The sequence below is a fragment of the Streptomyces sp. NPDC001594 genome, assembly GCF_042893675.1.
Classification (GTDB): Bacteria; Actinomycetota; Actinomycetes; order Streptomycetales; family Streptomycetaceae; genus Streptomyces.
This window is the reverse complement of sequence record NZ_JBIAVB010000004.1, coordinates 333,033-387,621: the sequence shown is the minus strand read 5'-3', so window position 1 is coordinate 387,621 and position 54,589 is coordinate 333,033. Positions and strand designations below refer to the sequence as shown.

At 73.3% G+C, this 54,589-nt stretch carries 54 protein-coding genes and 1 riboswitch (1 of these 55 running past the window's edge); of the genes, 31 read left to right on the top strand and 23 right to left on the bottom strand.

The window, feature by feature from the left end; genetic code table 11:
• Positions 1–115: 115 nt before the first annotated feature.
• Together ACFY0O_RS10745 and ACFY0O_RS10740 are read right to left on the bottom strand one after the other, a co-directional pair.
• Complete coding sequence (locus tag ACFY0O_RS10745) at positions 116–361, bottom strand: hypothetical protein (protein WP_388945363.1); 246 nt, start codon at positions 359–361, stop codon at positions 116–118.
• A gap of 34 nt (positions 362–395) precedes the next feature.
• Positions 396–1,232 (bottom strand): esterase/lipase family protein, encoded by an 837-nt coding sequence (locus ACFY0O_RS10740; RefSeq protein ID WP_388945360.1) that lies wholly within the window; start codon positions 1,230–1,232, stop codon positions 396–398.
• Between the two features lie 212 nt (positions 1,233–1,444).
• Between ACFY0O_RS10740 and ACFY0O_RS10735 the strand changes: the two genes are divergently transcribed.
• Entirely contained in the window at positions 1,445–1,849 is a 405-nt protein-coding gene (locus tag ACFY0O_RS10735; RefSeq protein WP_388945358.1) for a cobalamin B12-binding domain-containing protein, read from the top strand.
• A gap of 100 nt (positions 1,850–1,949) precedes the next feature.
• Here the strand turns inward: ACFY0O_RS10735 and ACFY0O_RS10730 are convergent, their stop codons facing one another.
• The gene (locus ACFY0O_RS10730) at positions 1,950–3,512 is read right to left on the bottom strand and encodes a DUF5691 domain-containing protein (RefSeq protein ID WP_388945356.1); all 1,563 of its coding nucleotides are present in this window, start codon (positions 3,510–3,512) and stop codon (positions 1,950–1,952) included.
• A gap of 263 nt (positions 3,513–3,775) precedes the next feature.
• Complete coding sequence (locus ACFY0O_RS10725) at positions 3,776–5,119, bottom strand: SWIM zinc finger family protein (RefSeq protein ID WP_388945354.1); 1,344 nt, start codon at positions 5,117–5,119, stop codon at positions 3,776–3,778.
• 134 nt (positions 5,120–5,253) lie between these two features.
• Between ACFY0O_RS10725 and ACFY0O_RS10720 the strand changes: the two genes are divergently transcribed.
• The 5 genes from ACFY0O_RS10720 to sucD all read left to right on the top strand — a co-directional run bounded on the left by ACFY0O_RS10720 (position 5,254) and on the right by sucD (position 12,340).
• Positions 5,254–6,360, top strand: a complete 1,107-nt coding sequence (locus tag ACFY0O_RS10720) for an AAA family ATPase (protein WP_388945351.1) — start codon at positions 5,254–5,256, stop codon at positions 6,358–6,360.
• Positions 6,357–8,669, top strand: a complete 2,313-nt coding sequence (locus ACFY0O_RS10715) for a DUF5682 family protein (RefSeq protein ID WP_388945349.1) — start codon at positions 6,357–6,359, stop codon at positions 8,667–8,669. Before ACFY0O_RS10720 ends, ACFY0O_RS10715 begins: the two co-directional genes overlap by 4 nt.
• Positions 8,670–8,838: 169 nt before the next feature.
• Positions 8,839–9,984, top strand: coding sequence for a VWA domain-containing protein (locus ACFY0O_RS10710; RefSeq protein WP_388945346.1), 1,146 nt, complete (start codon positions 8,839–8,841; stop codon positions 9,982–9,984).
• A 265-nt stretch (positions 9,985–10,249) separates the two neighbouring features.
• Positions 10,250–11,428 (top strand): ADP-forming succinate--CoA ligase subunit beta, encoded by a 1,179-nt coding sequence (gene sucC, locus ACFY0O_RS10705; RefSeq protein WP_388945343.1) that lies wholly within the window; start codon positions 10,250–10,252, stop codon positions 11,426–11,428.
• A 21-nt stretch (positions 11,429–11,449) separates the two neighbouring features.
• Entirely contained in the window at positions 11,450–12,340 is an 891-nt protein-coding gene (gene sucD / locus ACFY0O_RS10700) for a succinate--CoA ligase subunit alpha (RefSeq protein WP_045952187.1), read from the top strand.
• Between the two features lie 82 nt (positions 12,341–12,422).
• Here the strand turns inward: sucD and ACFY0O_RS10695 are convergent, their stop codons facing one another.
• Positions 12,423–13,994 carry a helix-turn-helix domain-containing protein gene (locus ACFY0O_RS10695; protein ID WP_388945340.1) on the bottom strand — a complete coding sequence of 524 codons (1,572 nt, stop codon included), beginning with the start codon at positions 13,992–13,994 and terminating at the stop codon, positions 12,423–12,425.
• A 125-nt stretch (positions 13,995–14,119) separates the two neighbouring features.
• Between ACFY0O_RS10695 and ACFY0O_RS10690 the strand changes: the two genes are divergently transcribed.
• Positions 14,120–15,664 carry a DUF6350 family protein gene (locus ACFY0O_RS10690; protein WP_388945337.1) on the top strand — a complete coding sequence of 515 codons (1,545 nt, stop codon included), beginning with the start codon at positions 14,120–14,122 and terminating at the stop codon, positions 15,662–15,664.
• A gap of 325 nt (positions 15,665–15,989) precedes the next feature.
• On the opposite strand, the gene ACFY0O_RS10685 is transcribed toward ACFY0O_RS10690, so the two are convergent.
• Positions 15,990–16,607: a hypothetical protein gene (locus ACFY0O_RS10685; RefSeq protein WP_388945335.1), complete on the bottom strand. Its 618-nt coding sequence runs from the start codon at positions 16,605–16,607 to the stop codon at positions 15,990–15,992.
• 249 nt (positions 16,608–16,856) lie between these two features.
• Between ACFY0O_RS10685 and purN the strand changes: the two genes are divergently transcribed.
• Both purN and purH read left to right on the top strand, forming a co-directional pair.
• Positions 16,857–17,480, top strand: coding sequence for a phosphoribosylglycinamide formyltransferase (gene purN, locus ACFY0O_RS10680; RefSeq protein WP_358893518.1), 624 nt, complete (start codon positions 16,857–16,859; stop codon positions 17,478–17,480).
• The gene (purH, locus tag ACFY0O_RS10675; protein ID WP_388945332.1) at positions 17,477–19,066 is read left to right on the top strand and encodes a bifunctional phosphoribosylaminoimidazolecarboxamide formyltransferase/IMP cyclohydrolase; all 1,590 of its coding nucleotides are present in this window, start codon (positions 17,477–17,479) and stop codon (positions 19,064–19,066) included. Before purN ends, purH begins: the two co-directional genes overlap by 4 nt.
• A gap of 72 nt (positions 19,067–19,138) precedes the next feature.
• On the opposite strand, the gene ACFY0O_RS10670 is transcribed toward purH, so the two are convergent.
• Positions 19,139–19,834, bottom strand: a complete 696-nt coding sequence (locus ACFY0O_RS10670) for an RDD family protein (RefSeq protein ID WP_388945329.1) — start codon at positions 19,832–19,834, stop codon at positions 19,139–19,141.
• 251 nt (positions 19,835–20,085) lie between these two features.
• Here ACFY0O_RS10670 and ACFY0O_RS10665 point away from each other — a divergent pair, with 251 nt between their 5' ends.
• The 6 genes from ACFY0O_RS10665 (at position 20,086) to ACFY0O_RS10640 (ending at position 26,317) form a co-directional block, all read left to right on the top strand.
• Positions 20,086–20,946, top strand: a complete 861-nt coding sequence (locus ACFY0O_RS10665) for a bifunctional methylenetetrahydrofolate dehydrogenase/methenyltetrahydrofolate cyclohydrolase (protein ID WP_388945326.1) — start codon at positions 20,086–20,088, stop codon at positions 20,944–20,946.
• Entirely contained in the window at positions 20,936–21,457 is a 522-nt protein-coding gene (locus tag ACFY0O_RS10660) for a DUF3017 domain-containing protein (RefSeq protein ID WP_388945323.1), read from the top strand. Before ACFY0O_RS10665 ends, ACFY0O_RS10660 begins: the two co-directional genes overlap by 11 nt.
• A 310-nt stretch (positions 21,458–21,767) precedes the next feature.
• Positions 21,768–22,757: a malate dehydrogenase gene (locus ACFY0O_RS10655; protein WP_388945320.1), complete on the top strand. Its 990-nt coding sequence runs from the start codon at positions 21,768–21,770 to the stop codon at positions 22,755–22,757.
• Between the two features lie 136 nt (positions 22,758–22,893).
• A complete protein-coding gene (locus ACFY0O_RS10650; protein WP_388945317.1) occupies positions 22,894–24,639 on the top strand; it encodes a hypothetical protein in 1,746 nt (581 codons plus the stop codon).
• Positions 24,629–25,003, top strand: coding sequence for a hypothetical protein (locus tag ACFY0O_RS10645; protein WP_388945314.1), 375 nt, complete (start codon positions 24,629–24,631; stop codon positions 25,001–25,003). Before ACFY0O_RS10650 ends, ACFY0O_RS10645 begins: the two co-directional genes overlap by 11 nt.
• Positions 25,004–25,006: 3 nt before the next feature.
• Positions 25,007–26,317 carry a hypothetical protein gene (locus ACFY0O_RS10640; protein WP_388945312.1) on the top strand — a complete coding sequence of 437 codons (1,311 nt, stop codon included), beginning with the start codon at positions 25,007–25,009 and terminating at the stop codon, positions 26,315–26,317.
• Between the two features lie 19 nt (positions 26,318–26,336).
• Here ACFY0O_RS10640 and ACFY0O_RS10635 read toward each other — a convergent pair whose 3' ends face one another.
• Positions 26,337–26,840 carry a carboxymuconolactone decarboxylase family protein gene (locus ACFY0O_RS10635; RefSeq protein ID WP_388945309.1) on the bottom strand — a complete coding sequence of 168 codons (504 nt, stop codon included), beginning with the start codon at positions 26,838–26,840 and terminating at the stop codon, positions 26,337–26,339.
• A gap of 46 nt (positions 26,841–26,886) precedes the next feature.
• Here ACFY0O_RS10635 and ACFY0O_RS10630 point away from each other — a divergent pair, with 46 nt between their 5' ends.
• Complete coding sequence (locus ACFY0O_RS10630; RefSeq protein WP_388945307.1) at positions 26,887–28,302, top strand: PLP-dependent aminotransferase family protein; 1,416 nt, start codon at positions 26,887–26,889, stop codon at positions 28,300–28,302.
• Here the strand turns inward: ACFY0O_RS10630 and ACFY0O_RS10625 are convergent.
• Positions 28,283–28,708 (bottom strand): ATP-binding protein, encoded by a 426-nt coding sequence (locus ACFY0O_RS10625; RefSeq protein WP_388945305.1) that lies wholly within the window; start codon positions 28,706–28,708, stop codon positions 28,283–28,285. The genes ACFY0O_RS10630 and ACFY0O_RS10625 overlap by 20 nt on opposite strands.
• A 108-nt stretch (positions 28,709–28,816) precedes the next feature.
• Here ACFY0O_RS10625 and ACFY0O_RS10620 point away from each other — a divergent pair, with 108 nt between their 5' ends.
• Genes ACFY0O_RS10620 through ACFY0O_RS10610 form a run of 3 tightly spaced genes read left to right on the top strand, consistent with a single transcriptional unit; the run spans position 28,817 to position 30,014 of the window.
• The gene (locus ACFY0O_RS10620; RefSeq protein WP_388945303.1) at positions 28,817–29,644 is read left to right on the top strand and encodes a Scr1 family TA system antitoxin-like transcriptional regulator; all 828 of its coding nucleotides are present in this window, start codon (positions 28,817–28,819) and stop codon (positions 29,642–29,644) included.
• Positions 29,641–29,832, top strand: a complete 192-nt coding sequence (locus tag ACFY0O_RS10615) for a DUF397 domain-containing protein (protein ID WP_388945300.1) — start codon at positions 29,641–29,643, stop codon at positions 29,830–29,832. Before ACFY0O_RS10620 ends, ACFY0O_RS10615 begins: the two co-directional genes overlap by 4 nt.
• Positions 29,829–30,014, top strand: a complete 186-nt coding sequence (locus tag ACFY0O_RS10610) for a DUF397 domain-containing protein (protein ID WP_388945298.1) — start codon at positions 29,829–29,831, stop codon at positions 30,012–30,014. Before ACFY0O_RS10615 ends, ACFY0O_RS10610 begins: the two co-directional genes overlap by 4 nt.
• Here the strand turns inward: ACFY0O_RS10610 and ACFY0O_RS10605 are convergent.
• Complete coding sequence (locus ACFY0O_RS10605; RefSeq protein ID WP_388945618.1) at positions 30,001–30,825, bottom strand: hypothetical protein; 825 nt, start codon at positions 30,823–30,825, stop codon at positions 30,001–30,003. The genes ACFY0O_RS10610 and ACFY0O_RS10605 overlap by 14 nt on opposite strands.
• 100 nt (positions 30,826–30,925) lie before the next feature.
• On the opposite strand from ACFY0O_RS10605, the gene ACFY0O_RS10600 reads away from it, so the two are divergent.
• Both ACFY0O_RS10600 and ACFY0O_RS10595 read left to right on the top strand, forming a co-directional pair.
• Positions 30,926–31,225, top strand: a complete 300-nt coding sequence (locus tag ACFY0O_RS10600) for a hypothetical protein (protein WP_388945295.1) — start codon at positions 30,926–30,928, stop codon at positions 31,223–31,225.
• A gap of 6 nt (positions 31,226–31,231) precedes the next feature.
• Entirely contained in the window at positions 31,232–32,422 is a 1,191-nt protein-coding gene (locus ACFY0O_RS10595) for a glutathionylspermidine synthase family protein (RefSeq protein WP_388945293.1), read from the top strand.
• A gap of 34 nt (positions 32,423–32,456) precedes the next feature.
• On the opposite strand, the gene rocD is transcribed toward ACFY0O_RS10595, so the two are convergent.
• Positions 32,457–33,665, bottom strand: a complete 1,209-nt coding sequence (rocD, locus tag ACFY0O_RS10590; protein ID WP_388945290.1) for an ornithine--oxo-acid transaminase — start codon at positions 33,663–33,665, stop codon at positions 32,457–32,459.
• A 117-nt stretch (positions 33,666–33,782) separates the two neighbouring features.
• A riboswitch (ZMP/ZTP riboswitch) is annotated at positions 33,783–33,873 on the top strand.
• A gap of 35 nt (positions 33,874–33,908) precedes the next feature.
• Here rocD and glyA point away from each other — a divergent pair.
• The 6 genes from glyA (at position 33,909) to ACFY0O_RS10560 (ending at position 40,060) form a co-directional block, all read left to right on the top strand.
• A complete protein-coding gene (glyA, locus tag ACFY0O_RS10585; RefSeq protein WP_388945287.1) occupies positions 33,909–35,177 on the top strand; it encodes a serine hydroxymethyltransferase in 1,269 nt (422 codons plus the stop codon).
• A gap of 272 nt (positions 35,178–35,449) precedes the next feature.
• Positions 35,450–36,463 carry a tryptophan--tRNA ligase gene (gene trpS, locus ACFY0O_RS10580; protein ID WP_358893537.1) on the top strand — a complete coding sequence of 338 codons (1,014 nt, stop codon included), beginning with the start codon at positions 35,450–35,452 and terminating at the stop codon, positions 36,461–36,463.
• 101 nt (positions 36,464–36,564) lie between these two features.
• Positions 36,565–37,152, top strand: coding sequence for a 2'-5' RNA ligase family protein (locus ACFY0O_RS10575; protein ID WP_388945285.1), 588 nt, complete (start codon positions 36,565–36,567; stop codon positions 37,150–37,152).
• 185 nt (positions 37,153–37,337) lie between these two features.
• Positions 37,338–38,213 (top strand): YihY/virulence factor BrkB family protein, encoded by an 876-nt coding sequence (locus tag ACFY0O_RS10570; protein WP_388945283.1) that lies wholly within the window; start codon positions 37,338–37,340, stop codon positions 38,211–38,213.
• Positions 38,214–38,355: 142 nt separating this feature from the next.
• Entirely contained in the window at positions 38,356–39,345 is a 990-nt protein-coding gene (locus ACFY0O_RS10565; protein WP_388945281.1) for a hypothetical protein, read from the top strand.
• 4 nt (positions 39,346–39,349) lie between these two features.
• A complete protein-coding gene (locus ACFY0O_RS10560) occupies positions 39,350–40,060 on the top strand; it encodes a class F sortase (RefSeq protein WP_388945278.1) in 711 nt (236 codons plus the stop codon).
• Here ACFY0O_RS10560 and ACFY0O_RS10555 read toward each other — a convergent pair.
• Entirely contained in the window at positions 40,057–41,301 is a 1,245-nt protein-coding gene (locus tag ACFY0O_RS10555) for a D-alanyl-D-alanine carboxypeptidase family protein (RefSeq protein WP_388945275.1), read from the bottom strand. The two genes, ACFY0O_RS10560 and ACFY0O_RS10555, sit on opposite strands and share 4 nt — an antisense overlap.
• A 121-nt stretch (positions 41,302–41,422) precedes the next feature.
• Here ACFY0O_RS10555 and ACFY0O_RS10550 point away from each other — a divergent pair, with 121 nt between their 5' ends.
• The 3 genes from ACFY0O_RS10550 to ACFY0O_RS10540 all read left to right on the top strand — a co-directional run bounded on the left by ACFY0O_RS10550 (position 41,423) and on the right by ACFY0O_RS10540 (position 44,734).
• Entirely contained in the window at positions 41,423–41,665 is a 243-nt protein-coding gene (locus ACFY0O_RS10550; RefSeq protein ID WP_042811438.1) for an SCO4848 family membrane protein, read from the top strand.
• Complete coding sequence (locus ACFY0O_RS10545; RefSeq protein ID WP_388945273.1) at positions 41,662–43,050, top strand: metallophosphoesterase; 1,389 nt, start codon at positions 41,662–41,664, stop codon at positions 43,048–43,050. The genes ACFY0O_RS10550 and ACFY0O_RS10545 overlap by 4 nt, the downstream gene beginning before the upstream one ends.
• Positions 43,051–43,174: 124 nt before the next feature.
• A complete protein-coding gene (locus ACFY0O_RS10540) occupies positions 43,175–44,734 on the top strand; it encodes an ABC transporter substrate-binding protein (RefSeq protein WP_388945616.1) in 1,560 nt (519 codons plus the stop codon).
• On the opposite strand, the gene ACFY0O_RS10535 is transcribed toward ACFY0O_RS10540, so the two are convergent.
• Positions 44,721–45,257, bottom strand: a complete 537-nt coding sequence (locus ACFY0O_RS10535; RefSeq protein WP_388945270.1) for a MarR family winged helix-turn-helix transcriptional regulator — start codon at positions 45,255–45,257, stop codon at positions 44,721–44,723. The two genes, ACFY0O_RS10540 and ACFY0O_RS10535, sit on opposite strands and share 14 nt — an antisense overlap.
• A gap of 109 nt (positions 45,258–45,366) precedes the next feature.
• Here ACFY0O_RS10535 and ACFY0O_RS10530 point away from each other — a divergent pair, with 109 nt between their 5' ends.
• On the top strand, positions 45,367–46,599 hold the full coding sequence (locus ACFY0O_RS10530; RefSeq protein WP_388945268.1) for an MFS transporter: 1,233 nt from the start codon (positions 45,367–45,369) through the stop codon (positions 46,597–46,599).
• 64 nt (positions 46,600–46,663) lie between these two features.
• Here the strand turns inward: ACFY0O_RS10530 and ACFY0O_RS10525 are convergent, their stop codons facing one another.
• The 10 genes from ACFY0O_RS10525 to sdhC all read right to left on the bottom strand — a co-directional run.
• Positions 46,664–47,674: a glutathione S-transferase family protein gene (locus tag ACFY0O_RS10525; RefSeq protein ID WP_388945266.1), complete on the bottom strand. Its 1,011-nt coding sequence runs from the start codon at positions 47,672–47,674 to the stop codon at positions 46,664–46,666.
• Between the two features lie 93 nt (positions 47,675–47,767).
• The gene (locus tag ACFY0O_RS10520) at positions 47,768–48,502 is read right to left on the bottom strand and encodes a TetR/AcrR family transcriptional regulator (RefSeq protein ID WP_388945263.1); all 735 of its coding nucleotides are present in this window, start codon (positions 48,500–48,502) and stop codon (positions 47,768–47,770) included.
• An 11-nt stretch (positions 48,503–48,513) separates the two neighbouring features.
• A complete protein-coding gene (locus tag ACFY0O_RS10515; RefSeq protein ID WP_388945260.1) occupies positions 48,514–48,942 on the bottom strand; it encodes a thiol-disulfide oxidoreductase DCC family protein in 429 nt (142 codons plus the stop codon).
• 3 nt (positions 48,943–48,945) lie between these two features.
• Positions 48,946–49,365 carry a hypothetical protein gene (locus tag ACFY0O_RS10510; protein ID WP_388945258.1) on the bottom strand — a complete coding sequence of 140 codons (420 nt, stop codon included), beginning with the start codon at positions 49,363–49,365 and terminating at the stop codon, positions 48,946–48,948.
• A 91-nt stretch (positions 49,366–49,456) separates the two neighbouring features.
• Entirely contained in the window at positions 49,457–50,632 is a 1,176-nt protein-coding gene (locus ACFY0O_RS10505) for a serine hydrolase domain-containing protein (protein WP_388945256.1), read from the bottom strand.
• Positions 50,633–50,734: 102 nt separating this feature from the next.
• Entirely contained in the window at positions 50,735–51,349 is a 615-nt protein-coding gene (locus tag ACFY0O_RS10500; protein WP_388945254.1) for a Uma2 family endonuclease, read from the bottom strand.
• 159 nt (positions 51,350–51,508) lie between these two features.
• Positions 51,509–52,267, bottom strand: a complete 759-nt coding sequence (locus ACFY0O_RS10495) for a succinate dehydrogenase iron-sulfur subunit (RefSeq protein ID WP_007266035.1) — start codon at positions 52,265–52,267, stop codon at positions 51,509–51,511.
• Complete coding sequence (gene sdhA, locus ACFY0O_RS10490) at positions 52,267–54,021, bottom strand: succinate dehydrogenase flavoprotein subunit (RefSeq protein ID WP_358893552.1); 1,755 nt, start codon at positions 54,019–54,021, stop codon at positions 52,267–52,269. The genes ACFY0O_RS10495 and sdhA overlap by 1 nt, the downstream gene beginning before the upstream one ends.
• Positions 54,022–54,044: 23 nt before the next feature.
• Positions 54,045–54,527 carry a succinate dehydrogenase hydrophobic membrane anchor subunit gene (locus tag ACFY0O_RS10485; protein ID WP_358893553.1) on the bottom strand — a complete coding sequence of 161 codons (483 nt, stop codon included), beginning with the start codon at positions 54,525–54,527 and terminating at the stop codon, positions 54,045–54,047.
• A gap of 5 nt (positions 54,528–54,532) precedes the next feature.
• Positions 54,533–54,589: the 3' end of a succinate dehydrogenase, cytochrome b556 subunit gene (gene sdhC, locus ACFY0O_RS10480; RefSeq protein WP_358893554.1), read on the bottom strand. It continues 324 nt past the right edge of the window; 57 of the gene's 381 nt are visible here — the last part of the coding sequence; its start codon lies off the right edge, out of view — the gene reads right to left on this strand; the stop codon is at positions 54,533–54,535.

Sequence of the window (54,589 nt, the reverse complement as noted above, 5' to 3'; positions counted from 1 at the left end):
TCGCCTCGACAATCTTCGGCGGGTTTCGAGCTCGCGGGAACCGGGCATTCGGCCGCCTTTCGGTCGCAGGAAGACCGACCCTTGGCCTTGAGTTCGAAATTCGTTCGACTCGGGATCATCCGGTGTTGTAGGCCAACGCGAGCAACAGCGCGAACGGCACCGGCACCAGCACGGCCGACCGCAGCCAGGCCCCGCGGCGCGCCCTGGGCGGCAGGACGGCGTCGACGACGAACACCGCGCCGACCAGCAGCACACCGGTGACGGCCAGCAGGAACAGCATGGCCGCGGAGTGGTCGAGGGTGTGGAAGTCGCAGTTGCGCAGGTCCGGCCTGGCGAGGTCGCCGGTGCTGTGGCAGTCCATGGGCAGGTACTCGGTCAGCGCCCACCAGGCCAGCTCAGACGACCATGCCCTCCCCTTCGGTTCCGGCCGCCGGCGGTTTCCGCACGGGCCCCTCCGCGGCGCCCGCGCCCCCGGCGTCACGCACCGGACCGTCGAGGGCCCGCCGGACGGCGGTGACGACGGCGGGATGCACCGGAAGGGCGAGGTGCCCGATCCCGGTGACCTCGACGTTCGTCGCGTCCAGGTCGGGGTGCTCGATCCGGGCCGCGCCGGGCGGGGTCATCAGGGCGTCGAACGCGCTCCAGAACGCCACGCACCGGGTCCGGCAGCCGGGCGCGGGCGCGCGCAGCTCCTCCATCACGGGGGAGTCCGGGCGCATCTGGCGGACCAGCGGGTGGGCGTCCATGAAGGGGGCGACACGGGTCCCGCCGTGCGGGGTGCCGAGGGTGACCAGCGTCCGCACCCGGGCGTCACCGCCGAGCCGCTGGACGTAGTACCGCCCGACCAGCCCGCCCAGGCTGTGGCCCACGAGGTCCACCCGCTCCTGGCCGCTGCGCTCGCACAGCTCCTCGACGCGCCGGGCGAGGTGACGGGCGGTGACGCGCAGGTCGAGGGTGAGGGGGGAGTAGTTGTACGTCTCCACGCGCCGCCGGCCGCCGGCCCCGAGGGCCCGGCGCAGCAGCACGAACACCGACCGGTTGTCGGTGAACCCGTGCAGCAGGAGGACGGGCGGCAGTTGCCCCGGCGGCGGTCCGCCGCCGGATATGCGCTCCTCCCGGACTCCACTCGGGTAGAGGAGCATGTGCCCGGCGAGTACCAGCGCCTCCAGGACCGCGGCCCGCAGGGCGGCCCCCGAGCGCGGGACGGGCAGCGGTGCGATCGTCAGCCCCATCGACGGCCTCCCCTGGACCTCTTGGGTAGGGGGCCGTGCCGGCTGCCGACGTGGCCCCGCCACCGTGCCGTGCGGCTGGCGGCGCGGGGGCGGGGCGAGTGGGCGAGGTGAATCAACGGCGTCCCACGTGTGATTTCCCCCTCCCCGTTGACCGTGAAACGGTGCCGTGCGCAATGCTGTACTTAACGTTCGTTCACTCGGGAGGCAGTGCGATGGGTGTGACCGGTCCGATCCGTGTGGTGGTGGCCAAGCCGGGTCTCGACGGCCACGACCGCGGGGCCAAGGTGATCGCGCGGGCGCTGCGGGACGCGGGCATGGAGGTCATCTACACGGGCCTGCACCAGACCCCCGAGCAGATCGTCGACACCGCGATCCAGGAGGACGCCGACGCCATCGGCCTGTCGATCCTCTCGGGCGCGCACAACACGCTGTTCGCGCGGGTGCTGGACCTGCTGAAGGAGCGGGACGCGGAGGACATCAAGGTCTTCGGCGGGGGCATCATCCCGGAGGACGACATCGCTCCGCTGAAGGAGAAGGGCGTGGCGGCGATCTTCACCCCGGGCGCGACGACGACGGAAATCGTCAACTGGGTCAACACGAACGTCCGCCCCGCGTAGCCCCAAGTCCCCGCCCCGCCCTTCGCCCGTTCCCCAGGGCAAGCCCCGGCCCCCCTGGGGGCTCCGCCCCCAGACCCCCGGTGCGGGAGAGGGGCGGGGGTCACGACGGCGCGAGCTCCGAGAGCATTTCGGCCCGCACCCGCAGCGTCGCGACCAGCCGCTGGAAGGCCTCGGCCCAGTACGCGGAGGCCCCGGAGCCCCCCTCCGGGACGTCCGACACCCCGGCCGTGAGGCCCTCCAGCCGGCCCGCCTCCGCAGGATCGAGGCAGCGCTCCGCCAGCCCCATCACCCCGCTGAAGCTCCACGGATATCCCCCCGCCAGCCGCGCGGCGTCCAGCGCGTCCACCACCGCCCGCCCCAGCGCCCCCGCCCACGGCACCCGGCAGACCCCCAGCAGCTGGAACGCCTCCGACAGCCCGTGCGCCCGCACGAACTCCGCGACCCACTCCGCCCGTTCCCCCTCCGGCAGGGTCTCCAGCAGCTTGGCCCGCTCCGCGAGCGACGCCGTGCCCGGTCCCGCCGCGGGCGGCGCGGACGCCGCGCCCAGCAGGGCCTTCGACCACCGCGGGTCCCCCTGCCGCACCGCCGCCCGGCACCAGGCGGCGTGTATCTCCTCCGCCCAGCCGTCGGGCACCGGCAGTGCCACGATCTCCGCCGGCTCCAACCCCCCGAACCGGTCCCGCCAGCAGGACAGCGGAGCCGCGTCCACCACCTGCCCCAGCCACCACGCCCGCTCCCCGCGCCCCGCGGGCGGCCGCTCGACCACCCCGTCGCGCAGCATCCCGGCGTCGCACTCCGCCGGCGGCACCACCGCCTCCGGGCCCACGCAGGCCAGCGCCCGCTCCGCCATCCGCCCGGCGAGCGCCGACTCCGGCAGTGCCGACAGCAGCTCCGCCGCCGTCGCCCGTACGTTGCGGCTGCGGTCCCCCAAGGCGGCCTCCAGGAACGGCTCGTCGGCCATCGACAGCCCCGTCCGCAGCGAGTCGAGGAACATCAGCCGGTCCTCGGCCCGCTCGGTGGCCCACGTGGAGGCCAGCAGCCGGGTCGCCGCCGCCGCGTCCCGGGCCCGTACGGCGCCCAGCAGCGCGACCCGTTCCGCGAAGAGCCCCTCCTCCCACAGCCGGGTCACCGCCTCCGCGTCGGCGGGGTCGGGCGGTGCGCCGGTGCCGCCCGCCGCGCCGCGCAGCGCGAACCGCCATTCCGGATTCAGCCGGGCCAGCCAGAGCCCCCGCGCCCCGGCCAGGGCCAGCGCCTGCGGGCGCAGGTCGGTGCGGGCCCGGGCCGCGTCCAGCAGCGCCGGGACCAGCGCCGACGGCGCCCGGTACCCGTGCCGCCCGGCGGCGGCCAGCCACTGCGGGAGCAGCTCCGTCAGGTCCGGGGCGGCCCCCCGCCGCCCGGCGCCGCCGCTCGTACGGCCCGCGAGCAGCTGCGCGAGCCGCCGCCGGGCGGCTTCCGGCGGCGCCGGGCGCGGATCCCGGGGCGCCGGTTCCGGTAGCCGGGCCGCCGCCGCGGGCCGCAGCCCGGCGCGGCGGCGCAGCGTCTGCACGGCCGCCGCGTCGAGCAGCGCCTCCGGTGTGCCGCCCCGCCGCTCGGTGCCCAGCAGCGCGGCGGTGACCAGCGCCTCCCAGTCCGCTTCCGCGTACGTCCCGTCGGCCTTGCCCATCCGGCCCCTCCCTCGTACTCGTAGTCGTCCTCGTACTCGTGTCGGCCCCGGCCCCGGTCCCGTCCCCTGCGCGGGACCGGAGCCTCGGATGTGCCGCACGAACCCGTTCAGCTGGCGTGGTTGTCGTTCATGAAAGCCCCCCGGCTCCTCGTCCGCGCGTCGGCGCCCCCGCGCCTCCGCGTCCTCCATGTCGGTCCGTCAGACGGCATGGATCCCCCCAGGCCCCCTGCGTTTTCTTGGTGTTCGCGCCCTTCTTCGGCTGGTCAGACCAGCGGCACCGGCTCGGGCGAGCCGGGCTGCCAGGCGGTCAGCGGGGTGAAGCCGCGGTGGCCGCACTCACCGAACACCGTGACGGGGCCGCCGCCCGAGAGGGCGGCGAGCTGCCACAGCGCGGACCGCGGACGGCCCCCGCCGGAGGCCACCGGCAGTGCGGACGCCCCCTCCGCGTCCGCCAGCTGCCAGGCCCCCTCGTCCGCCCCGCCCGGTATCGGTATCACCGGGCCGAGGACCACCGGCCAGGACTCCAGCCACGGGTCCTCCCGCAGCGCGGCACCGTAGGCTTCCAGCGCCTCGCCGGTGTCCACTCCGAGCGGAGCCCCGGAGCGGTCCGCCACCGCGGCCGCGGCACGGTCCCCCAGGTCCGCCCGGAGCCCCGCCGTCCCGGGCCGGAAGCGGACTTCCGCCTCCAGCACCAGTCCGACGGGCAGCGCCAGCCCCGGCGCCCGCCCGGGCGGTCCGAAGTCCAGCACCAGCGCCGGCCGTCCGCCCTCCAGCCCGCGCAGCCAGGTACGGCGGGTGGTGAGACGGCCGTCCGGGGACACCGAGTCGTACTGGGCGAGCACGAGCCAGCGGTCCCGGACGGGCTCCCCCTCGGCCGAGGACGGCAGTCCCACCCGGTTCCGGACGGTCGCGGCCAACGGCTCCGGCAGTCCGGACACCCCCAGCCAGGCCCGGTCCAACAGGTGCAGCAGCGCGAACTCCTCAAGCATCCGGGCGGGCCAGCCGGAGCCGCAACCGGGTATTGTCCCCAACTCCCTTACCCGCGAGGCCAGTCCGGGCGCCTGGGCGTCGACCATCCGGGCGGCGGTCTCCTCCCACGGCGCGTACCCCGCCTGTGCCTGCCCGGCGATCCCGCCGCGCAGCAGGTCCGCCAGCCGCCGCTCCAGCTCCACGACGCCCGCCCCGACCCGCTCCGCGCGCCGCTCGGCCCGCTTGCGCGCCGCCCCGGCGTCCACCGGGCCGGCCGCAGCCGGGCGGGCGGCCTTCGCCGCGCGCCCCGCCAGCCACTCCGCCGCCCAGTCCGGCGCCTCGGCCGGGTCGCCCAGGCCCCGCGCCGACCAGAGCAGCAGCAGCCCCAGCGCGTGCTTGCACGGGAACTTCCGGCTCGGGCAGGAGCACGTGTACGCGGGCCCCGCCAGGTCGACGACCGTGCGGTACGGCGTGGCGCCGCTGCCCTTGCACAACCCCCACACCGCACCGGAAGCGGAACCTCCGGTCTGGGACCACGGACCCGCCGCGCCCAGCCTGCCCCCCGCCTTGCGCGACGCCTCGTCAGGAGCCAGAGCCAGTACCTGTTCCGCCGTCCAGCGGACCCCCTGCTCAGTCATGGAAACCACCGTAGAGACCCCCACTGACAATCGCGCTGACCTGCAACGACGCCTCGAACAAGGGGCGTTGTCAGTGGCGTGGTGCACCGTGGGTACAGCAGTCGGGAGCGGCTGCCGAGCACTGGAGGGGGACCATGAGCACGCACGGGAACGACACCGGTACCGAGGCACTGCGACCGCACGCGGAAGACGCGTTCGCGCACGAACTGAAAGCCCTGGAAGCCGCCGACGACCGGCCCCGCCCGGCCCGCTGGAAGCTCTCCCCCTGGGCCGTCGCCACCTACCTCCAGGGCGGCACGCTCGCGGACGGCACGGTGATCACGCCCAAGTACGTCGGCCCGCGCCGGATCGTCGAGGTCGCCGTCACCACCCTGGCCACCGACCGCGCCCTCCTCCTGCTGGGCGTCCCCGGCACCGCCAAGACCTGGGTCTCGGAGCACCTGGCCGCCGCCGTCAGCGGGGACTCCACCCTGCTGGTCCAGGGCACGGCCGGCACCCCCGAGGAGGCCCTCCGCTACGGCTGGAACTACGCCCGCCTCCTCGCCGACGGCCCCAGCCGCGAGGCCCTCGTCCCCAGCCCCGTCATGCGCGCCATGGCCCAGGGCATGACCGCCCGCGTCGAGGAGCTCACCCGCATCCCCGCCGACGTCCAGGACACCCTCATCACGGTCCTGTCCGAGAAGACCCTCCCGATACCGGAGCTCGGCCAGGAGGTGCAGGCCGTGCGCGGCTTCAACCTCATCGCCACCGCCAACGACCGCGACCGCGGGGTCAACGAGCTCTCCAGCGCCCTGCGCCGCCGCTTCAACACCGTCGTCCTGCCGCTGCCCGCCACCGCCGACGACGAGGTCGACATCGTCGCCCGCCGCGTCGGCCAGATGGGCCGCGCCCTCGACCTGCCCGCCGTGCCCGAGGGGCTGGAGGAGATCCGCCGGGTCGTCACCGTCTTCCGCGAGCTCCGCGACGGCATCACCGGCGACGGCCGTACCAAGGTGAAGTCGCCCAGCGGCACCCTCTCCACCGCCGAGGCCATCTCCGTGGTCACCGGGGGGCTCGCCCTCGCGGCGCACTTCGGGGACGGGGTCCTGCGCCCCTCCGACGTGGCCGCCGGGATCCTCGGCGCCGTCGTCCGCGACCCGGCCGCCGACCGGGTCGTCTGGCAGGAGTACCTGGAAGCGGTCGTCCGCGAGCGCGAGGGCTGGAAGGACTTCTACCGCGCCTGCCGGGAGGTGACGGCATGAGCCCGGGCGCCGCCGGACCCCTGCTCCTCGGCGTCCGCCACCACGGGCCGGGCTCCGCCCGGGCGGTGCGGGCCGCGCTGGACCACGCGCAGCCGGGGGCCGTGCTGATCGAGGGCCCGCCCGAGGGGGACGCGCTGCTCGCCCTGGCCGCCGAGCCGGGCATGCGCCCGCCCGTCGCCCTGCTCGCGCACGCGGCGGACGATCCGGGCCGGGCCGCGTTCTGGCCGCTGGCCGGCTTCTCCCCGGAGTGGGCCGCCATCCGCTGGGCCCAGGCCCGGGACGTCCCGGTGCGCTTCATCGACCTCCCCGCCGCGCACACGCTGGCCGCGCCGGAGGGGGAGACAGAGGCGGACGGGGAGGCGCAGGCGGAAGGGGAGGCGCGGGCGGGGGTCGCGGCGCTGCCGGTGGACCCGCTCGCCGTCCTCGCGGAGACCGCCGGGTACGAGGACCCGGAGCAGTGGTGGGAGGACGTGGTCGAACACCGGGGCGGCGGCCCGGTACGGGACCCGCTGGCCGCCTTCCGGGCCGTGGAGGAGGCCATGGGCGCTCTGCGCGAGGCCTACGGGGACGGCGGCCGCCCCCGCGACCTGGTCCGCGAGGCCCACATGCGGCAGCGGATGCGGGCCGCCCGCCGGGAGTTCGGCGAGGAGTACGCCGTGGTGTGCGGTGCCTGGCACGTACCGGCGCTGCGCGCCAGGACGACGGTCGCGGCCGACCGGGCCCTGCTCGCCGGGCTGCCCCGGACCAAGGTGGAGACCACCTGGGTGCCCTGGACCCACCGCAGGCTCGCCCGGGCCGGCGGATACGGCGCGGGTGTCACCTCGCCCGGCTGGTACGCGCACCTCTTCGCCTGCCGGGACCGGCCCGTCGAGCGGTGGCTGACCAAGGTGGCCGGGCTGCTGCGGGAGGAGGGCCGGCAGGTCTCCCCGTCCCATGTCATCGAGGCCGTCCGGCTGGCCGAGACCCTGGCCGCCGTCCGGGGCCGCCCGGTGCCGGGGCTCGGGGAGACGCTGGAGGCGGTGCGGGCGGTGATGTGCGACGGCTCGGACGTCCCGCTCGCGCTGGTCGGGGACCGGCTCGTCGTCGGGGACGTGCTCGGCGAGGTCCCGGACGCGGCGCCCGCCGTACCGCTCCAGCGCGACCTCAGCCGCCGGCAGCGCTCGCTGCGGCTGAAGGCGGAGGCCCGCGAGCGGGAGCTGGAGCTGGACCTGCGCAAGGACACCGACGCGGCCAGGTCCCTGCTGCTGCACCGGCTGCGGATGCTCGGGGTCGACTGGGGAGTGCCCGCCGCCTCCCGGGCGGGGACGGGCACCTTCCGGGAGACCTGGCGGCTGCGCTGGGAGCCCGAGCTGTCGGTACGGGTCGCCGAGGCCGGGATCTGGGGCACCACCGTCCTCGGCGCGGCCACCGCCAAGGCCGTGGCGCAGGCGGCGGCCGCGGGGGAGCTCGGGGAGGTCACGGCCCTGGCCGAGCGGTGCCTGGCGGCTGGGCTGGCGGAGGCCCTGCCCGCCGTGCTGCGGGCCCTGGCCGACCTGGCGGCGCTGGACACCGATGTGGCACGGCTCGCCAAGGCGCTGCCCGCGCTGGCCCGTTCGCTGCGGTACGGGGACGTGCGGGGCACGGACTCGGCGGCGCTCGGCACGGTCGCGGCCGGGCTGGCCGAGCGGATCTGCGTGGCACTCCCGCCGGCCTGCGCGGCCGGGCTCGACGCCGACGGCGCGGCCGAGCTGCGGGGCCATCTGGACGGGGTGCACGGGGCGGTGGCCCTCCTGACCGGCGCCGCGGACGACGGGCTGCGGGACCGCTGGGCGTCGGTCCTGCGGAAGCTGGCCGCGCGGGACGGCGTGCCCGGGCTGATACGCGGCCGGGCCGTGCGGCTGCTGCTGGACGAGGGGCGGCTCCCGCCCGAGGAGACGGCCCGCCTGATGGGCCTCGCGCTCTCCCCGGCGGCCTCCCCGGCCGACGCGGCGGGCTGGATCGAGGGGTTCGCGGGCGGCTCCGGCGGCGGGACGCTGCTGGTCCACGACGAGCGGCTGCGGGGCCTGGTCGACGGCTGGCTGGTGTCGGTCCCGGCGACGGCCTTCACCGACGTACTGCCGCTCCTGCGGCGCACGTTCGGGGCGTACGAGCCGGGCGTGCGGCGCACCCTGGGCGAACTGGCCCGTCGCGCCCCGGGACCGCGGGCGGCCCCCGCCGGCGCGGGCCCGGCCCCCGAGGGCTTCGCCCCCGCCCTGGACCCGGCCCGCGCCGCGGCGGCGGCGGAGGTGGCCCGGCTCCTGCTGGGGGCGCCTGCCCTGGCCGGGCTGTGAGGCGCGGGCCCCTGCCCCGGCCGGGCGGCGCGCCCGCGGCGAAGGAGCGCACCGGGCGCGGAGCATCCGGTATCGGGGTCCGGGGCGGAGCTCCGGAGAACGCACGAGAGGGGCTTGGCCCCGTACACGGCAACCGGTGAAAGGGGATCGGCAGATGACGGAGAGCGGCATGGGAACCGCCGGAGGCGAGCGGCTGCGGCGCTGGCGGATGGTGCTCGGCGGCGACGGCGGAGCCGACGGCACCGGGCTGGCGCTCAGCGGCCGCGACGCCGCGATGGACGCCGCACTGGCGGCGCTCTACGGCGGGGGCGGGGACGGCAAGGGACCGGGGGAGCGGTCGGCGGGGCTCGGGGGGTCCGCCCCGAGGGTGGCCCGCTGGCTCGGGGACATCCGGGCCTACTTCCCCACCCCCGTCGTGCAGGTCATGCAGCGGGACGCGATCGCGCGCCTGGGCCTGTCCACCCTCCTGCTGGAGCCGGAGATGCTGGAGGCCGTCGAGCCCGACGTGCACCTGGTCGGGACCCTGCTGTCGCTGAACAAGGCGATGCCCGACACCGCGAAGGAGACCGCTCGGGCGGTGGTCCGCAAGGTGGTCGAGCAGCTGGAGCGGCGCCTCGCGGCCCGGACCCGGGCCACCCTCTCGGGAGCCCTCGACCGCTCGGCCCGGACCAGCCGCCCCCGCCACCGGGACATCGACTGGGACCGCACCGTCCGCGCGAACCTCAAGAACTACCTCCCCGAGCACCGCACCGTCGTGCCCGAGCGGCTCGTCGGCTACGGGCGGGCCGCGCAGGCCGTGAAGAAGGAGGTGGTGCTCTGCGTCGACCAGTCCGGCTCGATGGCGGCCTCGGTCGTCTACGCCTCCGTCTTCGGCGCTGTCCTGGCCTCCATGCGGTCGATCGCCACCCGCCTGGTCGTCTTCGACACGGCGGTGGTGGACCTGACCGACCAGCTCGACGACCCCGTGGACGTCCTCTTCGGCACCCAGCTCGGCGGCGGCACGGACATCAACCGCGCCCTGGCCTACTGCCAGTCCAGGATCACCCGTCCTGCCGACACGGTCGTGGTCCTGATCAGTGATCTCTACGAGGGCGGCATACGCGACGAGATGCTGAAGCGGGTCGCCGCGATGAAGGCGGCCGGCGTGGAGTTCGTGACCCTGCTCGCGCTCTCCGACGAGGGCGCCCCCGCCTACGACCGGGAGCACGCCGCGGCCCTCGCCGCGCTGGGCGCCCCCGCCTTCGCCTGCACCCCCGACCTGTTCCCGGAGGTGATGGCGGCCGCCCTGGAGAAGCGCCCCCTGCCGGTCCCGTGACGGGCCGCCGCGAATCGGCGGATCGCACGAACCCGCAGCTCCGCGGTGAGGGGATCTGTGACAGGTATCACCGCTCAGGTGTGATCTGTGATTTAGGGTCCTACGGCCCTCGGGGATAACCTGCGAGACGGACATGCCGCGTCCACGGTCACCGTGTGCGCCTCCCCAGTGACAGCGCCGTCACGTTGCCCTCCGCGGCACGCCCACGCAGATAGCAGACAAACCGCGAATCACTGCGAATCTTTAAGACAAGGGACGGACGCGCGTGGACCTGTTCGAGTACCAGGCGAGGGACCTCTTCGCCAAGCACGGTGTACCGGTGCTGGCCGGTGAAGTGATCGACACGCCTGAGGCGGCTCGCGAGGCCACCGAGAAGCTGGGCGGCAAGTCGGTCGTCAAGGCCCAGGTGAAGGTCGGCGGCCGCGGCAAGGCCGGCGGCGTCAAGCTCGCCTCCACCCCGGACGAGGCCGTCGCCCGCGCGACGGACATCCTGGGCATGGACATCAAGGGCCACACGGTCCACAAGGTGATGATCGCCGAGACCGCTCCCGAGATCCTCGAGGAGTACTACGTCTCGTACCTGCTGGACCGCACCAACCGCACCTTCCTGGCCATGGCCTCGGTCGCGGGTGGCATGGACATCGAGCAGGTCGCCGAGGAGACCCCCGAGAAGCTCGCGAAGGTCCCGGTCAACGCCAACGAGGGCGTCACGATCGAGAAGGCCCGCGAGATCGTCGCCCTGGCGAAGTTCCCGGCCGAGGTCGCCGAGAAGGTCGCCGAGGTCCTCGTGACGCTGTGGCAGACCTTCATCGCCGAGGACGCGCTCCTCGTCGAGGTCAACCCGCTCGCCAAGGTCGCGTCCGGCGAGGTCATCGCCCTCGACGGCAAGGTCTCCCTGGACGAGAACGCCGAGTTCCGCCAGCCGGGCCACGAGGAGTTCGTGGACCACGCGGCCGCGAACCCGCTCGAGGCCGCCGCCAAGGCGAAGAACCTCAACTACGTCAAGCTCGACGGTGAGGTCGGCATCATCGGCAACGGCGCGGGTCTCGTCATGAGCACCCTCGACGTCGTCGCGTACGCCGGTGAGAACCACGGTGGCGTCAAGCCCGCCAACTTCCTCGACATCGGCGGTGGCGCCTCCGCCGCCGTCATGGCCAACGGCCTCGAGATCATCCTCGGCGACCCGGACGTCAAGTCCGTGTTCGTCAACGTCTTCGGTGGCATCACCGCGTGTGACGAGGTCGCCAACGGCATCGTCCAGGCGCTGCAGCTGCTCGAGGACCGGGGCGAGGCGGTCACCAAGCCGCTGGTCGTCCGCCTCGACGGCAACAACGCCGAGCTGGGTCGCAAGATCCTCTCGGACGCCAACCACCCGCTGGTCCAGCGCGTGGACACCATGGACGGTGCGGCCGACAAGGCCGCCGAGCTCGCGGCTGCGAAGTAAGGGCAGAGGTCACAGACTCACATGGCTATCTTCCTCAACAAGGACAGCAAGGTCATCGTCCAGGGCATGACCGGTGCCACGGGCATGAAGCACACCAAGCTGATGCTGGCTGACGGCACCAACATCGTCGGCGGCGTGAACCCGCGCAAGGCCGGCACGACCGTCGACTTCGACGGCACCGAGGTCCCGGTCTTCGGCTCGGTCGCCGAGGCGATGGAGAAGACGGGCGCCAACGTCTCCGTCCTCTTCGTCCCGCCGGCCTTCGCCAAGGCCGCGGTCGTCGAGGCCATCGACGCCGAGATCCCGCTGGCCGTCGTCATCACCGAGGGCATCGCGGTGCACGACTCCGCCGCCTTCTGGGCGTACGCGACCGCCAAGGGCAACAAGACCCGCATCATCGGCCCGAACTGCCCGGGTCTGATCACCCCCGGCCAGTCCAACGCCGGCATCATCCCGGGCGACATCACCAAGCCCGGCAAGATCGGTCTCGTGTCCAAGTCCGGCACGCTGACCTACCAGATGATGTACGAGCTGCGCGACATCGGCTTCACCTCCGCCGTCGGCATCGGTGGCGACCCGGTCATCGGCACCACGCACATCGACGCCCTGGAGGCCTTCGAGGCCGACCCGGAGACCGAGCTCATCGTCATGATCGGCGAGATCGGCGGCGACGCCGAGGAGCGTGCGGCGGACTTCATCGCGAAGAACGTCACCAAGCCGGTCGTCGGCTACGTCGCGGGCTTCACCGCCCCCGAGGGCAAGACCATGGGCCACGCCGGCGCCATCGTCTCCGGCTCTTCTGGCACCGCACAGGCCAAGAAGGAGGCCCTTGAGGCCGCCGGCGTCAAGGTCGGCAAGACGCCGACCGAGACGGCCAAGCTCGCGCGCGAGATCCTCGAAGGCGCGAAGTAAGCGGTAGCGGTAGGAGCTGTACCGCACGACGGGCGTGGCCCGCACCCTCCGGGGTGCGGGCCACGCCCCTTTTCGGCTCCGGTCACTCCGGCTTCGGGTGGATCCTGCGGGGGCCGGCGGCGGGGTGGTCGCGCAGCTTGTCCTGCAGGAAGCGGCTGGTCTCGGTCAGCCGTGGCGGGCCGCTGAGCGGCGGGACCCCGGAGACGCCGACGCCGGCCGGGACCGGTGCCACGTAGTGGTCCGGCGCGGTGACGGTGGTGTACCCGGTCGTCACGGCGATCACCGCCGTCAGCATGAGCGCGGCCCGCGCCCAGCGGCGGGCGCGGTGTTCGCTGAGCGTGCGGACGGTGGCCGCCGCCGGTGGCTCCAGTGGCACGGCGGGCCGCACCGCCCCGAGCCACGCGCGCAGCACGGCCGACCGCTCCTGCGGGGGCACGCCGGCCAGCCCGGGGAGCCGGGCGGCGAGGTCGGCGTGGGCGTGGAGCAGCCGGTTGCCGGTGGTGGGGGTGCTGGCCTCGGTCTCGGTGGCCGTGTCGGGCAGGTCGAGGCCGACGCCGTCGTAGAGCAGCACGGTCCGGCGGTGCGCGGGCGGCAGGGCCAGGAGGGCGCCCAGCAGGATGCGGTCGTTGGGGTCGGCGGGGGCCTTGTCGGGCTGGCTGGGGATGCGGTGGGCCCGGCGCAGCCGTCGCCAGGGGGAGAGCGCGTACTCGTAGGCGGCGGCGCGGACCCATCCGACGGGGTCGGGGTCGGTGGCCACCTCGGGCCACTGTGCCCAGGCCTGACGGAACGCCCGCTCCACGGACTCCTGCGCGAGGGTGCGACGGCCCGTCAGCAGGTAGACCTGCCGGACGAGGGCGGGCGCGGAGTAGGCGTAGAGCGCGTCGAACGCCTCGGCGGGCCGCACGGGACGCGTGGGTCGCGCGGGTGCGGCGGGCGGGGCGGGGGCGGCGGCGTACGCGGCCTCGCCGGCCGGGGCCGCCGCCTCCGGCGCGGTGTCCGGTGCGGAGCCCGCCGGGGCGTGGCTGGGCGGTGTGGTGGCCGGTGGGGTGTGGCTCGGGGTGTGGCCGGGTGTGGGGGCCGGTGTGTCCGCTCGGGTGTGAGCCGGTGGTGCGGCTTCCGAGATGTGGCCCGCCGGGGTGACGGCCGGTGTGGCGTTCGGCGTCGTGGTGTGGCCCGTCGGGGTGTGGTCCGGCAGGGCGGGGGCCGGTGCCGGGTCGTCCGGGGCCGCCCAGGCTGGGGTGTGGGCGGGGTGCGGGGCGAAGGCCGGTCCGGGGGGCTCCGAGACGGCGTCGGCGCGGGTGTGGGCCGACGAGGACGGGGGTGGTGCCGCGTTCCCCGCGGTGTCGCACGGCCCCGCCGGGACCGGGGGGGAGGGGGGCTTCGGGGGGCGTTTCGTGGCGCGGGCCGGGCGGGTGTGCGGGTGGTCCGCGCTCGCGCGCGCGAGGCGGTTCAGGAGGGCCGCGTACGCGGCGCGCGTGCGCGCCCCCGGCTCGGTGCGGCCCCTCTCCCACGAGCGGACCGTGCCGGGGGTGACCCCGAGCTCCGTCGCGACCTGTTCGTGCGTCAGTTCGCCCGACTCGCGCAGCCGGCGCCGCTCCTTGGGGGGCGGCAGGCCCCGCTCCGAGCCGGAGCCCGTCTCGACGTCTGGCGTCATGTCACACTCCCCGCGACCTGGCAGCACAGCACTGGGCGATAAAGTACATAAACGTATATTGGGCGACACAACGGACAATCGCCTGTTACCCACCCATAGCGCGTGTCGTTGGCACCATGGCGGGTGTGACCCAAGTGATCGAACGCGGGGCCCCGTTGCCGGCGGCCCCGCAGGCCCGGGCGCCGCGCCGCTCACCCGCGGCGGCCGCCTGCGTGTTGGGCGGCGCCGTGGCCGCCGGACTGGGGCTCGGCTTCCTGGCCGTGCTCGTGATCGTGCTGTGGATCAGCTCCCCCTATCCCGACAGCGGCCCCGGCGGGGCACTGCACCTCGCCGCCGGCCTGTGGCTGATGGCCCACGGGACCGAACTCGTCCGCTACGACACCCTGTCCGGGGTGCCCGCGCCCGTCGGGGTGACCCCGCTGCTCCTGGTGGCGCTGCCCGTGCTGCTGATGCGGCGGGCGGCCCGGCTGGGCAGCGCCTCCGGGGTCGGTGTGGGCGTCGGTGTCGGGGCGGAGGCGGAGGCCGAGGAGGTGCTGCCGGCGGGTGCGGTGTTCTCCGCCGTGCTCTGCGGCTACCTGGCGGTGGGCGCGCTGGCCACGCTGTACGCGGCGGGCGGCCCGATGCCGGCCGACCCGATCAGCGCCGCCTGGCACCTTCCGCTGGTGGCGGTGGCCGCCGCGGGCGCCGGGGTGTGGGCGGTGAAGGGGCGGCCGGAGGGGCCCCTGCCGGGCTGGGTCCCGGGTGCCGTGCGCAGGGCGGTGGCCCGGCCGCGGTACGCGCTGGCGCTGCGGTCGGGGGTGGCGGGGGTGCTCGTCCTGCTGGGCGGTGGCACGGTGCTGGTCGGGGTGTCGCTGGTGTGGCACGCGGGGGAGGTGCAGTCCTCGTTCCTGACGCTGACCGGGGTGTGGTCGGGGCGGTTCGCGGTGCTGCTGCTGGCGGTGACGCTGGTGCCGAACGCGGTGGTGTGGGGCGCGGCGTACGGGCTGGGGCCCGGGTTCGCGGTGGGGACCGGGGCGACGGCCACGCCGCTGGGCTTCGAGGGGGCGGCGGCGCTGCCGAGGTTCCCGCTGCTGGCGGCGCTCCCGCCGGAGGGGCCGGGGTCGCCGCTGACGTGGGCGGCGGCCGGGGTGCCGGTGGCGGCGGGGCTGGTGGTGGGGTGGCTCGCGGTGCGGCGGGCGCGGGAGGTCTCGTACGGGGAGACCGCGCTGACGGCGGCGTTGGGGGCGGTGGTGTGCGGGCTGGCGACGGCCGGGCTGGCGGCGGCGTCGGCGGGCTCCCTGGGGACGCGGGCGCTGGCGGCGTTCGGGCCGGTGTGGTGGCAGGCGGGGGCCGCGGCGGCGGGGTGGGTGCTGGTGCTGGCGGTGCCGGTGGCGGTGGGGGTGCACGGGGTACGGAACCGGCCGGTCGGTTCCGCCGGTGGGGGTGGGGACGCGTGGCACGACTCGGGGGTGCGGGAGTTGAGGTGGGCGGTGCTGAGGGAGGCGGCCCAGCCGCTGGTCGCTCCGCTGGCCGAGGCTCCCGTTCCGCCTGTTCCGGCGGCTGCGCCGGCCGAGGCGCCGGCTGCGCCGGCTGAGGGGGCGTCGGGGGGTCAGGGTGGTTCGGAGGCGGGGCCGTTGGTGCCGGGGGTGGTTGGGGCGCGGGTGCTGGCGCGGCGGCGTCCCGAAGCCTGAGGGGGCCGCTGCGCGGAGCCGGTCTCCCCGCCCCGCCCTTCGCCCGTTCCCCGGGGCTCCGCCCCGGCCCCCCTGGGGGCCGCCCCCAGCCCCCCGCGCCTCAAACGCCGGCGGGGCTGGATTTTGGCGCGCCTGGTCCCTTGCCTGCGGGGACCACCCGCGACATCGCCCGCGCGGCTGGATTTCGCGCAGCGAAATTCAAGCCCGCGCGGCGATTGAGCGCACCGGGCGCGGAGCGCGCGGTATCGGGGTCAGGGGCGGAGCCCCTGGGAACGGGGGAAGGGCGGGGCGGGGAGTTCGGCCCGCGCAGCGGTGACGGGGAAGGTCAGCGTTGGACCTTCAGGACGTTGCCGATCACGTTGTCCGGGAGGAGCGTGTTGCACTGGAGCTCCGCCGTCTGCGTGAGCGCGTCGTCGCGGCAGACGTAGAAGTCCTTGTAGGCCAGCTGCAGCCCGTACGAGGTGCCCGCCAGGAGCAGGGCCAGCGTCGCCGACACCAGGCCGCTGACCGCCGCCGCCCGCTGCGGCCGGGCCGCCGGGCCGAGGGCGGAGAGGCCGCCCGGCCGGGCCGGGGTGCCCGTCGTGGGGTCGGCCGGGGTCGCGGGGCGGCCCCGCAGCGCGCTGATCCCCCAGTACAGCGCGAGGGCGCCCAGCAGCAGACCCACCGAGGGGATCCCGAAGATCCCGAAGAAGAACCCCCACATGCCCGCGAGCATCGCGTACCGCGCCCGCCGCTGGACCGGGTCCATCGGGTCCCAGCGGGCCGGCCCGCCGGGCTCCTGGCCGTCGCCGGGGTTGGGACCGGTCGGGCCGCCGTCGCCGCCGCCGCCGTCGCGCGGGCGCTGCGGCTGCCGGGGCTGCCACGGCTGGTCGGGCCGGCCCTCCGGGGGCGCCGCGAAGGGGTTGTCGTCGGTGGAGGGGTCGGGCTGACGGCGGTCCGGCATCTAGTGGCTTACTTCCCCTGTGGCGTGGACGGAGTCGTGGACGTCGTGGACCCGGCGTGCGCCGGGTCGTGCGGCGTGTACGCCAGACGCTACCGCCCGCCCGTCCCCCCGTCCCTCGGGGGCGGTCCCGTGTGCCGGTATCGTTGCGTGCGGTCGGTGGCTTCGTATGGTTCCCCGTATATCGGTACCCCGAAGTTTCGTATGACCACACAAGACCAACGTCGCAAATCCTGTGAGAAAGGGCCTCCCATGGCCGCCTCCCGCCTGGTCGTGCTGGTTTCCGGCTCCGGCACCAACCTCCAGGCCCTGCTCGACGCCATCGACGCCCACCCCGGCGGAGCCGAGGGTTTCGGTGCCGAGGTCGTCGCCGTCGGGGCCGACCGCGAGAACATCGCCGGTCTGGAGCGGGCCGAGAAGGCCGGGATCCCGACCTTCGTGTGCCCGGTCAAGGCCTATGGGAGCCGTGAGGAGTGGGACGCCGCCCTCACCGAGGCCACCGACGCGTACGCGCCGGACCTCGTGGTCTCCGCGGGATTCATGAAGATCGTCGGCAAGAACTTCATCGACCGCTTCGGCGGCCGGTTCATCAACACCCACCCCGCCCTCCTCCCGGCCTTCCCCGGCGCGCACGGGGTGCGGGACGCCCTCGCGTACGGGGCGAAGGTCACCGGCTGCACGGTCCACTTCGTGGACAGCGGCGTGGACACCGGTCCGATCATCGCCCAGGGTGTCGTGGAGATCGGGGACGGGGAGGACGAAGCCGCGCTCCATGAGCGCATCAAGGAAGTCGAGCGCCAGCTGCTCGTCGACGTCGTGGGGCGCCTGGCCCGGCACGGCTACCGCATTGAGGGACGAAAGGTAACAATCCAGTGACCGCCAACGAAACGACGACGGCTGCGACCCAGCGGCCGATCCGCCGTGCGCTCGTCAGTGTCTACGACAAGACGGGACTGGAAGACCTGGCCCGCGGCCTGCACGAGGCGGGCGTCGCGCTCGTCTCGACCGGCTCCACCGCCTCGAAGATCGCCGCGGCCGGTGTGCCCGTCACCAAGGTCGAGGAGCTGACCGGCTTCCCCGAGTGCCTCGACGGCCGGGTCAAGACCCTCCACCCGCGCGTGCACGCCGGCATCCTCGCCGACCTGCGCCTGGAGGACCACCGCAACCAGCTCGCCGAGCTGGGCGTGGAGCCGTTCGACCTGGTGATCGTCAACCTCTACCCCTTCCGGGAGACCGTCGCCTCCGGCGCCACCCCGGACGAGTGCGTCGAGCAGATCGACATCGGCGGCCCGTCGATGGTCCGCGCCGCCGCCAAGAACCACCCCTCGGTCGCGGTCGTCACCAGCCCGGCCCGCTACGCCGACGTCCTCGCGGCCGCCCAGGGCGGCGGTTTCGACCTGACGGCCCGCAAGCGGCTCGCCGCCGAGGCCTTCCAGCACACCGCCGCGTACGACGTGGCCGTGGCGTCCTGGTTCACGAACGCGTACGCCCCGGAGGCGGAGGCCGAGGAGGGCGCGCTGCCCGAGTTCCTGGCCGGCGCGTGGGAGCGCAAGTCGACCCTGCGTTACGGCGAGAACCCGCACCAGGCCGCCGCGCTCTACACCGACGGCCAGCCGGGCGGGCTCGCCAACGCCGAGCAGCTGCACGGCAAGGAGATGTCCTTCAACAACTACGTGGACACCGAGGCCGCCCGCCGGGCCGCCTACGACCACGAGGGCCCCTGCGTCGCGATCATCAAGCACGCCAACCCGTGCGGCATCGCCGTCGGCGCGGACGTCGCCGAGGCGCACCGCAAGGCGCACGCCTGCGACCCGCTGTCGGCGTTCGGCGGCGTCATCGCCGTCAACCGCCCGGTGACCGTCGAGCTCGCCGAGCAGGTCGCGGAGATCTTCACCGAGGTCATCGCCGCCCCGGCGTACGAGGACGGCGCGGTCGAGATCCTCGCCAAGAAGAAGAACATCCGCGTCCTGAAGGTGGACGGCACCCCGCACCAGCCGGGCGACCTCAAGCCCATCAGCGGCGGCGTGCTGCTCCAGCACAGCGACGTCTTCCAGGCCGAGGGCGACGACCCGGCGAACTGGACCCTGGCCACCGGCGACGCCCTGTCCGCCGAGGAGCTCGCCGAGCTCGCCTTCGCGTGGAGGGCCTGCCGCGCCGTCAAGTCCAACGCGATCCTGCTGGCCAAGGACGGCGCCTCGGTCGGCGTCGGCATGGGCCAGGTCAACCGGGTCGACTCCGCGAAGCTGGCCGTCGAGCGGGCGGGCGCGGAGCGCGCGCGGGGCTCGTACGCGGCGTCCGACGCGTTCTTCCCCTTCCCGGACGGGCTGGAGATCCTGACCGCCGCGGGCATCAAGGCCGTCGTCCAGCCGGGCGGGTCGGTCCGTGACGAGCTGGTCGTCGAGGCCGCGAAGAAGGCGGGCGTGACCATGTACTTCACCGGTACGCGCCACTTCTTCCACTGAGACACGGGCACTGACACGGCGAAGGCCGCCACCCGCACCAGCGGGTGGCGGCCTTCGCCGTACGGAACGCCCCTAGCGCTTCTTGATGACCAGGGTGTTGGCGGCCTTGTCGTGCCAGCCGCGGAGCTGCCCGGTGTTGTCGAAGAACGGGGAGATCACGATGAGGACGTAGCCGAGGCCGCAGGTGATGTAGCCCAGGCCGATCGGGAAGCCCCAGCGGACCAGCGCCGGGCCGAAGCTGGGCTTCTGGCCGGTGCGCGAGTTGACGATCCGCATGCCGAGGATCATCTTGCCGGGGGTGGTGCCCATCGCGCTCACGAAGATGACGTCGTAGAAGATGAACGTCAGCGCGGAGACGAGCAGGGACGCGACGAGCGAACCGAGGGCGAGGCCGCCGGCCGCGCTGTCGCTGCTGCTGCTGGAGCCGGCGAACGCGGCGCCGAAGATGATGACGTTGAGGATGATCACCACGATGTACGCGAAGATCATGTCCAGCAGGCGGGCGCCGAACCGGGCGCCGTAGGTGCCGACCTCGACCGGACCCAGACCGGGGACGTTGGCGAAGCCCTCAGGCACCGGGGCGCCGGGCTGGCCCGGGTACTGGCCGGGGATGCCGTACGGCTGCTGCGGCGGCTGCTGCGGGTAGCCGTAGCCGGCCTGCGGCGGGACGCCCTGCGGGGCCTGCTGCGGGTAGCCGTAACCGGGCTGGCCCTGCGGCGGCTGCTGAGGCTGCTGCCCGTAGGGGTTGTTCGGGTCGCCGAAGCTCATCTGGGTGTTTCCTCCGTGAAGTGCGGGGACGCACGGCACGCTGGAGGACACTTGCTTCTGCGGTACGCCCCCCGGCACTGCCCGCGGCACTCATTCGATCGTCTTGCTGCCCGTCATCGTGGTGGGATCGCGGTGGCCTTGTCCAGTTGGTTGCGAAGCCGGGCCAGACTTGTTGTGCAAGTGCAATGAAGAGCGTGCTCCGGCCTCCGCCCGAGTGGAAGCCGGGCCGTCCCATCCGGAAGGATGCACTCATGAGCGCCCAGATTCTCGACGGCAAGGCCACCGCGGCCGCGATCAAATCCGAACTGACCGCCCGGGTGGCGGCGCTGAAGGAGCGGGGCGTCACCCCCGGCCTCGGCACCCTGCTCGTCGGCGACGACCCGGGCAGCCGCTGGTACGTCAACGGCAAGCACAAGGACTGCGCGGAGGTCGGCATCACCTCCATCCGCCGCGAACTCCCCGCCACCGCCTCCCAGGAGGAGATCGAGGCGGTCGTGCGCGAGCTGAACGAGGACCCGGCCTGCACCGGCTACATCGTCCAACTGCCGCTCCCCAAGGGCATCGACACCAACCGCGTGCTGGAGCTGATGGATCCGGCCAAGGACGCCGACGGGCTGCACCCGACCTCGCTCGGCCGCCTGGTGCTCGGCGTGCAGGGCCCGCTGCCCTGCACGCCGTACGGGATCGTCGAACTCCTGCGCCACCACGGCGTCGAGATCAACGGTGCGCACGTGGTCGTCCTGGGCCGGGGCATCACCGTGGGGCGCTCCATCGGGCTGCTGCTCACCCGCAAGTCCGAGAACGCCACCGTGACCCTGTGCCACACCGGCACCCGCGACCTGGCCGGGCTGCTGCGCCAGGCGGACATCGTCGTCGCGGCGGCGGGCGTCCCGCACCTGGTGAAGCCGGAGGACGTCAAGCCGGGCGCGGCCGTCCTGGACGTCGGCGTGAGCCGGGACGAGAACGGCAAGATCGTCGGTGACGTCCACCCGGGCGTCGCCGAGGTGGCGGGCTGGATCTCCCCGAACCCGGGCGGTGTCGGCCCGATGACCCGGGCGCAGCTGCTGGTGAACGTGGTCGAGGCGGCGGAGCGGGCCGGCAGTGCGGGCTGAGCACGACACGGACGGCACCGGCAGCGCGGACGGCACCGGTTCCGGCGCCCCGGGTGAGGAGGCGGCCACCCCCGCCACGCCGGCCACTTCCGGCGCCGCGGCGGCCGCCCCCGCACGGCCGGTGGCCAGGTCCCGGCGGTTCCCCTCCGTCACCCAGGACACCGCCCGCCCCGAGGGCGCCGGCCGGGCCATCCCCGGTGCCGTGTCCACGCCCGCCCGCCAGTGGCCGATGCTCAGCGTCCTCGGCGCCACCGCCGTCGGACTGCTGACCACGGCGTTCGGCCACCCCCGCATCGGCTGCCTCGTCATCGGCGTCGCCCTGATCGCGGCCTCGGTCCTGCGGCGCGCCCTGCCCTCGGTGGGCATGCTCGCGGTGCGCTCCCGGTTCACCGACATGGTCACGTACGGGGTGCTGGGCGTGGCCATCACCCTGCTGGCGCTGGTGGTGGAGCCGAAGGCGCCGCTGCACCTGCCGTTCCTGGAGACCGCGGTCCGCTTCACCGTCCGCTGACGGGACGTCCGCCGCGCCGCCGGGACGCCCCGCGGCGCGGCGCGCCCGGCCCCTCGAAGGGGCCTGGAAAGGGCGGTCCGCCCGCCTGGAGTACAGGTCGTGCACGCGTCCGCGCCTTCGAACCCGGGGGTCGTGTGCCGTGGACCACAGGGTCCGGGGGGTTCGGGACCCCTCCGGTCGGATAGCCTGACGGGCGGATGTCTCTTCACGTCAAGATTCGCAGGACAGGGAAGCGGCGTCCTCCCCAGTACTTGGGACCCAGCACACGGGGCGGGGACGCCCCACCGCCAGCTGTCTAACGGAGAAGGCCATGACCCGCACTCCCGTGAATGTCACCGTCACCGGCGCTGCCGGCCAGATCGGTTACGCCCTGCTCTTCCGCATCGCCTCCGGCCACCTGCTCGGCGCGGACGTGCCGGTCAAGCTCCGCCTCCTGGAGATCCCGCAGGGCATGAAGGCCGCCGAGGGCACCGCCATGGAGCTCGACGACTGCGCCTTCCCGCTGCTCAAGGGCATCGACATCTTCGACGACCCGAACCAGGGCTTCGACGGCGCCAACGTCGCCCTCCTCGTGGGCGCCCGCCCGCGCACCAAGGGCATGGAGCGCGGTGACCTGCTCTCCGCCAACGGCGGCATCTTCAAGCCGCAGGGCGCCGCGATCAACGCGCACGCCGCGGACGACATCAAGGTCCTGGTCGTGGGCAACCCGGCCAACACCAACGCCCTCATCGCGCAGGCCGCCGCCCCGGACGTCCCGGCCGAGCGCTTCACCGCGATGACCCGCCTGGACCACAACCGCGCCCTCTCGCAGCTCGCGCAGCGCACCGGCGCCGACCTCACCGACATCAAGCGCCTCACCATCTGGGGCAACCACTCGGCGACCCAGTACCCGGACATCTTCCACGCGGAGATCGCCGGCAAGAACGCCGCCGAGGTCGTCAACGACGAGCAGTGGCTGGCCGACACCTTCATCCCGACCGTCGCCAAGCGCGGCGCCGCGATCATCGACGCCCGTGGCGCGTCCTCGGCCGCCTCCGCCGCCAACGCCGCCATCGACCACGTCCACACGTGGGTCAACGGCACCGCCGCCGGCGACTGGACCTCCATGGGCATCCCGTCGGACGGCTCCTACGGCGTCCCGGAGGGCCTGATCTCCTCCTTCCCCGTCACCTGCAAGGACGGCAAGTACGAGATCGTCCAGGGCCTGGACATCAACGAGTTCTCCCGCAAGCGCATCGACGCGTCCGTGGCGGAGCTCGTCGAGGAGCGCGACGCGGTCCGCGAGCTCGGCCTGATCTGATCCGTCCGCGCTGATCAGGGGGTTCACTCCCTCGCCTGATCATTGCGAACACCCTTGCGCCCCGGTCAAACGCGACCGGGGCGCTTTGGCGTGAATTGGCCTATCGGTTCATGTAGGGGGCAAATAAGGTCGCCCGGTGACCGACCACCTGATTCCCCCTCAGTCCGGCGGCAGCACCCCGGCGGACCCGCGCAACGGCCGCCCACCGGTCCACCCCTCCCTGAGCGAGGCGGGCCGCCTGCTCTGTGCGGGGACCTACCTCGACGGCTCGTACCGCGACCGGGTGATCGACGAGCTGTACGTCCACGAGGAGCGGATCGCCGCCCCCTCGTACGGATTCGACGCCACCCGTGTCCTGGCCCACGCCCTGCGCGCCCGACGCGTCGAGCTCGCCTGGGCCGCCGGGATCGTCGGTGCCTGGTTCGTCGGCGGGCTGCTGACCAGCGGAATGCTCACCGCGCTGCTCTTCCCCTTCCTCCTGCTGAACCTCGCCGACTGGCTCCGGCGCCGGCAGAGCGTGGGGCTGCGGATCCTGTCCGTCGTGGTCAGGGGGTATGCCTGGCTGACGTTCGCCTTCATCCTCTTCCTCTTCTGGGCGATCCTGACCGACGGCACGAGCAGCATCTTCAGCTCCCTCTTCGCCGACTCCTCCAGCGGGTACGGGGGATACGGCGGGTACGGGTCGCGCGGCTACGGCGGCTCCGACGACACCGTGCCCCTGACCCTGTGGCTGACCCCGCTCGTCTTCGCGGCCATCGTCGCCCTCGTGGCCCTCCAGCGCGGCTACGGCGCCCGGATCGTCGCGCGTGACCTCGACCCGCGCCGGTACGCCGACCTGTCCGCCGACCCCGTCACCCAGAGCCCCCGCTTCACCCGGGTCCGCGAACGGATCCGCGGCGAACAGCACTCGGCGCTGATCATGTACGACATCAACGGACCCTTCACCGGGGCGGGAGAGGCGTACCGCCCCTGGCAGCTCTCCGTCGAACTGCGCCCCCGCGACGACCTCGGCCCCGACCGCAAGCCGCAGCCCGTCTCCAACGCCGACATCGTGGCGCGCATCGTGCCCCTGCTCCAGGACCTGCGCGTGCCGTCCCCGCACGGCTCGGCGCAGGCGCAGGCCGACGTGCTGGACCGGCTGCGCGAGCTGGTCGTCGACGAGTGCGTGTTCCTGCCGGCCGCGGGCCTGCCGCACCGGGACCGGGCCCGGCAGGCGCGCGAGCAGTTCGGCACGCACCGCCGCGGAGCCGTCGAGGAGGGCGGGGAGGCCCGCAGGTACTTCCTGCGCGTCCGGGTCGGCGGCTGGGACGAGAACCTCGTCGTGACCGTGTTCGTACGGGTCCACACCCAGGGCGGGATGCTGATGCTGGAGGTGGCACCGCACGTGCTGCTGCCCGTACGGACCGACTTCCAGAAGGCCGACGCGGACGCCCAGCGCTTCCTCAACAACACCTGGTTCGGCAAGGCGGTCGCGGCGCTCGCCGCCACCCCCGGGTCGTTCTGGGGCGCCGTGGCGAGCCTGTTCCGGGGACTGGCCACCTGGTGGCGGATCGTCACGGGCGGCCACGGCGGGGCCCGGCCGGACGGGCCGCAGCTGTCGGTGCGCGAGCTCGGCGCGATGGACGACGGCTCCCTCTTCCACCTCATGGACCTCGACCGGTACCTGAAGACCATCCAGGACCGGGTCGTCGGCGGAGTGACCGTCGCCCTGCACGAAGCGGGCTGGCACACCGCGGAGTTCGCCCAGCGCGCCATCCACGTGGCCGAGGGGGCTACGTTCATCCAGTCGGTGAGCAACAGCGCGTTCAGCGTCGGCGGCACCGGCCACCACAACACCGCCGGGGGCGGTACGAGCGGCAAGGGGAGCAGCGGTGGGAAGTAACGGCGACGACGAACGCCCGGTCCACATCGGCAGCATCAGCAACACCGCCTTCAGCATCGGCGGCAGCAACAACACCAACACCGTCCACAACGGCGCCCCGGACGACCGGCCGCCCACCCCCGAGGAACTGCTGCGGGCCGTCCACGACCTGCGCGTCGAGCTGGTGCGGGTGCCGCGCAGCAGCGGGCGCGGGGAGCTCGACGCGGAACTGGAGGACGCGGCCGCCGAGCTGGAAGGGGCGGGGGAGATCCGCCCGGGCGTGGCCGGCCGGCTGCGCGCGGCGCTGGAACGGTGGGCCCCGTTGGTGGAGACGGTGAGCGCGGCCACGGCACTGGCCGGGCTGCTCGGCTCGCTGGGAGGCTGAACGGTGTCCTCGCCCGACGACACCTGGTGGAACCCGCGCACCCAGCGCTGGGAACCGGGCCCGCAGCCGTCCGACCCCGCCGAGCCGGAGTACGCCGCCCAGCCGCAGCCGATGGCCGCGCCGCAGCACCCGGCCCTCCCGGAGCCCGCGGCCGGTACGGAGCACCCGGCGGCGCCGCCCGCCCCGCCCGCAGCCGACTCCGACGCCCCGTCCACGCCGGAGCCCCCGGCCGGTACGGGCTACCCGGCTGCGCCGGAGCCCCCGGCCGGTACGGAGCACCCGACCCGGCCCGGCCACCCGGCCGGTCCGGGCCAGCCGGCCGCGCCGCAGCACCCTGCCGGGCCGGAGTACCCGGGCGCGCCCCAGTACCTGGTCGGCCCGCGGTACCCGGCCGCGCCGGCGCATCCCGCCCAGCCGGAGCACTCCGCCCCGCCCGGGGCCGAGGACGTCACGCGGGTCGCCGGTGGCGGGCAGGGGGCCGGCCCCGCGTGGTACGAGCAGCCCGCCCGGCAGGGGTGGCACCCGGGCCCCGGGAACCCGGCCCAGGGGCTCCCGCCGCTGCCGCCGCGGGCCGCGCCCGGGTACGAGGCGTGGCCGCCGCTGCCGCCAGTGCCCCCGCCCCCGCACCAGGAGCCCGGCCAGGGCCGGCCATGGCGGATGCCGCTGCTGGTCGGGGTGGTGGCGGCCGTCGTCGGTGGAGCCTCCGTCGCGGCGTGGATGCTGCTCGGCGACAAGACCGCCCCGCCCTCGGACGCCCGCCCGCCGACCCCCTCGGCGTCCTCCCCCGTCACCCCGGGACCCGGCACGCCCTCCACGGGCGCCCCGTCGTCCGGCAGCCCGACCCCGAGCGGCTCCCCGAGCCCCTCCACGCGCCCCGGCTTCACGCTCGCGCACGACGCGGACGGCTTCTCGGTCGCCGTCCCCACCGGGTGGGGGCCCAGCCGCGACGAACAGGGCGGCGGGGCCTTCTACCGGCCGCCCGGCGGCGACCGCAGCGCCCTGCTCCAGATCTTCCGGATCAGCGAGCCCGCCTCCACCGGCTCCTGCGAGCTGCTGCGGATGTCCTCCGCGCGCCTCGGCGACAACACCCCGGCCTACCAGCAGGTGTCCGTCACCCCCGTGGACGGCACCGGCTGCGAGCTGGTCTACGAGTACGACAGCGCCGAGTCCCACGGCCGCCGCCGCGGCATGGAGCGCATCGTCACCACCCCGGACGGCAACCGCTGGGCCCTGCTCGCGGCCGGCCCGGCCACCGACGCCACGACGACCAGGGCCAACCTGACGGCGGCCCTGGACTCCTTCCGGCCGGACTGAGCGCCCGCCCGGCCGCCGGTCACTGCTTGTGCGCGCCCGGGGTGTAGTGCCCCGGGACCAGCCGGGTGGTGACGGCGATCCGGTTCCACACGTTGATCATGGCGATGGCCGTGATCAGCTGGGCCAGCTCGGCCTCCTCGAAGTGCTTGGCGGCCTTCTCGTACACCTCGTCCGGGACGAAGCCGTCCGTCAGGACGGTGACGGCCTCGGTCAGCTCGATCGCCGCCAGCTCCTTCTCCGTGTAGAAGTGCTTGGACTCCTCCCAGGCGCTCAGCTGGACGATCCGCTCGACGCTCTCGCCCGCCGCGAGGGCGTCCTTGGTGTGCATGTCCAGGCAGAACGCACAGTGGTTGATCTGCGACGCGCGGATCTTGACCAGTTCCGCGATGCTCGGGTCCAGGCCCTTCTGCGAGGCCTTGTCCAGCGCGACGGCGGCCTTGTAGGCCTCCGGGGCGAGCTTGAACAGCTGCATGCGGGGGGTGTGCTCGGCGGCCAGTTCCGTGGTCTTCGTTTCGTTGCTCATGGCTCCACCGTACGAACCGGACGGCCCGCCTATATGGTCCATATCCATGACGGATTCGTGGGCCACTTACGGGGCCGACCTGCACCTGGAGCTCTCCGCCACAGCCCCCGGCGAACGCGGCCTGCGGGCCGCGCTCACGGAGTCCCTCCGCGAGGCCGCCCGCAGCGGACGCCTCGCGCCCGGCACCCGGCTGCCCTCCTCCCGCACCTTCGCCGCCGACCTCGGCATCGCCCGCAACACCGTCGCCGAGGCCTACGCCGAGCTGGTCGCCGAGGGCTGGCTCACGGCCCGCCAGGGCTCCGGCACCCGCGTGGCCGAACGAGCCCAGCCGCGCCGCGCCGCACCCCCGCGCCGGGTCCGCCGGCCCGCGCGCCGCGGCCCCGCCTACAGCCTGGTCCCCGGCTCCCCGGACGTCGGCGCCTTCCCGCGCACCGCCTGGCTGGCGGCGGCCCGCCGCGCCCTGACCGACGCCCCGAACGAGGCCTTCGGCTACGGTGCCGACACCCGCGGCCGGATCGAGCTGCGCCAGGCGCTCTCCGGCTACCTGGCACGGGCCCGCGGGGTCCACGCCGACCCCGACCACATCGTGCTGTGCGCCGGCTTCGTACACGCCGCGCGCCTCCTCGCGCAGGTGCTGCGGGCCCGGCGGGTGCGGGAGATGGCCGTGGAGGGCCTCAGCCTCGACCTGCACCGGGCCCTCCTCACCAACGGCGGGCTGCGCACCCGCCCGCTGTGGGTGGACGAGGCCGGGGCCCGCACCCCGGACCTGCCCGCCCTCGGCCCCCGGGTGGGCGCCGTACTCCTCACCCCGGCGCACCAGTTCCCCACCGGCGCGGCCCTCACCCCCGAGCGGCGGGCGGCGGCGGTGGACTGGGCGCGGACCACGGGCGGGCTGGTCCTGGAGGACGACTACGACGGGGAGTTCCGCTACGACCGCCAGCCGGTCGGCGCGCTCCAGGGCCTGGACCCCGACCGGGTGGTCTACCTCGGCACCGCCAGCAAGTCCCTCGCCCCGGCCCTGCGGATCGGCTGGATGGTGGTCCCGCCGGACCTGCTGGACGAGGTGATGGCGGCGAAGGGCCCGGCCGAGTGGACGTCGAGCGCGCTGGACCAGCTGACGCTGGCGGAGTTCGTCACTTCCGGCGCCTACGACCGGCACGTCCGGGCGATGCGGCTGCGGTACCGGCGCCGCCGGGACGAACTGGTCGCCGCGCTGGGCGGGCGGGTCCCCGTCTCCGGGATCGCGGCCGGGCTGCACGCGGTGCTGGACCTGCCGCCCGGCACCGAGCGGTCGGTCGTCCGGGCCGCGGCCTGGCAGGGCCTGGCGGTGGAGGGGCTGGAGCGGTACCGGCACCCGGAGACGGAGATGCCGGTGCGGGAGGCGCTGGTGGTGGGCTACGGGACCCCGGCCGACAGCGCGTGGACCCCCACCCTGGAGGCGCTTATCGCTGCGCTCCCGTAGCCGGCCGCCGCCGCTGGACGACCTCGGCCCAGACGGTCTTGCCGACCACCCTTCCGGTGACGCCCCAGGCGTCGGAGAGCTCCTCGACGATGCGCAGCCCGTACCCGTGGCCGTCCCCGGCGGGGCGCAGATCGGGCTGCCGCCCCGCGTCCGCGTCGGACACCTCCACCCGCAGCACCCCGTCCAGCCGCTTGAGCCCGAGCTCGAAGTCCCGCCCGGGCACGGAGCCGTGGGCCACGGCGTTGGCCGCGAGTTCGGCGACGACCTGAGCCACCCGGTCGGACTCGTCCCCGCCGAGCGGGAAGTCCCACCGGCAGAGCTCCAGTACCGCCAAGTGCCGGGCGAGCCGTGCACCCCGCCGGGTGCTGCTGAACCGCTGGCGCCATTCGTTCCGGTCGTCGGACATGCCGCCGCTCCTCTCCGTAGTCGTTCAACTACTGGGCAGGTTCAGCGTGGCTGACGGCGGGAATGCCTTCAACTTGCGGAGATTGTTTGGGGAGTTGGGTGAAATCGTATGAACCGAAAAGAGCTTGACCCTGACAAGTCGCCGAGTGCGGCGTTCGGGCAGCGTGTACGTGCCCTGCGCGAGGAGCGGGGGTGGACCCAGGAGGAGCTCGCTGAGCGCCTCGGGTGTTCGGGGACGCACATTTCGGCGGTCGAAACTGGTCGCCGTCCTCCAACCCGTCGTTTCGCGGCAAGTGCTGACAGGGTGTTCGGCACCGGTGAGCGACTCGCAAGGCAGAGTCAGGCCGTCCGGTACACCGCCATGCTTGAGGGCTTCCCTGAATACGTTGACCAGGAGGCGCGCGCGGCGGAGATCCGCCTCTATGAGGTCGGAGTCATCCCGGGGCTGCTCCAAGTGCCCGAGTACACAACGGCACTCAACAACCGAGCCGTCGAGCGGGCTGCGATCACGCCTGAGCAGGCGGAGGAACGGATCACCCTAGCCGCGCAGCGGCAGGCGGCGATCCTTCGGACGCCTCCGCCTCTGGTCTTCGTCGTGCTGGACGAGAGCTGCCTACGACGGCCGGTCGGCGGAGCGGGCGTGATGGACGCCCAGTTGGCGCGCCTGGTCGAGTTCGCGGCACTGCCCAACACGGTGCTTCAGGTTGCGCCGTTCGACATGGGCGACCGTCGGCCGCTCAGCCTGCCCCTCTACATCCTGACGATGCAGAGCCGGGCCCTCGTTTCCTACGCGGAGTCCGCCCAGCGTGGGCAGTTGGAGCGCGACGGCGCCTCGGTGGTGCCGCTGCTGACCGCCTATCATCAGCTTCAGGCTGAAGCGCTGTCTCAGGCGGAATCTGTAGCCATGATCAGTACCTTACGAAAGGGCAGCCCGTGACGACCACGACTGAGTCCCTCTACTGGATCACCTCCTCGTACAGCGAGAACGGTGGCGCGTGCGTCGAGGTCGCCACCAACACCCCCGGCGTCGTCCCGGTCCGGGACTCCAAGACCCCCGGCGGGCCGGTGCTGAACTTCCGGGCGGAGGCGTTCGCGGCGTTCGTCGCGGGTATCAAGGCCCCATGACGACAACCCCGCAGTGGTTCAAGTCCTCGTACAGCAGCAACGGCGGCCAGTGTGTGGAGGTCGCCCTCAACCTCCCCGGCACCGTCCCCGTCCGGGACTCCAAGGCCGGTGACGGCGGGCCGGTGGTGACCATCGGGAAGCCCGCCTTCGCCGCCTTCCTGGGAGCCCTCACGGCTCCTTAGGCTCCCCGAAGCGCGACAGCGCCAACGCTCCGGCCACCGCCACCGCGAAGCCCGTTACGGCCAGCCAGGCCAGGCCTTCGCGGGGGCGGTCGCCGAGCCAGGCCACGCCCACCAGCGCCGGTCCGACCGTCTCGCCGAGGACCAGGCCGGCCGTCGCCGCCGTCACCGAGCCCCGCTCCAACGCGGAGGTCAGCAACAGGAAGGCCGCCGCCCCGCCCAGCAGCAGCGCGTACAGCGCCGGGTTGCGCAGCTCCCGCAGGGAGAGGGAGTCGATGAGGCGGACGGCCACCTCCACCACCCCGAAGCCCGTCCCGGCCGCCAGGCCCAGCACCAGCGCGCGCGAGCCCTCCGGCAGCCGGCCCGCGACCGCCCCGACCAGCAGCACCAGCCCCGCCACCGCCAGCAGGCCCAGCTTGAGCGCGAGCGTGCCGACCCCGTGCCCCTCCTCACCGGAGGCCAGCCCCAGCATCAGCAGCCCCGCGCACACCACCGCCACCGCGCCCCACTCCAGCCGCGACAGCCGCACCCCCAGCAGCCGGGCCGCGACCACCGCCGTCACCGCCAGGCTCGCCGCCAGCGCGGCGCCCACCGCGTAGATCGGGACGTGCCGCAGGGCGATGATCTGGAGCACGAAGCCCACCGCGTCCAGTCCCAGCCCCGCCACGTACCGCCACTGCCGCACCGCCCGCAGGAACAGCGCGGCGTCCACGCCCGAGCCCGTCCCCTCCGGGCGGGCCGCCGCGCGGGCCGCCATCGCCTGGAGGACCGAGGCCGTTCCGAAACACACCGCCGCGCCCAGCGCGCAAACCATTCCGATCAGCACGAAACCCGACTCTAGGGCCGCCGCCGTGACAAGGGTGTGACGACGGCCGGATTCCCTCCCTCCGTCCGGCCGATCTAAGGTGCTCGCCATGGACACCAGCGACACCACCCGACGACGCATGCGCTCCGGCGCGGTCGCCCTCGGCGGCATGGGCCTGCTCGCCGCCACCCTCGTGGCCTGCGGCAGCAGCGACGAGCCCGACAAGCGGTGTGCCTCCCGGTCCACGCTGGAGCACCTCAACTCGAAGGACTGCAAGAGCGGCGGCCGCGGCTCGTACTACTACGGCGGCACCGTCAGCAACGGCAAGGTGACCGGCGGCAGCTTCGACAAGTCGGCCGTCACCCGCGGCGGCATCGGCGGCAGCCACTCCAGCTCCTCCGGCGGCTGAGCCCGCATGGAGCGCCACACCATCGAGCCCCGCCCCGACTGGCAGAAGACCGTCGAGGAGCAGGGCCTGATCTATCCGCTGACCCGCTTTCCCGACGACTCCTTGCGCCCCTACTGGGACGAGAGCGCGTACTACTCCTTCTCCCTCCCCGAGGTCGAGGCGCTGGAGAACGTGGTCGAGGAACTGCACGCCATGTGCCTGGCGGCGGCCGCCCACATCGTGGAGCACGACCGCTTCGCCGACCTCGGCATCACCGACCCGAAGGTCGCGGAGCTGATCGCCGAGTCCTGGCGCAGGCGCGCCGAGCAGCCCTCCCTCTACGGCCGCTTCGACCTGCGCTACGACGGCTCCGGCAGCCCCGCCAAGCTGCTGGAGTACAACGCCGACACCCCCACCTCCCTGGTGGAGGCGGCCAGCCCGCAGTGGTTCTGGATGGAGGAGCGCTTCCCCGGCGCCGACCAGTGGAACTCCCTGCACGAACGGCTCGTCGACGCCTGGCGCCGGCAGGCCGAGCTGCTGCCGCCCGGCCCGCTGCACTTCGCGCACTCCGAGACCGACGAGCTCGGCGAGGACCTGATGACGGTCGCCTACCTCCAGGAGACCGCCGAGCAGGCCGGGATCGAGACCCACGCCCTGTCCGTGGAGGCCATCGGCTGGGACAGCCTCTCGAACCGGTTCGTGGACGACAAGCTCCGCTTCATCCGCGGCTGCTTCAAGCTCTACCCGTGGGAGTGGCTGGTCGAGGACGAGTTCGGCCCGCACGTCCTCGGCACCTACGACCACGGCGGCGGCACCGGCACCACCGCCTGGATCGAACCCTTGTGGAAGATGCTGCTGGCCAACAAGGCGCTGCTGGCGATCCTCTGGGAGCTCTTCCCCGAGCACCCCAACCTGCTGCCCGCCTACCTCGACGGCCCCCGCGAGCTCGCCGAGACCGTCGGCTACGCCGCCAAGCCGCTGCTGGGCCGCGAAGGCGCCGGGGTCACCCTGCACGAGCCGGACGGCGAGCCGTTCGTCCCGGCCGAGGGGGAGACGTACGTCTTCCAGGCCCTCTCCCCGCTGCCCGACTTCGACGGCAACCGCGTCGTCCTCGGCGCGTGGGTGGTCGAGGAGGAGGCGGCCGGACTCGGCATCCGCGAGTCGGCGGGCCCGGTCACGGACGAGTACGCCCGCTTCCTGCCGCACGTGATCCTGTAGGGGCACCGGACCGGCTGCCCCCACAGGCGGCGCGTCAGCCGGCGGCGAGGACCACGCGCAGCTGCTCCAGACCCCAGTCCAGGTCCTCCTTGGAGATCACCAGCGGCGGAGCGATCCGGATCGTCGACCCGTGGGTGTCCTTCACCAGGACCCCGCGCGCCATCAGCTTCTCGGAGACCTCCCGGCCCGTGCCGCGCGCCGGGTCGATGTCCACGCCCGCCCACAGCCCGCGGCCGCGCACGGCGGTCACGGCGCCGCCGCCGGTCAGCAGGTTCAGCTCCCGGTGCAGGTGGTCGCCGAGTTCGGCGGCGCGCTGCTGGTACTCGCCGGTGCGCAGCATCGCGATCACCTCCAGGGCGACGGCGCATGCAAGGGGGTTCCCGCCGAAGGTGGAGCCGTGCTCCCCGGGCCGGAACACGCCGAGCACGTCGCGGTCGGCGACCACGGCGGACACCGGCACCACGCCGCCGCCGAGCGCCTTGCCCAGCACGTACACGTCCGGGACGACGTCCTCGTGCTCGCAGGCGAAGGTCTTTCCGGTGCGGCCGAGGCCCGACTGGATCTCGTCCGCCATGAACAGCACGTTCCGCTCGCGCGTCAGCTTCCGTACCCCGGCCAGGTAGCCGGGCGGCGGGACGAGGACGCCCGCTTCGCCCTGGATCGGCTCCAGCAGCACGGCGACGGTGTTGGCGGTGACGGCGGCGGCGAGGGCGGTGAGGTCCCCGTACGGGACGATCTCGAAGCCGGGGGTGTAGGGGCCGTAGTGGTCGCGGGCCTCGTGGTCCGTGGAGAAGGACACGATGGTCGTGGTCCGGCCGTGGAAGTTGTTCGCGGCGACCACGATCTTGGCCTGGCCGTCCGGGACGCCCTTGACCTCGTAGCCCCACTTGCGGGCCGTCTTGACCGCCGTCTCCACCGCCTCCGCGCCCGTGTTCATGGGGAGCACCGTCTCCTTGCCGCACAGGGCGGCGAGTTCGGTGCAGAACTCGGCGAAGCGGTCGTGATGGAAGGCGCGCGAGGTGAGGGTGACCCGCTCCAGCTGGGCCTTGGCGGCGTCGATCAGACGCCGGTTGCCGTGGCCGAAGTTGAGCGCCGAGTACCCGGCGAGCATGTCGAGGTAGCGCCGCCCCTCCACGTCGGTCATCCACGCGCCCTCCGCCGAGGCCACGACGACCGGGAGGGGATGGTAGTTGTGCGCGCTGTGCTCGTCGGCGGAGCGGATGGCATCAGCTGTTCTCGACACGGGGTCTCCGATCGTCCGTCTGGCTGGTGACGCGGGTGACATGGGTGGCGTCCTTTGTATCGTCGCTCGGATCGTGGACGCGGAAACCTCCGGGGCGCGGCGCCCGCTAAGGTGTTCGGTACGCACGGCGACTGGCGTACGGAGAACCAACTCCGGGGGAGTCGTGCGCGCACGACCGCACACAGGGCCGCTCGCCTGGGCCTCGCGGGGACGAGAGACGACATCGACCCCGGAGGAGCCGCGATGACCGCGCACCGCCAGCCCGCCCTGCTCGCCACCGACCCCGACCTCGCCGCGCTCGTCACCGCCGAGGAGACCCTCCAGGCGCAGACGCTGCGGCTGATCCCCAGCGAGAACTACGTCTCCGCGGCCGTGCTCGAAGCATCCGGGACGGTCCTGCAGAACAAGTACAGCGAGGGCTACCCGGGCCGCCGCTACTACGAGGGCCAGCAGAACATCGACCGCGTCGAGGCCCTCGCGGTCGAGCGGGCCAAGGGCCTGTTCGGGGTGGACCACGCCAACGTCCAGCCGTACTCCGGGTCCCCGGCCAACCTGGCCGTCTACCTGGCCTTCGCCGAGCCCGGCGACACGGTGATGGGCATGGCCCTGCCGATGGGCGGGCACCTGACGCACGGCTGGGGCGTCTCGGCGACGGGCTCCTGGTTCCGCGGGGTCCAGTACGGCGTGCGGGCCGAGGACGGCCTGATCGACTACGACGCGGTGCGCGAGCTGGCCCTCGCCGAGCGGCCGAAGATCCTGTTCTGCGGCGGCACCGCCCTGCCCCGCACGATCGACTTCGAGGCGTTCGCGTCGATCGCGGCGGAGGCGGGCTCGGTCCTGGTCGCGGACGTGGCGCACATCGCCGGCCTGATCGCGGGCGGGGCCCACCCGTCGCCGGTGCCGTACGCGGACGTGGTCTCCACGACCACTCACAAGACCCTGCGCGGGCCGCGCGGGGCGATGCTGATGTGCAAGGAGGAGCACGCGAAGGCCATCGACAAGGCGGTCTTCCCGGGCCTCCAGGGCGGCCCGCACAACCAGACGACGGCGGGCATTGCGGTGGCCCTGCACGAGGCGGCCCAGCCGTCCTTCACGGCGTACGCGCACGCGGTCGTGGCCAACGCGAAGGCGCTGGCGGCGGCGCTGCTGGAGCGGGGCTTCGACCTGGTGTCGGGCGGCACGGACAACCACCTGATCCTGATGGACCTGACCTCGCGGGGCGTGCCGGGGAAGGTGGCGGCCAAGGCCCTCGACCGGGCGGGCATCGTGGTCAACTACAACACCGTCCCGTTCGACCCCCGCAAGCCGTTCGACCCCTCGGGGATCCGGATCGGTACGCCGTCGCTGACGTCCCGGGGCCTGTCGGTCGACCACATGCCGGCGGTCGCCGACTGGATCTCCCGCGCGGTCGACGCCGCCGCGAAGGGTGACGAGCCGACCCTGGCCGCGATCCGGTCCGAGGTGGCCGACCTCCTGGCCGCGTACCCGGCCCCGGGCCTCCCGGTCGCGTAGTTCTCCCCGCTCAAGACACGGCGCTACCGCGCCCGCGCCTCAATCTCCCCCCAGCTACCGCTGGGAGGTGCCCCCAGCGCGGGCTGGAATTTCGCTCCGCGAAATCCAGCCCCGCGGCTGTTGCCCGCAGGCGACGGACCAGGCGCGCCAAAATCCAGCCTCGCCGGCGATTGAGGCGCGGGGGTCTGGGGGCGGAGCCCCCAGGGGCGCCCCGCGCAGCGGAGCCTCAAGGGCGGGGCCGGAGGCGGGTCGGTACCTGAGAGAATGGCGGCATGGCTTCTGACCGTCCCCGCGCGCTCTCCGGCATCCAGCCCACCTCCGGCTCGTTCCACCTCGGGAACTACCTCGGAGCGATCCGCCAGTACGTCGCCCTGCAGGAGTCGCACGACGCCTTCTACATGGTCGTCGACCTGCACGCGATCACCATGCCGCAGGATCCCAAGGACCTCCGCGCGAACACCCGCCTCTCCGCCGCGCAGCTCCTCGCCGCCGGGCTGGACCCCGAGCGCTGCACGCTCTTCATCCAGAGCCACGTCCCCGAGCACGCGCAGCTCGCCTGGGTCATGAACTGCATCACCGGCTTCGGCGAGGCCAGCCGGATGACCCAGTTCAAGGACAAGTCCGCCAAGGGCGGGGTCAACAGCGCCAGCGTCGGCCTGTTCACGTACCCGATCCTCCAGGTCGCCGACATCCTGCTCTACCAGGCGAACGCCGTCCCCGTCGGCGAGGACCAGCGCCAGCACGTCGAGCTGACCCGCGACCTCGCCGAGCGGTTCAACCACCGCTACGGCCAGACCTTCACCCTCCCCGCCGCGCACATCGTCAAGGAGGTCGCGAAGATCTACGACCTCCAGGACCCGTCGATCAAGATGTCGAAGTCCGCGTCCTCCCCCAAGGGCCTGATCAGCCTCCTCGACGAGCCCAAGGCCACCGAGAAGAAGATCAAGAGCGCGGTCACCGACACCGAGGCCGAGATCCGCTTCGACGCCGAGAAGAAGCCCGGCGTCAGCAACCTGCTCACGATCTACTCCACCCTCACGGGCGAGTCGATCCCCGCCCTGGAGGCCGCGTACGAGGGCAAGGGCTACGGCGCGCTCAAGACCGACCTGGCCGGCGTGATGGTCGACTTCGTCACACCCTTCAAGCAGCGCACCCAGGAGTTCCTGGACGACCCCGAGACCCTGGACGCCGTGCTGGCCAAGGGCGCGGAGAAGGCCCGGGCGGTCGCCGCCGAAACCCTGGCGCAGGCCTACGACCGCATCGGATTCGTCCCCGCCAAGCACTGACGGACCCGGGGCCCCTGGCGGCCGAGGGGGTGCTGCCGCCACACTGAGGCGGCAGCACCCGATGCGAGCACACCACACACCGAACGCGCGGAGGAGATCACGTGGGGACCGTAACGCTCGGCGTTTCGATCGCGGTCCCGGAGCCGTACGGCAGCCAGCTCCAGCAGCTGCGCGCCGGCTTCGGGGACGCCGCCGCGCACGGCATCCCCACGCACGTGACGCTCGTGCCGCCCACCGAGGTGGAGGCCGGCCGGCTGGCGGCGATCCGCGCGCACCTCGCCGAGGTCGCCCGGTCCTTCCCCTCCTTCGCGATGCGACTGGAGGGGACGGGAACCTTCCGGCCCCTCTCGCCGGTCGTCTTCGTCCGGCTCGCCGAGGGCGTCGAGAGCTGCACCAGCCTCCAGGGCCGCCTCCGCGACCCCGAGGGCCCGATCGACCGCGAGCTGGCCTTCCCGTACCACCCGCACGTCACGGTCGCCCACGGGATCTCCGAGGAGGCGATGGACCGGGCGTTCGCCGAGCTCGCCGACTACGCCGCCGCCTGGCAGTGCCAGGGTTTCGCCCTCTACGAGCAGGGCTCGGACGGGGTCTGGCGCAAGCTGCGCGAGTACCCCTTCGGCACGGCCGCGACGGCCGTCCCCGCGCAGTCGGGTCCGGCCTCCGCCGACACCGCGATACGGCGGTCCTGACGCGAAGGCCGCGGGCCCCGGAACACGCGGTGGGCGTGGAACCGGAGCCTTCGCAGGACAAGGGCGCGGAACGGTCGGGACGACTCGGGTCGGGAGGACTCGGGACGAAAAGTCACAAACGACGACCGTAGTGCCCAAAAGCGGCAATCCTGGCTATTTCCGGCAGCTCATTTACGGTGGCCCCCATGGACTGGCTGAAGAAACTCCCGGTGATCGGGCCGCTCGTGTCCGCCGTCATGCGGACCCACGCCTGGCGTGCCTACGAGCTCCTCGACCGCGTGCACTGGTCCCGTCTCGCCGCGGCGATCACCTTCATCAGCTTCCTCGCGCTCTTCCCGCTGATCACCGTCGCGGCCGCCGTCGGAGCCGGGCTGCTCAGCCAGGAGCAGCTGGACCGGCTCCAGAAGAACCTCGCCGAGCAGGTCCCCGGCATCTCCGACCAGCTCGACCTCCCCGGCCTCGTCGCCAACGCCGGCACCGTCGGCCTGGTCGCCGGCGCCCTCCTCCTCTTCACCGGCATCGGCTGGATCGCCTCGATGCGCGACTGCCTGCGCGCCGTGTGGGAGAAGGACGACGAGGACCAGGGCAACCCGGTCGTCCGCAAGGGCAAGGACGCCCTCGTCCTGCTCGGCCTCGGCGGGGCCGCCCTGGCCTCGGCCGCCGCCTCGATCATCGGCTCCACCGCCGTCGGCAAGTTCGCGGAGCTCCTCGGCATCCCGCGCGAGGGCGCGGGCGGGATTCTGCTGCGGGCCGCGGCCTTCCTCGTCGGCGTCCTCGCGGCCTTCCTGCTCCTGCTCTACCTGCTGAGCCTGCTGCCCGGCGTCGAACCGCCGCGCGCCCGCCTCCTCCAGGCCGCGCTGATCGGCGCGGCCGGCTTCGAACTGCTGAAGCTGCTGCTCAGCGGCTATATGCGGGGGGTCGCCGCCAAGAGCATGTATGGGGCCTTCGGGGTGCCGATCGCTCTCCTCCTGTGGATCAACTTCACGGCGAAGCTGCTCCTGTTCTGCGCCGCCTGGACCGCGGCCCGCGACGACGCGGAGGACGGTGTTGCACGGCGGTGACGATTCCCCTATCGATCATGGTCATGTCCTGCGGCAGACTGGGGGCATCGCACAGCGCGGGACCGAACCGGGGGGCCGGAGGGGGCACCGCGCGAGTCGGTCTTCTTCCGCCACCGCTCTTGCCGTCCCTGGGGGGACCACCATGTCCGCTGTCTTCGCGTCCGCCGTTTCCGCGCGCCGCCTCGCACTCGCCACCGCCGTCGCCGCCGCGTTCGCCGCCACTCTGCTCACCCCGGCCGTCGCCTCCGCCGCCGACGCCCCGCGCGGCGGCGTCGCGGACTGCGTCGCGTCCACGACCATCCCCTCCCGGCTCGGCGGTATGACGGTCGAGCTGACCAACAGCCTCACGGCCGGCCCGAAGGCGGTGCTCAAGGACGAGGCGGGCAAGGCGGTGGCCACCGTGGACCGCGCCCACCCCGAGGACCTGGCCGACGGCATGAAGATCAAGAACGCGCAGACCCTCAGCCCGATCTTCCTCGACCGCTCCCAGGGCGGCCCGACGCCGTGGCGTGAGACGCCGTTCCCGGCCCTTCCGCACGCCTGCGTGACGATGGGGGAGGGCGCGGACAAGGAAGCCGGCCCGGTCGTCGTCACCGGCAAGTGCTCCGTGTCGCAGGTGGTCCCCTCCGTCTTCGACCGTATGACGGTCCAGCTGACCAACAGCCTCACGGCCGGCCCGAAGGCCGTGCTCAAGGACGAGGCGGGCAAGGCGGTGGCCAGCGTGGACCGCGCCCACCCCGAGGACCTCTCCAACGGCATGAAGATCAAGAACGCGGACACCACCAGCCCGATCTTCCTCGACCGCTCCCAGGGCCCGGCGCCCTGGCACGAGACGGCCTTCCCCAAGCTCCCCAAGGGCTGCACGACCGGAGGCACGGGCACGGGCACGGGCACGGGCACGGGTACGGGTACCGGGACCGGCACCGCGACGAACTCCACGACCGGCACGAACTCCACGACCACGACGACCTCCACCCAGACCAAGGTCGTCCCGGCCGGCGGTGTGGCCGCGGGTGCCGAGGTCGGCGGTGAGGGCAACAGCACCACGATGGCGGCGGGCGGCGCCGCCCTGGCGCTGGGCGGCGCCCTCGGCCTCGGTTACGTGGTCCGTCGCCGCCGCGCCGGGGTCTGACACGGTGACCGAGCCCCGCGCCCAGACGGCGGCCCCGCTCGCCCCCGCGGCCTTCCGGCGTCGGCTGCGCTGGGCCGCGGTGGCGTCGGCGGCCGCGGTGGCCGTCGGCGGCTGGCTGGCCGTCACCGCCGTACGCGCCGACCCGGCGGTGGCCGGCCCCACCCCGTCCGCGCACATCGCCGCCGCCCCGCCCGCCCCGGCCGCGAGCGTACCCGGCGCGGCCGCCTCCGCGTCCCCGCCCGCGCCGCTGGCCGCCGCCCGGCCCGTGCGGGTGCGCATCCCGGCCGCCGGCGTCGACACCGCACCCGTGCTCGAACTGGGCCTGTCCGCCGACGGAACCGTCCAGGTGCCCTCCGTCGCCCAGGCCGACCGCATCGGCTGGTACAAGGAGGGCGTCACCCCCGGCCAGACCGGACCGGCCGTCCTGATCGGCCACTTCGACACCGCCGAGGGCCCCGCGGTCCTGAAGGACGTGGCCCGGGTACGCACCGGCGACACCATCACCGTCGACCGTGCCGACGGCTCCACCGCCGTCTTCGCCGTCCGCGCCCTGGAACAGGTGGACAAGGAACACTTCCCCACCCAGCGGGTGTACGGCGACACCACCCGCCCCGAACTCCGCGTCATCACCTGCGGCGGCGACCTGCGCGCGGGCCACCGCCCGGACAACATCATCCTCTACGCCGACCTGCTGACGTCTTCCGCGAGCCGTTAGGAGCCCTGGCCCCGGCGGCCGCGGGGCCAGCGGCGGTTGACCGCGTAGGCGCCGGCCGCCAGGACGGCCAGCGCCCCGGCCGCGACGCCGAGCGCGGTGCCCAGGCCGCCGCCGCTCGCCGGCGGGCCGTCGGCCACGGGGGTGGTGTTCTCGTGCGACTTCGCGGGGGAGCCGAAGGGGGTGGTGTCCGCGCTCTTGGGCGGCACCAGCTCGCCGACCGGCTTGACCTTGCCGCTCGCGGCGAAGCCCCAGTCGAAGAGCGCGGCGGTCTCCTCGTAGACCGAGTTGAGCCCGCCGCGGTCCGGGTTCATGACCGTGACCAGCAGCGTCTTGTCCCCGCGCTGGGCCGCGCCGGTGAAGGTGGAGCCCGCCATGGTGGTGTTGCCGTTCTTCACCCCGGCGATGCCCTTGTACGGGCTGATGCCGCCGGCGCCGGTCATCAGCCGGTTGGTGTTCTGGATCTCGAAGAACTCGCGCGGCTTGCCCGCCTCCTGAAGGCCCGGGAACTTCGCGTGGGCGGTGCCGCAGTACTCGCGGAAGTCCTGCTTCTGGAGGCCGGAGCGGGCGACGAGGGTGAGGTCGTAGGCGCTGGAGACCTGCTCGGGGGCGTCGTAGCCGTCGGGCGAGACCACGTGCGTGTCCAGGGCCTGGAGCTCCTCGGCGTGCGCCTGCATGTCCTTGACGGTCTTGTCGACGCCGCCGTTCATGGCCGAAAGCACGTGCACGGCGTCGTTCCCGGAGCGCAGGAACACCCCGAGCCACAGGTCGTGGACGGAGTAGTCGTGGTCCTCCTTGACCCCGACCAGGCTGCTGCCCGGGCCGACGCCGTCCATGTCCTGGCCGGTGACGTGGTGCACCTGGTCCTTGGGGAGGGCGGGGAGCACGGTGTCCGCGAAGAGCATCTTCAGGGTCGACGCCGGGGGCAGCCGCCAGTGCGCGTTGTGGGCCGCGAGGACCTCGCCGGTCTCGGCGTCGGCCACGATCCAGGACCGGCCGCTGAGGTTCGCGGGCAGCGCGGGAGCGCCGGGCAGGAGGTTCACCTGGGTCCCGGGCTGGCCGAGCCGGGCGCCGCCGACCGTGGACATCGACGGCGGCGGGGCGGGAGCCTGCTTCCGCCGCTCCTTCCCGTCCGCCGGCGCGGGCGGAGCCGTCGCGGCACGCGCGGTCGAGGGCGGGACGAGCACCGCCGGAACCAGCAGTGCGGCGGAAAGGACCGTCAGCGCGGTCTTCTTGGCAGACACGCAGGTGAACGTACATCCCGATGAGACGACCGGCGCCGCGGACCGGCCAGCCGTGGCGAACCACCCCCGGGACGGCCCACCCCGCCGCGTCCGTCCTGGGGACGAATCCGATACTGGGGACATGAAACTCAGCCGCACCGCGTCCTGGTTCCTCGCAGCGTTCGGAGCTTGGTCCTGGGTGATCTGGTCCACGTTCGTCAAGAACCTCTTCAATGACGCCAGCGGTCTGGCTTTCGATGACGGTCGGCCCACTGCCTACTTCTGGGTCCACCTCCTCCTCGCGGTGACCTCCTTCCTCCTGGGGACGGCCGTCGGTGTGATCGGGTTGCGCAGCCTGCTCGTACTGCGGCGTGCATCACGATGACCGTGTTTGTGGTGATTGTGGCGGTTCTCGCGGTCCTCGCGCTGCTGGGGCTGGTCCATCGGTGGCTGTGGGTGCGGCTGGTCCGTGACACCACCCGCCCGGGCGGGCCGGCGCGGCGGGCCGGGACGGTCCTGGCGTTCGCGCTGCCGCTGCTGTCGGTGGCCGCCCTGCTCGCGGGCCGGGCCGGAGCCCCGTTCTGGCTCCAGCGGGTGGTGGCCTGGCCGGGCTTCCTGTGGCTCGCGGTGCTGCTGTACCTGACGCTGGCGATGCTGGTGGCGGAACCGCTCCGCCGCCTGTGGCTCCGCCGGTTGACGAGGGACACCGCCGCCCGGCCGGGCGCGGAGCCCGGGGACGCGGACGTCGCCCCGGCGCCCCGTGTCCCCGCCGGGTCCGAGGCCGTCCCGGCCCCGGCGGCGGGCCCCGCGCTCTGCGGCGACTCCGGGGGTGAGCCCGGTGCGCCGGCGGGCCGCTCCGGGCGGCCGCCCGAGACCGTGCCCGGGTCCGGGGCGGGGCCCGGGGGCCGGGCACCCGACCCGGCCCCCGCCGCCCCCGTCGGCGGGGTCAGCCGGCGGGTGTTCGTCGCGCGGACGCTCGGCGGGGCCGCCGTCGCCGCCGCCGGGCTGACCGTCGGGAACGGGGCGTACGGGGTGCTGCGCGGGCCGCGCGTCAAGCGGGTGCGGGTACCCCTCGCCAGGCTGCCCCGCGCGGCCCACGGCTTCCGGATCGCCGTCGTCAGCGACGTCCACCTCGGCCCGATCCTGGGCCGCGCCCACACCCAGCGCATCGTCGACACCGTCAACCGCACCCAGCCCGACCTCATCGCCGTCGTCGGGGACCTCGTCGACGGCAACGTCCACGACCTCGGCCCCGCCGCCGAACCCCTGCGCCTGCTGCGCTCCCGCCACGGCAGCTTCTTCGTCACCGGCAACCACGAGTACTTCTCCGGCGCCCAGCAGTGGGTCGACCACGTCCGTGAACTCGGCCTGACCCCGCTGGAGAACGCCCGCCGCGAGCTGCCCCACTTCGACCTCGCCGGGGTCAACGACGTGCAGGGGGAGAAGGAGGGCAAGGGCCCCGACTTCCAGGCCGCCCTCGGCGACCGCGACCGCTCGCGCGCCTCGGTGCTCCTCGCCCACCAGCCGGTCGTGATCGACGAGGCCGTCCGCCACGGCGTCGACCTCCAGCTCTCCGGCCACACCCACGGCGGCCAGCTCTGGCCCGGCAACTACCTCGCCGAACTCGCCAACCCGACCGTCGCGGGCCTGGAGCGGTACGGGGACACGCAGCTGTACGTGTCCCGGGGCGCGGGTGCCTGGGGGCCGCCGGTCCGGGTCGGCGCGCCGTCCGACATCACGGTCGTAGAACTCGCCTCATACCACACCTGACGGCCGGCGACCGGGACAAAACGCCCCTTCCCGTGGCCGGATTTCCGTGATTGGCTGGCCGACGGCCGTCCGATAGTCGGATGAGCCGTTCGCATGGCGGGGATTCAAGGGGCTGGCGATGGCGATGGGGTCTGTCCGCACGAAGGTCATCGCGGTCGGGCTGGTCCTCGCCGCCGCGGGCGGGGTGGCTGCCTGGAAGCTGCTGCCCATGGGCGGGGAGGCCCACGGCGCCATCCGGGTCGGGACCACCGACGCCGTCTCCGCCCTGGACCCGGCCGGAGCCTACGACGCCGGCTCCTGGGCCCTGTACAGCAACGTCTTCCAGTCGCTGATGACCATCAAGCCCGGCTCCGACACCCCGGTCCCCGACGCCGCGTCCTCCTGCGCCTTCGTCGGGCAGAAGCTCACCACCTACCGGTGCGAGCTGCGCTCCGACCTGACCTTCTCGGGCGGCCGCCAGGTCACCGCGGAGGACGTGAAGTTCTCCTTCGACCGCATCAAGCAGATCAACTCCGACCAGGGCCCGGCGCCGCTGTTCAACACCCTGGAGTCGGTCAAGGTCGAGGGCCGAAGCGTCATCTTCAACCTGGCCGCCCCCGACGCCACCTTCCCCTTCAAGATCGCGACGGGCGCCGCCTCGATCGTGGACAAGGAGCAGTACCCGGCGAAGGCGCTGCGCGCGGACGGCAAGGCCGACGGCTCGGGCCCGTTCACGCTGACGGGCTACAAGGCCGGCTCCACCGCCCAGCTCAAGCCCAACGCGGCGTACAAGGGGCAGGCCAAGCCCGCCAAGTCGGCCGTCACCGTCCGGTACTTCAAGGACTCGGCCCAGCTGGACCAGGCCTGGAAGGACCACCAGATCGAGGTCGCGCACCGCGACATGCCCCCGTCGGTGCTCGCGGGCCTCAACCCGGGGCTCAAGGACACCCGCTACCAGACCTCCGGCGGCACCGAGACCCGGCACGTCGTCTTCAACGTCCGCCCCGGCTCGGCGGTGCAGAAGCCGGCCGTCCGCCAGGCCATGGCCGCCGCGCTGGACCGCTCGAAGATCGCCGCCGAGGTCTACAAGGGCACGGTCACCCCGCTGTACTCCCTCGTCCCGGCCGGGATCGCCGGGCACAGCACGCCGTTCTTCGACACCTACCCCTCGCCCAGCGGCACCACCGCCCGCAAGCTCCTCACCGACGCGGGCGTCGGCGTGCCGGTGTCCCTCACCCTGGGGGTCAACACGCGCGGCGCGAACGTGGCCGAGGCCGAGGAGATCAAGCGGCAGCTGGAGGCCACCGGGCTGTTCCAGCTGCAGATCAAGCCCGTCGAGGCCTGGGAGGACTTCCAGAAGGCCTACGCGGCGGGGCAGTTCGACGCCTACACCATCGGCTGGATCGCCGACTTCCCGGACGCGGACAACTTCCTCGCCCCGCTGGTCGGCAAGGACTCCAGCATGAACAACGGCTTCTCCGACAAGGCCGTCGAGGACCTCATCACCCGCACCCAGTCCCACCAGGACCGCGGAGAGGCCTCCAACGACTTCCACGAGCTCCAGCGGGTGGTCTCCCAGCAGATCCCGCTGCTGCCGATCTGGCAGAAGAAGGACTACGTCCTCTCCCGCGAGGCCGTCACCGGCCTGCAGTACCTCTCCGACGGCACCGGCGTGTGGCGCCTGTGGGAGCTCAACTGGCTGTAGCCGGGCCGAGGGTGTCCCCGTGGGCCACCAGCAGCGTGCGCAGGGCGGCGCCCAGCGCGTCGCACTGCGCACGGTCCAGGGGGGCGAGCAGGCCCGCGTAGTGCTCCAGGTGGCCCTTGATGACGGAGTCGGCCAGTGCGTGGCCCCGCTCCGTCAGGCGGATCCGCACCGAGCGGCGGTCGGCCCCGTCGCGGACCCGTTCCACCAGGCCCTTGGCCTCCAGACGGTCGATCCGGTTGGTGATCGCGCCGGAGGTCACCATGGCCGCCGGCAGCAGGGCGCCGGCGGCCAGCGCGTAGGGCGGACCTGACCGGCGCAGGCTGAGCAGCACGTCGAACTCGCCCACCTCCAGCCCGTGGTCGGCGGCGAAGGCCTTGAGGTACTTGTCGATGATCCGGGTCATGCGCTGGATCCGGGCCAGTACCTCGACGGGCCACAGGGCCTCGGTCAGGTCCGGGCGCTCCCGCGCCCACTGGTCGACGACCCCGGCCACCATGTCTCGTTCTTCTCCGGGCTGCTCCATGCCCCGATAATACCTCAACGTTAAGACACTTGACGTTGAAGGAGTCTCTCTGTTTTTATCTCAACGTTGAGATTGTCAAGGTTGAGATGTGAAGGGGAGTGGGTCATCCATGACGGTCACCGCCACCACCGGGAGCAGGACCACCAGGAGCTCCGCGACCGCGGCCCCGGCCCCCGTCCCGGTCCTGTGGCTCGCCCTGCTGGCCACGCCCATCGCCGCCGGGGCCAACGCGCCGGTGCTGATCCTCCCGGACATGGCCCGCTCCCTCGGCGTCGCCGACGGCACCGCCGCCTGGCTGCTCACCGCCTTCGGCTGGGCCATGGCCGTCGGCACCCCCCTGATCGCCGGCCTCCTGCGCCGCCGGGGCCTCGCCGCGGTGCTCCGGCTGGCCACCGCCCTCGTCCTGGCGGGCACCGCCCTCGTCGCCGTCTCCCCCTGGCTCCCGCTCACCCTGCTGGGCCGCTGCGCCCAGGCCGGCGGCGGCGCCGGATTCGTCGCGGCGGCGATGAGCCTCGCCGGATCCGCCCGCCGGATGGGGGTGATCAGCGCCGGCTTCGGCATGCTCGGCGCCTCCGGACCGCTGCTCGGCCGGACCCTCGCGGACGGCGCCTCCTGGCGGCTCGCCCTCGCCGTCCAGGCCGTCTCCCTGCTCGCGGTCCCCGTGGTCCTGCGCCGCGCCGGCCACGCCGCCCCCGCTCCCGCGGGCCGCTTCGACGCCCGCGGCGCCGCCCTGCTGACCGCGTTCGCCACCGCCCTCGTCCTGCTGCCGACCCAGCCCCTGGCCGCCCTGGGCGCCGCCCTCGTCGCCGCCGTTCTGCTCGCCCTGCACGTGCGCCGCCGCCCCGAGGGGTTCGTGCCCGCCGCGCTGCTGCGCCGGCCCGTCTTCGTGATCTCGGCGCTGCTCGCGCTGGCCCTGTCGGCCTCCTACTTCACCCTGCTGTTCTCGGTGCCCCGGCTGCTCGCCGACCGCGCCGGATGGGACGCCGCCTCCGCCGGGGTCTGGCAGCTGGTCGCCCTGCTCACCGGCTCGGCCCTGTCCTGGCTGCTCGCCGCCGCCTCCGCCCGGATGGGCCGCGCGGCCGTCCGCACCGTACTCGTCGCCGCCGGAGCCGCCGCCGCGCTCACCGGGATCCTCGCCTCCTCCGGCCCGCTGCTGGTGGTGGCCACCGGGGTGGGCGTCTTCACCGCCAGCGCCGCCAACGCCGTCCTGTCGACGCACGCCGTGGCCTCCGCCCCCGACGAGGCCCACCGGCCCAGCGCCATCGGCCTGTTCACCCTCTGCTACCAGCTCGGCGGCGCCTTCGGCCCGGCGGTCGCCACCCTCCTGGTCCTCGGATCCTGAGCCCGGCACCCGGCCGGAGGGCGGGCGGGAGGCGGCCGGTCCGCCTCCCGCCCGCGGCGCCGTTTCAGGACCGCGCCGCGACGTCGAGCGGCGGGACGGTCTCGGCGGGGGAGGGCGGCCCGGGCGGGGTGCCGTCCCCGAAGGGGCGCCCGCCCAGGGCCTCCCGGCCGTGCGGGGTCAGCCAGCCCGAGGGGTCGGGGCCGGCCGGGACGATCCCGGTCGGGTTGACGTGCTCGTGGACCACGTAGAAGTGCCGCTTGATGTGGTCGAAGTCGACGGTGTCCCCGAAGCCGGGCGTCTGGAACAGGTCCCGGGCGTACGCCCACAGCACCGGCATCTCGGACAGCTTCTGCCGGTTGCACTTGAAGTGGCCGTGGTAGACGGCGTCGAAGCGCACCAGCGAGGTGAACAGCCGCACGTCAGCCTCGGTGATCGTCTCCCCGACCAGGTAGCGGGAGTGCTCCAGCCGCTCGGAGAGCCGGTCGAGCCGGGCGAAGAGGCGTCCGTACGCCTCCTCGTACGCCTCCTGCGACTTGGCGAACCCGGTGCGGTACACGCCGTCGTTCACGTCGGCGTAGATCTCCTCGCCCACCGCGTCGATCTCCGGCCGCAGCGCGACCGGGTACAGGTCCGGCGCCCCGTCGCGGTGGTACGCCGACCACTCCAGCGCCAGGTCCAGGGTCAGCCGCGCGTAGTCGTTGGTGACCACCGCGCCGCTCGGCACGTCCACGATCGCCGGCACCGTGACGCCCCGGTCGTACGCGGGGTCGCGGGCGAGGAAGGCCTCCTGGAGGCGCTCTATGCCCAGCACCGGGTCACGGCCGCCCGGGTCGAGGTCGAAGGTCCAGCTGCGCTTGTCGTGGGTGGGCCCGGCTATCGCCATGGGCAGGGCCTTCTCCAGGCCCAGGAGCCGGCGGAAGATCACCGTACGGTGCGCCCAGGGGCAGGCGCGGCTGACCACGAGGCGGTAGCGTCCGGGCTCCACCGGGAAGCCGTCGCGGCCGTCGGCGGTGATCCGGGTGGTGATGTAGCGGCTGTCGCGTGAATACCCCTTGGCGGGGCCTACGTTGCTCATCCCTGGGCCATACCCACCGGCCGGCGGGACGAGCGGCCGCTCCACCGGCGCTCCGCCGTCCCTCGTCCCCGCCCGGTCCCCGCCCGGCCCCGATCAGCCGTCCGCGGGATCCGGGTCCGAGGCCCGCCTGCCGCCCCGCGCGACCGCGGTCTGGGCCATGCCCGGCAGAAAGTCCGCGAACAGCTCGTGCACCTCCCGCACCAGCGGCCGCAACACCCGGAAACGGGCCAGGATGATGCCCCGGGTCGTCAACTGCGCGCCCCGCTCGGCCAGCCGCCGGGTCTTCTCGCTCTCCGGGGAGCGGTCGAAGACCCAGTACAGGACGAGGCCCATCTGCGAGAGCCACATCAACTCCGGCAGCACGTCGGCCAGCTCGGCCGGCACCTTGGTCTTCGTCCCGGCCAGCACCTCGCGGTGGATGTTGATGGCCGCCTGCCGCGCCGGTTCCGATTCCGGGGAGAACGGGCTGAGCGGACTCTCGGGATCCGCCGCGTTCTTGAAGAACTGGGAGGCGAACTCGTGATACGGCGCGGCGATGTCCAGCCAGCTCGTCAGCACCCCGGCGAGCCGCTTCTGGAGGTCGGTCTCCTGGTCCAGGATCGGCCGGACGGCCGCCTGGTGGGCGGCGCTGATCCGGTCGTAGAAGCCCTGGACCAGGTGCTCCTTCGATTCGTAGTAGTAGTACGCGTTGCCGACCGAGACCCCCGCCTCCTTGGCGATGGCCCGCATGGTCGTCTTGTCGAACCCGCGTTCCTGGAACAGGCGGAGCGCGGTCTCGAGGATGAGCGTGCGGGTCTGCTCGCTCTTGGGAGCCTTCTGATCTGTCACGGTGTCCGACCTTATCGGGGAGCCGGGCAGTGGTCGTCACAGGCCGGTTCCCCGGGCTCCGCTTCGGACTTGGTACGGACCGCGTGCCGGACGGCGGCGGCCGTGTGCATCGCGGCCCTGGCGAAGGGCCGCCCGGCCGGGGTGGCCAGCCACTCGGCCTTCGCCCGGTACTCGGCCAGCGCCCACAGGCACATGATGAAGGCGTCCGTCCCGCGCCACACCTGCCCCTGGTCTCCGACCACGGTGATCTCGCGGAGGGTCCGGGCGTGGGCGAGCTTGGGGAACCGCCGCCAGGCCTGGGCGGACGCGGCCGGCACCAGCCGCAGCGGGACCGACTGGCGCTGTCCGCCCAGCCAGTTCCGGATGTGCACGCACACCGGGCAGTCGCGGTCGTAGAGGACGGTCAGGTACCGGACGGGGACGGGCGCCTGCCGGGCCATGGCTCAGGCCCCGGCCGGAGCGGTCCACCCCTGCGGGGCGACGGGCGGCACCGGCGGCAGCTGCGCGGCCTGCCGCTCCATGACCCCGCGGCGGCGCATCTTGTTGAGCACCCACACGTTGCCCAGGTGCATGACGCCGAGCACGAGCAGGACGACGCCGAGCTTCACCGACAGGGCCTCGAACAGCCCGCGGGCTTCCACGATGGTGTCGGCCGAGCGCAGGTAGAGGGTCACGAAGCCGATGTTGACCAGGTAGAACCCGACCACCAGGAGGTGGTTGACGGCGTCGGCGAGCTTCTCGTTGCCCTGGAGCACGTCGGCGATGAAGATCCGCCCGTTGCGGCTGAGCGTGCGGGCCACCCAGACGGTGAGCCCGATGCTGATGACCAGGTAGATGACGTACGCGACCACGGTGAGGTCCATTGCCCCAGCCCCCTTGAACATGTTCAACTGCTGACGTCCCTGACTGTAGACCTTCTTTTGAACACGTTCAAGCCTTCTGGCCGGCCGTTCGTCAGCGGAGCTTCAGCGGGTGGTCCGGGGCGAGGTGGGCCGCCAGGGCGACCAGCACCTCCGTGCTCGCGTTCTGCACCGTGCTGCCCCTGCCCTGGGTGGCCACGGTCGCGATCGCCAGCTTCTTCGCCGGCAGGTAGGCCACCGTCGCCGCGTATCCGGCGAAGGACGGGTTCTGCAGGATCCAGTCGCCGTGCACGACCAGCCCCAGGGCGTACGACACCCCCGGCTGCACCGTCGCCACCGGCGCGAGCTGCGCCTTGTGGGACTCCGGGCTCAGCAGCCTGCCCTCGCCGATCGCCGCGAAGGACTTCGCCATGTCCGCCATCGTCGACGTCATCACCGCCCCCGGCGCGATCGTCCACGACGGGTCCCAGTAGGTGGAGTCCTCGAACACCTTGCGCTCGTTGTCGAAGGCGTGCAGGACCGGCGCCGGGATCTCGGCGGTGGACGGGTTCGAGGTCCCGGTCAGCCCCAGCGGCCCGATGACCTCCTCGCGCATCACCTCGGCCAGCGGCCGGCCCCGCACCTTGCCGATGATGTCGCCCAGGATCTGCCAGTTGGCGTGCGAGTAGGCGAAGCCCGAGCCCGGCGCCCGCACCAGGGGCTTGTCCACGGAGATCCGGACGAGCTCCTCCGGCGTCCAGTGCCGGAACGGGTTCTCGTACAGGGCGGCGATGAACTTCGGGTCCCGGACGTAGTCGGAGTACCCGGAGGTGGTCGAGGCCAGCATCCGCAGCGTGATCGCGTCCGCGTGCGGCAGGTCGGGGCGCCAGCGGGAGATGCTGTCGTCGAGCGACACCCGGCCCTCGTCGACCAGCTTGAGCAGCGCGGTCGTCAGGTACGGGATCACGACGGCCCCGTTGCGGAACCGCATGTCGGTGGTGGCGGGGATCCCGGTCATGGTCTCCCCGGCGGCGACTGAGGCGACCCGCTCGCCGCCGGTCCACACCTCGGCCATGGAGGCGGTGAGCTTGTACTTCGCCAAGGACCCCTGGACCTGCGCCCGCGCGAAGGCGGCGGCGTCCCCCACCAGGCAGACCCCGCCCCGGGAGACCTGCCCGCCCGGACAGTCGGCCTCGTCCCCGGCGGCCGCGGGGCTCCCGCAGCCGGACAACAGGGAGGCTCCGAGCACCAGCGGGAGCAGCAGCGCGGACTTCACGGAACGACGGCGCACGGGTGCCTCCCAGCGACTCGGGGTTACCCCTCCCGTCCTCGGAGGCTAGCCCCGCACCCCCGCCCGGGCGCGCCGAGTAGGCCGGGGGAGTGACGCCCCGGCCTACTCGGCCTTCGGCCCGGACGCGGCCGCGCGCAGCACCTCGGCCACGTCGAGGGTGACCTTGGCGCCGATCGACTCGGGGAGGGTGACGAGCTCGCCGGGGGCGTGGACGCGGTGGGTTTCGTACTCGTCCGCCGCCGGATCGGTGAGGACGTGCAGGCGGTTGTGCCGGCGGTCGACGATCACGTAGACCGGGACCTTGGCATTGGCGTAGGCGGTGACCTTCGTCCGGAGGTCCGTCTTGTAGTTGCTGGAGGTGACCTCCAGAACCAGGCGGAAGGAGACGGGGTCGTAGCAGTTGTTCGCGACCAGATGGTCCTTGTAGTCGGCGTCGACCACGGACAGATCGGGGACGGCATAGTCTTCACGCCCGTCGGGGAGCCAGATGCCGACGGACTGGAGCACCCTCGACTCCGGGCCGTGCAGTCCCACCGTGAGGAAGGGGACCATGAGGTCGGTCAAGGCCTCGGCGTGGGAGCCGTCGGCTGGTGGCGACACGAGGATCTGCCCGCCGATGATCTCGACGCGGTGGCCCGGGTACTGCTCCATGAGCCGGTTGGCCAGGTCGAGGAGCGGCCGTTCGCCGGCGGGGTGCTCAGCGGGTGCTGCGGACATCACGTGCCTCCCGTGGGCTGCTGTCGAGAGCATCCTCGTAGGGCGCGCACGGGCCCCGGGGCGGGACCCGGCGCACTCACCCGAACGGGCGAGGGCCCCGGCCCCGGTGTGGAAACACCGGGGGCCGGGGCCCTCGTACGACCTGCGGGACCGGGACGGTCAGAAGCGGCGCGTGATCAGCGCGCGCTTGACTTCCTGGATCGCCTTCGTGACCTCGATGCCACGCGGGCACGCGTCGGTGCAGTTGAAGGTCGTGCGGCAGCGCCACACGCCGTCCTTGTCGTTCAGGATCTCCAGCCGCTGCTCGCCGGCCTCGTCACGCGAGTCGAAGATGAAGCGGTGCGCGTTGACGATCGCCGCCGGGCCGAAGTACTGGCCGTCGTTCCAGAACACCGGGCACGAGGACGTGCACGCGGCGCACAGGATGCACTTGGTGGTGTCGTCGAAGCGCTCGCGGTCCTCGGCGGACTGCAGGCGCTCGCGCGTCGGCTCGTTGCCCTTGGTGACCAGGAACGGCATGACGTCCCGGTACGCCTGGAAGAAGGGCTCCATGTCGACCACGAGGTCCTTCATCACCGTGAGGCCCTTGATGGCCTCGACCGTGATGGGCTTCTCCGGGTTGATGTCCTTGATCAGCGTCTTGCAGGCGAGCCTGTTCTTGCCGTTGATCCGCATCGCGTCGGAGCCGCAGATGCCGTGCGCGCAGGACCGGCGGAAGGTCAGCGTGCCGTCGAGGTCCCACTTGATCTTGTGGAGACCGTCGAGCACGCGCTCCTTCGGGTCGATCTCGATCTGGAAGTCCTGCCACTCCGCCTCGGCCGAGACCTCGGGGTTGTAGCGGCGGATCCGGAACGTGACCGTGATGTACGGCGAGGCGGCGGCCGCCGCCTCCATCTTGTCCAGGGTCGGGGTGGCCATCAGTACTTACGCTCCATCGGCTGGTAGCGGGTGACGACGACGGGCTTGTAGTCCAGCCGGACGGAGTCCTTGCCGTCGGCGCCGACCTCGCGGTACGCCATGGTGTGGCGCATGAAGTTGACGTCGTCGCGGTTCGGGTAGTCCTCGCGGTAGTGACCGCCGCGGGACTCCTTGCGCGCCAGGGCGGACACGGCCATGACCTCGGCCAGGTCGAGCAGGTTGCCCAGCTCGATGGCCTCCAGCAGGTCCGTGTTGAACCGCTTGCCCTTGTCCTGGACGGACACGTTCTTGTAGCGCTCGCGCAGCTCCGCGATCTTCTCGACCGCGGTCTTGATGGTCTGCTCCGTGCGGAACACCATCACGCACGCGTCCATCGTCTCCTGGAGCTCCAGGCGCAGGTCGGCGACCCGCTCCGTGCCCGTGGAGTTGCGCAGGTGCTCGACCAGGTCGGCGACCTGCTGCGCCGGGTTCTCCGGCAGCTCGACGTAGTCGTTCTCGGCGGCGTACTTCGCGGCGGCGATGCCGGAGCGCTTGCCGAAGACGTTGATGTCGAGCAGCGAGTTGGTGCCCAGGCGGTTGGCGCCGTGCACCGACACGCACGCGACCTCGCCGGCCGCGTACAGGCCCGGGACGACGGTGGTGTTGTCCGCCAGGACCTCACCCTCGACGTTGGTCGGGATGCCGCCCATGGCGTAGTGCGCGGTGGGCTGGATCGGGATCGGGTCCGTGTAGGGCTCGATGCCGAGGTAGGTGCGCGCGAACTCCGTGATGTCCGGGAGCTTGGCGTCCAGCTGCTCCGGCGGGAGGTGCGTCAGGTCCAGGTACACGTGGTCACCGGCCGGACCGCAGCCGCGGCCCTCACGGATCTCGGTGTAGATGGAGCGCGAGACGACGTCACGGGACGCGAGGTCCTTCATGACCGGCGCGTACTTCTCCATGAAGCGCTCGCCGTCCTTGTTGCGGAGGATGCCGCCCTCACCACGGGCGCCCTCCGTCAGCAGGATGCCCATGCGCCAGATGCCCGTCGGGTGGAACTGGAAGAACTCCATGTCCTCCAGCGGCAGGCCGCGGCGGTAGCAGGCCGCCTGGCCGTCACCCGTCAGGGTGTGCGCGTTGGAGGTCACCTTGAAGAACTTGCCGGTGCCGCCGGAGGCGTAGATGACCGCCTTGGCCTGGAACACGTGGATCTCGCCGGTGGCGAGCTCGTACGCGACCACACCCGCGGACTTCTTCACGCCGTCGACCTCGACCAGCAGCTGGTCCAGGACGTAGAACTCGTTGAAGAACTCCACGCCCTCCTTGACGCAGTTCTGGTACAGCGTCTGGAGGATCATGTGGCCGGTGCGGTCCGCGGCGTAGCAGGACCGGCGGACCGGGGCCTCGCCGTGGTTGCGGGAGTGACCGCCGAAGCGGCGCTGGTCGATGGTGCCGTCCGGGGTGCGGTTGAACGGCAGGCCCATCTTCTCGAGGTCGAGGACCGCGTCGATGGCCTCCTTCGCCAGGATCTCGGCGGCGTCCTGGTCGACCAGGTAGTCACCGCCCTTGACCGTGTCGAAGGTGTGCCACTCCCAGTTGTCGTCCTCCACGTTGGCCAGCGCGGCGGCCATGCCGCCCTGCGCGGCGCCCGTGTGGGAGCGGGTGGGGTAGAGCTTCGTCAGCACGGCGGTGCGGCTGCGCTTCGTCGCCTCGATGGCGGCGCGCATGCCCGCGCCGCCCGCCCCGACGATGACGGTGTCGTACTTGTGGATCTTCATTGGTTTCGCCTCAGCCCCGTTGCCTAGCGGATGTTCGGGTCGAAGGTGAAGATCACCAGCGTGCCCAGAAGGATGGTGAACACCGTGGCGGTGTAGAGCAGGCCCTTCAGCCACAGCCGCGTGTTGGCGCGCTCCGCGTAGTCGTTGATGACGGTACGCAGACCGTTCGCGCCGTGCAGCATGGCCAGCCACAGCATCAGCAGGTCCCAGACCTGCCAGAACGGGGAAGCCCAGCGGCCGGCGACGAACGCGAAGCCGACCTTGGAGACGCCGCCGTCCAGCACCAGCTGGATGACGAGGTGCCCGATGACGAGGACGACCAACACGATGCCCGAGAGGCGCATGAAGAGCCACGCGGCCATCTCGAAGTTGCCGCGGGTCGAGCGCGGCGTCTTGCCGGTCCGCTTGCGCGGAGCCTCGATGTAGGGCGCCGGGTTCTCGGTGTCGTAGAGGGAGACGCCCTCCACGGAGCCGATCGCCTGGGCGGAAGAAGTGTCAGAAGACATGCGTGTCACTCCCCGAACAGAACGCGGTAGGCGTGGCCGAGGACCGGGATGATGGCGAAGGC

What these genes read in the sequence shown, in the direction of transcription:
- ACFY0O_RS10725 (WP_388945354.1), bottom strand. Translation starts at nt 5,119, where the DNA reads ATGACTGAGCAGGGGGTCCGCTGGACGGCGGAACAGGTACTGGCTCTG.
- ACFY0O_RS10550 (WP_042811438.1), top strand. Translation starts at nt 41,423, where the DNA reads ATGAAACTCAGCCGCACCGCGTCCTGGTTCCTCGCAGCGTTCGGAGCT.
- ACFY0O_RS10635 (WP_388945309.1), bottom strand. Translation starts at nt 26,840, where the DNA reads ATGAGCAACGAAACGAAGACCACGGAACTGGCCGCCGAGCACACCCCC.
- ACFY0O_RS10735 (WP_388945358.1), top strand. Translation starts at nt 1,445, where the DNA reads ATGGGTGTGACCGGTCCGATCCGTGTGGTGGTGGCCAAGCCGGGTCTC.
- ACFY0O_RS10515 (WP_388945260.1), bottom strand. Translation starts at nt 48,942, where the DNA reads ATGGCCCGGCAGGCGCCCGTCCCCGTCCGGTACCTGACCGTCCTCTAC.
- ACFY0O_RS10600 (WP_388945295.1), top strand. Translation starts at nt 30,926, where the DNA reads ATGGACACCAGCGACACCACCCGACGACGCATGCGCTCCGGCGCGGTC.
- ACFY0O_RS10495 (WP_007266035.1), bottom strand. Translation starts at nt 52,267, where the DNA reads ATGGCCACCCCGACCCTGGACAAGATGGAGGCGGCGGCCGCCGCCTCG.
- glyA (WP_388945287.1), top strand. Translation starts at nt 33,909, where the DNA reads ATGACCGCGCACCGCCAGCCCGCCCTGCTCGCCACCGACCCCGACCTC.
- ACFY0O_RS10685 (WP_388945335.1), bottom strand. Translation starts at nt 16,607, where the DNA reads ATGCCGGACCGCCGTCAGCCCGACCCCTCCACCGACGACAACCCCTTC.
- ACFY0O_RS10610 (WP_388945298.1), top strand. Translation starts at nt 29,829, where the DNA reads ATGACGACAACCCCGCAGTGGTTCAAGTCCTCGTACAGCAGCAACGGC.
- sucD (WP_045952187.1), top strand. Translation starts at nt 11,450, where the DNA reads ATGGCTATCTTCCTCAACAAGGACAGCAAGGTCATCGTCCAGGGCATG.
- trpS (WP_358893537.1), top strand. Translation starts at nt 35,450, where the DNA reads ATGGCTTCTGACCGTCCCCGCGCGCTCTCCGGCATCCAGCCCACCTCC.
- ACFY0O_RS10565 (WP_388945281.1), top strand. Translation starts at nt 38,356, where the DNA reads ATGTCCGCTGTCTTCGCGTCCGCCGTTTCCGCGCGCCGCCTCGCACTC.
- ACFY0O_RS10545 (WP_388945273.1), top strand. Translation starts at nt 41,662, where the DNA reads ATGACCGTGTTTGTGGTGATTGTGGCGGTTCTCGCGGTCCTCGCGCTG.
- ACFY0O_RS10625 (WP_388945305.1), bottom strand. Translation starts at nt 28,708, where the DNA reads ATGTCCGACGACCGGAACGAATGGCGCCAGCGGTTCAGCAGCACCCGG.
- ACFY0O_RS10745 (WP_388945363.1), bottom strand. Translation starts at nt 361, where the DNA reads ATGGACTGCCACAGCACCGGCGACCTCGCCAGGCCGGACCTGCGCAAC.
- ACFY0O_RS10695 (WP_388945340.1), bottom strand. Translation starts at nt 13,994, where the DNA reads ATGACGCCAGACGTCGAGACGGGCTCCGGCTCGGAGCGGGGCCTGCCG.
- sdhA (WP_358893552.1), bottom strand. Translation starts at nt 54,021, where the DNA reads ATGAAGATCCACAAGTACGACACCGTCATCGTCGGGGCGGGCGGCGCG.
- ACFY0O_RS10715 (WP_388945349.1), top strand. Translation starts at nt 6,357, where the DNA reads ATGAGCCCGGGCGCCGCCGGACCCCTGCTCCTCGGCGTCCGCCACCAC.
- ACFY0O_RS10525 (WP_388945266.1), bottom strand. Translation starts at nt 47,674, where the DNA reads ATGAGCAACGTAGGCCCCGCCAAGGGGTATTCACGCGACAGCCGCTAC.
- ACFY0O_RS10740 (WP_388945360.1), bottom strand. Translation starts at nt 1,232, where the DNA reads ATGGGGCTGACGATCGCACCGCTGCCCGTCCCGCGCTCGGGGGCCGCC.
- ACFY0O_RS10500 (WP_388945254.1), bottom strand. Translation starts at nt 51,349, where the DNA reads ATGTCCGCAGCACCCGCTGAGCACCCCGCCGGCGAACGGCCGCTCCTC.
- ACFY0O_RS10605 (WP_388945618.1), bottom strand. Translation starts at nt 30,825, where the DNA reads ATGGTTTGCGCGCTGGGCGCGGCGGTGTGTTTCGGAACGGCCTCGGTC.
- ACFY0O_RS10730 (WP_388945356.1), bottom strand. Translation starts at nt 3,512, where the DNA reads ATGGGCAAGGCCGACGGGACGTACGCGGAAGCGGACTGGGAGGCGCTG.
- ACFY0O_RS10630 (WP_388945307.1), top strand. Translation starts at nt 26,887, where the DNA reads ATGACGGATTCGTGGGCCACTTACGGGGCCGACCTGCACCTGGAGCTC.
- ACFY0O_RS10665 (WP_388945326.1), top strand. Translation starts at nt 20,086, where the DNA reads ATGAGCGCCCAGATTCTCGACGGCAAGGCCACCGCGGCCGCGATCAAA.
- ACFY0O_RS10535 (WP_388945270.1), bottom strand. Translation starts at nt 45,257, where the DNA reads ATGGAGCAGCCCGGAGAAGAACGAGACATGGTGGCCGGGGTCGTCGAC.
- ACFY0O_RS10485 (WP_358893553.1), bottom strand. Translation starts at nt 54,527, where the DNA reads ATGTCTTCTGACACTTCTTCCGCCCAGGCGATCGGCTCCGTGGAGGGC.
- ACFY0O_RS10510 (WP_388945258.1), bottom strand. Translation starts at nt 49,365, where the DNA reads ATGGACCTCACCGTGGTCGCGTACGTCATCTACCTGGTCATCAGCATC.
- ACFY0O_RS10540 (WP_388945616.1), top strand. Translation starts at nt 43,175, where the DNA reads ATGGGGTCTGTCCGCACGAAGGTCATCGCGGTCGGGCTGGTCCTCGCC.
- ACFY0O_RS10655 (WP_388945320.1), top strand. Translation starts at nt 21,768, where the DNA reads ATGACCCGCACTCCCGTGAATGTCACCGTCACCGGCGCTGCCGGCCAG.
- ACFY0O_RS10570 (WP_388945283.1), top strand. Translation starts at nt 37,338, where the DNA reads ATGGACTGGCTGAAGAAACTCCCGGTGATCGGGCCGCTCGTGTCCGCC.
- ACFY0O_RS10710 (WP_388945346.1), top strand. Translation starts at nt 8,839, where the DNA reads ATGGGAACCGCCGGAGGCGAGCGGCTGCGGCGCTGGCGGATGGTGCTC.
- ACFY0O_RS10670 (WP_388945329.1), bottom strand. Translation starts at nt 19,834, where the DNA reads ATGAGCTTCGGCGACCCGAACAACCCCTACGGGCAGCAGCCTCAGCAG.
- ACFY0O_RS10530 (WP_388945268.1), top strand. Translation starts at nt 45,367, where the DNA reads ATGACGGTCACCGCCACCACCGGGAGCAGGACCACCAGGAGCTCCGCG.
- ACFY0O_RS10620 (WP_388945303.1), top strand. Translation starts at nt 28,817, where the DNA reads ATGAACCGAAAAGAGCTTGACCCTGACAAGTCGCCGAGTGCGGCGTTC.
- ACFY0O_RS10595 (WP_388945293.1), top strand. Translation starts at nt 31,232, where the DNA reads ATGGAGCGCCACACCATCGAGCCCCGCCCCGACTGGCAGAAGACCGTC.
- ACFY0O_RS10720 (WP_388945351.1), top strand. Translation starts at nt 5,254, where the DNA reads ATGAGCACGCACGGGAACGACACCGGTACCGAGGCACTGCGACCGCAC.
- purN (WP_358893518.1), top strand. Translation starts at nt 16,857, where the DNA reads ATGGCCGCCTCCCGCCTGGTCGTGCTGGTTTCCGGCTCCGGCACCAAC.